General features: G+C 62.5%; 53 protein-coding genes and 1 tRNA gene (1 of these 54 only partly in view). 24 read left to right on the top strand and 30 right to left on the bottom strand.

Features of this window, described 5'->3' with window-relative positions:
- Together VFB05_RS28850 and VFB05_RS28845 are read right to left on the bottom strand one after the other, a co-directional pair.
- Positions 1 to 2,601, bottom strand: partial view of a multidrug efflux RND transporter permease subunit gene (locus VFB05_RS28850; RefSeq protein ID WP_325018919.1) — the 5' portion only. It extends 567 nt beyond the left edge of the window; 2,601 of the gene's 3,168 nt are visible here — the first part of the coding sequence; the start codon lies at positions 2,599 to 2,601; its stop codon lies beyond the left edge, outside the window.
- A 9-nt stretch (positions 2,602 to 2,610) separates the two neighbouring features.
- Positions 2,611 to 3,780 carry an efflux RND transporter periplasmic adaptor subunit gene (locus VFB05_RS28845; protein WP_325018917.1) on the bottom strand — a complete coding sequence of 390 codons (1,170 nt, stop codon included), beginning with the start codon at positions 3,778 to 3,780 and terminating at the stop codon, positions 2,611 to 2,613.
- 269 nt (positions 3,781 to 4,049) lie between these two features.
- On the opposite strand from VFB05_RS28845, the gene VFB05_RS28840 reads away from it, so the two are divergent.
- Positions 4,050 to 4,862 (top strand): hypothetical protein, encoded by an 813-nt coding sequence (locus VFB05_RS28840; RefSeq protein WP_325018915.1) that lies wholly within the window; start codon positions 4,050 to 4,052, stop codon positions 4,860 to 4,862.
- Positions 4,863 to 4,899: 37 nt separating this feature from the next.
- Here VFB05_RS28840 and VFB05_RS28835 read toward each other — a convergent pair whose 3' ends face one another.
- Positions 4,900 to 5,256: a hypothetical protein gene (locus tag VFB05_RS28835; protein WP_325018913.1), complete on the bottom strand. Its 357-nt coding sequence runs from the start codon at positions 5,254 to 5,256 to the stop codon at positions 4,900 to 4,902.
- Positions 5,257 to 5,390: 134 nt separating this feature from the next.
- Here VFB05_RS28835 and VFB05_RS28830 point away from each other — a divergent pair, with 134 nt between their 5' ends.
- The 4 genes from VFB05_RS28830 (at position 5,391) to VFB05_RS28810 (ending at position 10,105) form a co-directional block, all read left to right on the top strand.
- Positions 5,391 to 5,612, top strand: coding sequence for a cysteine rich repeat-containing protein (locus VFB05_RS28830; protein ID WP_325018910.1), 222 nt, complete (start codon positions 5,391 to 5,393; stop codon positions 5,610 to 5,612).
- Positions 5,613 to 6,066: 454 nt separating this feature from the next.
- Positions 6,067 to 7,209 (top strand): FAD-dependent monooxygenase, encoded by a 1,143-nt coding sequence (locus VFB05_RS28820; protein ID WP_325018906.1) that lies wholly within the window; start codon positions 6,067 to 6,069, stop codon positions 7,207 to 7,209.
- A complete protein-coding gene (locus tag VFB05_RS28815) occupies positions 7,206 to 8,828 on the top strand; it encodes a benzoate-CoA ligase family protein (protein ID WP_325018904.1) in 1,623 nt (540 codons plus the stop codon). The genes VFB05_RS28820 and VFB05_RS28815 overlap by 4 nt, the downstream gene beginning before the upstream one ends.
- 86 nt (positions 8,829 to 8,914) lie before the next feature.
- The gene (locus VFB05_RS28810) at positions 8,915 to 10,105 is read left to right on the top strand and encodes an FAD-binding domain (RefSeq protein WP_325018902.1); all 1,191 of its coding nucleotides are present in this window, start codon (positions 8,915 to 8,917) and stop codon (positions 10,103 to 10,105) included.
- A gap of 11 nt (positions 10,106 to 10,116) precedes the next feature.
- Here the strand turns inward: VFB05_RS28810 and VFB05_RS28805 are convergent, their stop codons facing one another.
- Genes VFB05_RS28805 through maiA form a run of 3 tightly spaced genes read right to left on the bottom strand, consistent with a single transcriptional unit; the run spans position 10,117 to position 12,438 of the window.
- Entirely contained in the window at positions 10,117 to 11,307 is a 1,191-nt protein-coding gene (locus VFB05_RS28805) for a 3-hydroxybenzoate 6-monooxygenase (RefSeq protein ID WP_325018900.1), read from the bottom strand.
- Positions 11,307 to 11,816 (bottom strand): MarR family transcriptional regulator, encoded by a 510-nt coding sequence (locus VFB05_RS28800; protein ID WP_325018897.1) that lies wholly within the window; start codon positions 11,814 to 11,816, stop codon positions 11,307 to 11,309. The genes VFB05_RS28805 and VFB05_RS28800 overlap by 1 nt, the downstream gene beginning before the upstream one ends.
- On the bottom strand, positions 11,806 to 12,438 hold the full coding sequence (gene maiA / locus VFB05_RS28795; protein WP_325018895.1) for a maleylacetoacetate isomerase: 633 nt from the start codon (positions 12,436 to 12,438) through the stop codon (positions 11,806 to 11,808). Before maiA ends, VFB05_RS28800 begins: the two co-directional genes overlap by 11 nt.
- A gap of 107 nt (positions 12,439 to 12,545) precedes the next feature.
- Here maiA and gtdA point away from each other — a divergent pair, with 107 nt between their 5' ends.
- Positions 12,546 to 13,586 carry a gentisate 1,2-dioxygenase gene (gene gtdA, locus VFB05_RS28790; protein ID WP_325018893.1) on the top strand — a complete coding sequence of 347 codons (1,041 nt, stop codon included), beginning with the start codon at positions 12,546 to 12,548 and terminating at the stop codon, positions 13,584 to 13,586.
- Positions 13,587 to 13,732: 146 nt separating this feature from the next.
- On the opposite strand, the gene VFB05_RS28785 is transcribed toward gtdA, so the two are convergent.
- Genes VFB05_RS28785 through VFB05_RS28775 form a run of 3 tightly spaced genes read right to left on the bottom strand, consistent with a single transcriptional unit; the run spans position 13,733 to position 16,348 of the window.
- Complete coding sequence (locus tag VFB05_RS28785) at positions 13,733 to 14,563, bottom strand: ABC transporter permease (RefSeq protein ID WP_325018891.1); 831 nt, start codon at positions 14,561 to 14,563, stop codon at positions 13,733 to 13,735.
- Entirely contained in the window at positions 14,556 to 15,329 is a 774-nt protein-coding gene (locus tag VFB05_RS28780) for an ABC transporter ATP-binding protein (RefSeq protein WP_325018888.1), read from the bottom strand. Before VFB05_RS28780 ends, VFB05_RS28785 begins: the two co-directional genes overlap by 8 nt.
- A 56-nt stretch (positions 15,330 to 15,385) precedes the next feature.
- Complete coding sequence (locus tag VFB05_RS28775; RefSeq protein WP_325019054.1) at positions 15,386 to 16,348, bottom strand: ABC transporter substrate-binding protein; 963 nt, start codon at positions 16,346 to 16,348, stop codon at positions 15,386 to 15,388.
- A gap of 177 nt (positions 16,349 to 16,525) precedes the next feature.
- Here VFB05_RS28775 and VFB05_RS28770 point away from each other — a divergent pair, with 177 nt between their 5' ends.
- Positions 16,526 to 16,795: a hypothetical protein gene (locus VFB05_RS28770; RefSeq protein WP_325018886.1), complete on the top strand. Its 270-nt coding sequence runs from the start codon at positions 16,526 to 16,528 to the stop codon at positions 16,793 to 16,795.
- Positions 16,796 to 16,825: 30 nt separating this feature from the next.
- On the opposite strand, the gene VFB05_RS28765 is transcribed toward VFB05_RS28770, so the two are convergent.
- Both VFB05_RS28765 and VFB05_RS28760 read right to left on the bottom strand, forming a co-directional pair.
- Positions 16,826 to 18,319 (bottom strand): NAD(P)/FAD-dependent oxidoreductase, encoded by a 1,494-nt coding sequence (locus VFB05_RS28765; protein ID WP_325018883.1) that lies wholly within the window; start codon positions 18,317 to 18,319, stop codon positions 16,826 to 16,828.
- Between the two features lie 120 nt (positions 18,320 to 18,439).
- A complete protein-coding gene (locus tag VFB05_RS28760) occupies positions 18,440 to 18,889 on the bottom strand; it encodes a cupin domain-containing protein (RefSeq protein WP_325018881.1) in 450 nt (149 codons plus the stop codon).
- Between the two features lie 225 nt (positions 18,890 to 19,114).
- On the opposite strand from VFB05_RS28760, the gene VFB05_RS28755 reads away from it, so the two are divergent.
- The gene (locus VFB05_RS28755; RefSeq protein ID WP_325018879.1) at positions 19,115 to 20,125 is read left to right on the top strand and encodes an AraC family transcriptional regulator; all 1,011 of its coding nucleotides are present in this window, start codon (positions 19,115 to 19,117) and stop codon (positions 20,123 to 20,125) included.
- Between the two features lie 40 nt (positions 20,126 to 20,165).
- Here VFB05_RS28755 and VFB05_RS28750 read toward each other — a convergent pair whose 3' ends face one another.
- The 3 genes from VFB05_RS28750 to VFB05_RS28740 form a co-directional block, all read right to left on the bottom strand.
- A complete protein-coding gene (locus VFB05_RS28750) occupies positions 20,166 to 20,852 on the bottom strand; it encodes an alpha/beta family hydrolase (protein WP_325018877.1) in 687 nt (228 codons plus the stop codon).
- Positions 20,849 to 22,243 carry an adenylate/guanylate cyclase domain-containing protein gene (locus tag VFB05_RS28745; RefSeq protein WP_325018875.1) on the bottom strand — a complete coding sequence of 465 codons (1,395 nt, stop codon included), beginning with the start codon at positions 22,241 to 22,243 and terminating at the stop codon, positions 20,849 to 20,851. The genes VFB05_RS28750 and VFB05_RS28745 overlap by 4 nt, the downstream gene beginning before the upstream one ends.
- Before the next feature lie 48 nt (positions 22,244 to 22,291).
- Positions 22,292 to 22,368 (bottom strand) — tRNA-Arg (locus VFB05_RS28740).
- Between the two features lie 198 nt (positions 22,369 to 22,566).
- Between VFB05_RS28740 and VFB05_RS28735 the strand changes: the two genes are divergently transcribed.
- Positions 22,567 to 24,264 (top strand): methyl-accepting chemotaxis protein, encoded by a 1,698-nt coding sequence (locus tag VFB05_RS28735; RefSeq protein WP_325018872.1) that lies wholly within the window; start codon positions 22,567 to 22,569, stop codon positions 24,262 to 24,264.
- Positions 24,265 to 24,288: 24 nt separating this feature from the next.
- Here the strand turns inward: VFB05_RS28735 and VFB05_RS28730 are convergent, their stop codons facing one another.
- Complete coding sequence (locus VFB05_RS28730; protein WP_325018870.1) at positions 24,289 to 25,287, bottom strand: tripartite tricarboxylate transporter substrate binding protein; 999 nt, start codon at positions 25,285 to 25,287, stop codon at positions 24,289 to 24,291.
- A gap of 379 nt (positions 25,288 to 25,666) precedes the next feature.
- On the opposite strand from VFB05_RS28730, the gene VFB05_RS28725 reads away from it, so the two are divergent.
- Positions 25,667 to 26,560 carry a polysaccharide deacetylase family protein gene (locus VFB05_RS28725; protein WP_325018868.1) on the top strand — a complete coding sequence of 298 codons (894 nt, stop codon included), beginning with the start codon at positions 25,667 to 25,669 and terminating at the stop codon, positions 26,558 to 26,560.
- Positions 26,561 to 26,587: 27 nt separating this feature from the next.
- Here the strand turns inward: VFB05_RS28725 and VFB05_RS28720 are convergent, their stop codons facing one another.
- On the bottom strand, positions 26,588 to 27,175 hold the full coding sequence (locus tag VFB05_RS28720) for a sterol desaturase family protein (protein WP_325018866.1): 588 nt from the start codon (positions 27,173 to 27,175) through the stop codon (positions 26,588 to 26,590).
- A 102-nt stretch (positions 27,176 to 27,277) separates the two neighbouring features.
- Complete coding sequence (locus VFB05_RS28715) at positions 27,278 to 28,555, bottom strand: MFS transporter (protein ID WP_325018864.1); 1,278 nt, start codon at positions 28,553 to 28,555, stop codon at positions 27,278 to 27,280.
- Positions 28,556 to 28,661: 106 nt separating this feature from the next.
- Here VFB05_RS28715 and VFB05_RS28710 point away from each other — a divergent pair, with 106 nt between their 5' ends.
- A complete protein-coding gene (locus tag VFB05_RS28710; protein WP_325018862.1) occupies positions 28,662 to 29,261 on the top strand; it encodes a CGNR zinc finger domain-containing protein in 600 nt (199 codons plus the stop codon).
- 26 nt (positions 29,262 to 29,287) lie between these two features.
- Here the strand turns inward: VFB05_RS28710 and VFB05_RS28705 are convergent, their stop codons facing one another.
- Complete coding sequence (locus VFB05_RS28705; protein WP_325018860.1) at positions 29,288 to 29,452, bottom strand: hypothetical protein; 165 nt, start codon at positions 29,450 to 29,452, stop codon at positions 29,288 to 29,290.
- A 204-nt stretch (positions 29,453 to 29,656) separates the two neighbouring features.
- Between VFB05_RS28705 and VFB05_RS28700 the strand changes: the two genes are divergently transcribed.
- A complete protein-coding gene (locus tag VFB05_RS28700; RefSeq protein WP_325018858.1) occupies positions 29,657 to 30,985 on the top strand; it encodes a sorbosone dehydrogenase family protein in 1,329 nt (442 codons plus the stop codon).
- Positions 30,986 to 31,004: 19 nt separating this feature from the next.
- Here VFB05_RS28700 and VFB05_RS28695 read toward each other — a convergent pair whose 3' ends face one another.
- Positions 31,005 to 31,373 (bottom strand): DUF1496 domain-containing protein, encoded by a 369-nt coding sequence (locus VFB05_RS28695; RefSeq protein WP_325018856.1) that lies wholly within the window; start codon positions 31,371 to 31,373, stop codon positions 31,005 to 31,007.
- Positions 31,374 to 31,560: 187 nt separating this feature from the next.
- Between VFB05_RS28695 and VFB05_RS28690 the strand changes: the two genes are divergently transcribed.
- The 3 genes from VFB05_RS28690 (at position 31,561) to VFB05_RS28680 (ending at position 34,726) form a co-directional block, all read left to right on the top strand.
- Positions 31,561 to 33,318: a caspase family protein gene (locus VFB05_RS28690; RefSeq protein ID WP_325018854.1), complete on the top strand. Its 1,758-nt coding sequence runs from the start codon at positions 31,561 to 31,563 to the stop codon at positions 33,316 to 33,318.
- A 61-nt stretch (positions 33,319 to 33,379) separates the two neighbouring features.
- Positions 33,380 to 33,955, top strand: coding sequence for a hypothetical protein (locus VFB05_RS28685; RefSeq protein WP_325018852.1), 576 nt, complete (start codon positions 33,380 to 33,382; stop codon positions 33,953 to 33,955).
- Between the two features lie 150 nt (positions 33,956 to 34,105).
- Positions 34,106 to 34,726: a hypothetical protein gene (locus VFB05_RS28680; RefSeq protein WP_325018849.1), complete on the top strand. Its 621-nt coding sequence runs from the start codon at positions 34,106 to 34,108 to the stop codon at positions 34,724 to 34,726.
- On the opposite strand, the gene VFB05_RS28675 is transcribed toward VFB05_RS28680, so the two are convergent.
- On the bottom strand, positions 34,723 to 35,718 hold the full coding sequence (locus tag VFB05_RS28675; protein ID WP_325018846.1) for a 2-dehydropantoate 2-reductase: 996 nt from the start codon (positions 35,716 to 35,718) through the stop codon (positions 34,723 to 34,725). The genes VFB05_RS28680 and VFB05_RS28675 overlap by 4 nt on opposite strands.
- Positions 35,719 to 36,045: 327 nt before the next feature.
- Between VFB05_RS28675 and VFB05_RS28670 the strand changes: the two genes are divergently transcribed.
- Positions 36,046 to 36,627 (top strand): YidB family protein, encoded by a 582-nt coding sequence (locus VFB05_RS28670; RefSeq protein ID WP_325018844.1) that lies wholly within the window; start codon positions 36,046 to 36,048, stop codon positions 36,625 to 36,627.
- Positions 36,628 to 36,674: 47 nt separating this feature from the next.
- Positions 36,675 to 36,950: a GlsB/YeaQ/YmgE family stress response membrane protein gene (locus VFB05_RS28665; RefSeq protein ID WP_325018843.1), complete on the top strand. Its 276-nt coding sequence runs from the start codon at positions 36,675 to 36,677 to the stop codon at positions 36,948 to 36,950.
- Positions 36,951 to 37,004: 54 nt separating this feature from the next.
- On the opposite strand, the gene VFB05_RS28660 is transcribed toward VFB05_RS28665, so the two are convergent.
- On the bottom strand, positions 37,005 to 37,787 hold the full coding sequence (locus VFB05_RS28660) for an SDR family NAD(P)-dependent oxidoreductase (RefSeq protein ID WP_325018840.1): 783 nt from the start codon (positions 37,785 to 37,787) through the stop codon (positions 37,005 to 37,007).
- Between the two features lie 205 nt (positions 37,788 to 37,992).
- On the opposite strand from VFB05_RS28660, the gene VFB05_RS28655 reads away from it, so the two are divergent.
- The 3 genes from VFB05_RS28655 (at position 37,993) to VFB05_RS28645 (ending at position 41,251) form a co-directional block, all read left to right on the top strand.
- Complete coding sequence (locus VFB05_RS28655; protein WP_325018838.1) at positions 37,993 to 39,054, top strand: acyl-CoA dehydrogenase family protein; 1,062 nt, start codon at positions 37,993 to 37,995, stop codon at positions 39,052 to 39,054.
- A gap of 24 nt (positions 39,055 to 39,078) precedes the next feature.
- Positions 39,079 to 40,239, top strand: a complete 1,161-nt coding sequence (locus VFB05_RS28650; protein ID WP_325018836.1) for an acyl-CoA dehydrogenase family protein — start codon at positions 39,079 to 39,081, stop codon at positions 40,237 to 40,239.
- 208 nt (positions 40,240 to 40,447) lie between these two features.
- The gene (locus tag VFB05_RS28645) at positions 40,448 to 41,251 is read left to right on the top strand and encodes an enoyl-CoA hydratase/isomerase family protein (protein WP_325018834.1); all 804 of its coding nucleotides are present in this window, start codon (positions 40,448 to 40,450) and stop codon (positions 41,249 to 41,251) included.
- A 124-nt stretch (positions 41,252 to 41,375) separates the two neighbouring features.
- Here the strand turns inward: VFB05_RS28645 and VFB05_RS28640 are convergent, their stop codons facing one another.
- The 3 genes from VFB05_RS28640 to VFB05_RS28630 form a co-directional block, all read right to left on the bottom strand.
- Positions 41,376 to 41,735 carry a hypothetical protein gene (locus VFB05_RS28640; RefSeq protein WP_325018832.1) on the bottom strand — a complete coding sequence of 120 codons (360 nt, stop codon included), beginning with the start codon at positions 41,733 to 41,735 and terminating at the stop codon, positions 41,376 to 41,378.
- Positions 41,736 to 42,018: 283 nt separating this feature from the next.
- Entirely contained in the window at positions 42,019 to 42,813 is a 795-nt protein-coding gene (locus tag VFB05_RS28635) for an enoyl-CoA hydratase (protein WP_325018830.1), read from the bottom strand.
- Positions 42,814 to 42,950: 137 nt separating this feature from the next.
- Positions 42,951 to 44,156: an ABC transporter substrate-binding protein gene (locus tag VFB05_RS28630; protein ID WP_325018828.1), complete on the bottom strand. Its 1,206-nt coding sequence runs from the start codon at positions 44,154 to 44,156 to the stop codon at positions 42,951 to 42,953.
- A gap of 157 nt (positions 44,157 to 44,313) precedes the next feature.
- Between VFB05_RS28630 and VFB05_RS28625 the strand changes: the two genes are divergently transcribed.
- Positions 44,314 to 45,093 (top strand): thermonuclease family protein, encoded by a 780-nt coding sequence (locus tag VFB05_RS28625; RefSeq protein WP_414643337.1) that lies wholly within the window; start codon positions 44,314 to 44,316, stop codon positions 45,091 to 45,093.
- A gap of 60 nt (positions 45,094 to 45,153) precedes the next feature.
- Entirely contained in the window at positions 45,154 to 46,641 is a 1,488-nt protein-coding gene (locus tag VFB05_RS28620; RefSeq protein WP_325018827.1) for a M48 family metalloprotease, read from the top strand.
- Between the two features lie 86 nt (positions 46,642 to 46,727).
- On the opposite strand, the gene VFB05_RS28615 is transcribed toward VFB05_RS28620, so the two are convergent.
- Positions 46,728 to 46,913: a hypothetical protein gene (locus tag VFB05_RS28615; RefSeq protein WP_325018825.1), complete on the bottom strand. Its 186-nt coding sequence runs from the start codon at positions 46,911 to 46,913 to the stop codon at positions 46,728 to 46,730.
- 110 nt (positions 46,914 to 47,023) lie between these two features.
- Here VFB05_RS28615 and VFB05_RS28610 point away from each other — a divergent pair, with 110 nt between their 5' ends.
- Positions 47,024 to 47,653, top strand: a complete 630-nt coding sequence (locus tag VFB05_RS28610; protein ID WP_325018823.1) for a hypothetical protein — start codon at positions 47,024 to 47,026, stop codon at positions 47,651 to 47,653.
- 75 nt (positions 47,654 to 47,728) lie between these two features.
- Here the strand turns inward: VFB05_RS28610 and VFB05_RS28605 are convergent, their stop codons facing one another.
- The 5 genes from VFB05_RS28605 to VFB05_RS28585 form a co-directional block, all read right to left on the bottom strand.
- Positions 47,729 to 48,523, bottom strand: coding sequence for a CarD family transcriptional regulator (locus tag VFB05_RS28605; protein ID WP_325018821.1), 795 nt, complete (start codon positions 48,521 to 48,523; stop codon positions 47,729 to 47,731).
- 568 nt (positions 48,524 to 49,091) lie between these two features.
- Positions 49,092 to 49,430 (bottom strand): ferredoxin FdxA, encoded by a 339-nt coding sequence (fdxA, locus tag VFB05_RS28600; protein WP_325018818.1) that lies wholly within the window; start codon positions 49,428 to 49,430, stop codon positions 49,092 to 49,094.
- A 114-nt stretch (positions 49,431 to 49,544) separates the two neighbouring features.
- The gene (locus VFB05_RS28595) at positions 49,545 to 49,835 is read right to left on the bottom strand and encodes an RNA-binding S4 domain-containing protein (protein WP_325018815.1); all 291 of its coding nucleotides are present in this window, start codon (positions 49,833 to 49,835) and stop codon (positions 49,545 to 49,547) included.
- A gap of 20 nt (positions 49,836 to 49,855) precedes the next feature.
- Positions 49,856 to 53,305, bottom strand: a complete 3,450-nt coding sequence (locus VFB05_RS28590; RefSeq protein WP_325018813.1) for a helicase-related protein — start codon at positions 53,303 to 53,305, stop codon at positions 49,856 to 49,858.
- Between the two features lie 601 nt (positions 53,306 to 53,906).
- Positions 53,907 to 54,689 (bottom strand): DUF3108 domain-containing protein, encoded by a 783-nt coding sequence (locus VFB05_RS28585; RefSeq protein ID WP_325019050.1) that lies wholly within the window; start codon positions 54,687 to 54,689, stop codon positions 53,907 to 53,909.
- Between the two features lie 364 nt (positions 54,690 to 55,053).
- Between VFB05_RS28585 and rpmB the strand changes: the two genes are divergently transcribed.
- Positions 55,054 to 55,362, top strand: coding sequence for a 50S ribosomal protein L28 (gene rpmB, locus VFB05_RS28580; RefSeq protein WP_325018811.1), 309 nt, complete (start codon positions 55,054 to 55,056; stop codon positions 55,360 to 55,362).
- Positions 55,363 to 55,812 lie beyond the last annotated feature (450 nt).

Raw genomic sequence — 55,812 nt, 5'->3', positions numbered from 1 at the left:
GATCTTCTCCTGGTAGGACATTGCCGTCCATTCGTAGCCGGCGCCGCGTGGCAGGGTCTTGGCCGCGATCTCCTCCATCAGCTTCATCGACTCGCCGGAACTGTAGCCCTGCGCCGGCAGGCCGATGACGGTCGACGACGGGTAGAGATTGTACAGGCTGATCAGCGAGGGGCCGACGGCCGGCGTCACCTTGGTCACAGTGCCGATCGGGATCATGTCGCCTTGCGAGTTGCGCACCATCATGTTCTCGATATCGCGCGCGGTCAGGCGGGACCGCGAATCGGCCTGGGTATAGACCTGGAAGGTACGGCCGAATTTGTTGAACTGGTTGACGTAGGACGCACCCATATAGCTCGATAGGGTCGAGAAGATCTGGTCTGTCGTGACCTGCAGGGTCTGCGTCTTGACGCGATCCACCTCGACATCGAATTGCGGCACCATGGCGCGGAACGACGACGAAACGCGCTGCAGCGCGCTCTGCGTCTGTCCATTGGCCACCATCGCGTTGGTGATGGCCTGCAGTTTGCCGAAATCGGAATTGCCGTCGCGCAGCTCGATCTGCATGGCGAAACCAGCGGCGTTGCCGATGCCCTGAATCGGCGGCGGCGGGATGACCAGGATGCGCGCTTCCTCGATCGCCGACAGCTTTGCGTTCAGGCCGACGAACAGCGAGCGCAGATCCTCGCCCTTGCCGCGCTCGCTCCAGTCCTTGAGCACGATATAGGCGACGCCGGCATTGGCGAGGCTCGAACTGTTGTCGAGCGCCGAGACACCGGCGATCGTCATGATCTGATCGACGCCAGGCTGCTTGCTCGCGAGCTCCTGCACCTGATCCATCACCTTCTGGGTGCGGTCGAGCGCGGCGCCGTCGGGCAATTGCACGGCGGCGAGCAGGTAGCCCTGGTCCTCGATCGGGATGAAGCCGGTCGGCACGCGCGACAGGCCGTAACCGCCAACCGCGATCAGGATCAGCGCCGCGATCACGGAAATGCCGCTGTGCCGCACGAGGCCGCCGATCAGCGAGGCATAGCCGCGCTCGATGCGCGCATAGACCGCGTTGAAGCCGCGATAGAAGACGTTGCGCCGCTCCGGTGGCACCGGCCGGCGCAACCACAATGCACATTGCGTCGGCTTCAGCGTCGCCGCGTTGACCGCCGACAACAGCGCGGTTGCGGCAATGACGAGGGCAAATTGCGCATACATTCGCCCCGTGAGCCCCGGCAGGAACGCGGCCGGCAGGAACACCGAGATCAAGACCAGGGTAATGCCGACGATCGGCGCGAACAGCGCATCCATCGCCTTGATCGCGGCATCGTGGCCGGACATGCCCTGCTCGATATTGTGCGCGGCGCCCTCCACCACGACGATCGCGTCATCGACGACGATGCCGATCGCCAGCACGATGGCAAACAGCGTCGACAGATTGACGGTGAAGCCGAGCACAGCCATCGCGGCGAACGCGCCGATGATGGTCACCGGCACGGTGGTCGCCGGCACCAGCATCGCACGCCAGTCCTGCAAGAACACCAGGATCACGATCAGCACCAGGAGACCTGCCTCGATCAGGGTCTTGTAGACCTCGTTGATGGAAGCCTGCACGAACTTGGTGGTGTCGAACGGGGTGTCGTAAGAGATGTCCTGCGGGAAGGCCTTGGCAAGCTCCGCCATCTTCTTTTCGACCGCCTTCTCGACCTCGAGCGCATTCGCGCCCGGCGACTGGAACACGCCGATGCCGACGGCAGGCTTCTTGTTGAGCGAGAAGATCTGGCTGTAGGTCTGCGCGCCAAGCTCGACGCTGCCGACGTCGCGCACGCGCGTGACCTCGCCATTGCTGCCGGTCTTGAGGATGACGTCCTCGAACTGAGCCTTGTCGTCGAGGCGCCCTGCGATATTGAGCGTGTACTGGAATGCCTGTCCGGACGGCGTCGGAGGCGCGCCCACCTGACCTGCGGTGACCTGCTGGCTCTGCTGCTGGATCGCCTGAATAACGTCCTGCGGCACCAGCCCGCGCACCTGCAGCTTGTTCGGATCGAGCCAGACCCGCATCGAGTATTGGCCGGCGCCGAACACCGTGACGTTGCCGACACCCGGCAGGCGCGAGAGCTCGTCGCGCAGACTGATCGTGGCGTAGTTGCTCAGGAACAGGCTGTCATAGGTTGCCTTCGGCGAGGTCAGCGTCACGAACAGAAGGATCGCGGTGGACTTCTTCTGCACCGTGACGCCCTGGTTCTGCACCGATTGCGGCAATTGCGACAGCGCCGCCGACACCCGGTTCTGCACCAGCACCTGCGCGAAGTTGAGGTCCGTACCGATCTTGAACGTCACCGTCAGCGTATAGGTGCCGTCGGCGCCGCTATAGGACTGCATGTAGAGCATGTCCTCGACGCCGTTGACCTGCTGCTCGATGGGCAGCGCCACGGTGTCGACCACGGTCTTGGCGCTGGCGCCGGGATAGCGGGTGGTGACCTGCACGGTCGGCGGCACCACGTCGGGATATTGGGCAATCGCGAGATTGAACAGCGCCACGCCGCCGATCAGGATCATCAGGATCGCGATGACGTTGGAAAGGACCGGGCGCTCGATGAAAAATTTCGAGATCATGACCGGCTCCTACTTCGCGGCCGCGTCGCCGAACTCAATGCTCTTCAGCTGCGGATCGACCTTCTGGCCGGGGATCGCGCGGAGCAGCCCGGCGACGACGACCTTATCGTCCGCCTTCAAGCCGCTTTCGATGACGCGCAGGCTACCTTCGAGTGGACCGGTCGTCACCTTGCGCTGCTCGACGAGGTTTTCCGCATTGACGACCAGTACATAGCGGCCGGCCTGATCGCTGCCGAGCGCGACATCCGGAACCAGCAGCGCGTTCTCCTTCTGATCGAACGGCACGCGGACGCGGACGAAATAGCCGGGCAAGAGCACGCGGTCGGGATTTTGCAACAGGCCGCGCACAGCGAGCGTGCCGGTCGACTGGTTGATCTGGGGCGAGATGTAATCGATCGTGCCCTTGTGCGGATAGCCAGTCTCGGTCTGCAGCCCGATCTCGATAGGAAGCTTGCGCAGGTCGTCGGCGGTTATGCCGCGGCGACGGGCTTCCTCGCGCACTCTCAGTACATCTTGTTCGTTGACGTTGAAATTCACGTAGATCGGGTCCAGCGCAACGATGGTGGCGAGTTGCGTCGGCGACGCCACGCCGACGAGTTCGCCGACGGAGACGAGATGCGCCGTCACGACGCCGTCAAACGGCGCGGTGACATTGGTGTAGCCGTAGTTGACCTCGGCGATTCTGGTATTGACCTGCGCCTGCTGCAGGTTGGCTTGCGCATTGTCGCGATTGGATGTGGACGTATCCAGTGTCGATTGCGAGACCGCCTGTTTCTGCACCAGTTCAGCCTGGCGCTTGTAATCGTTATCCGCTTGTTTCAGCGAAGCCTGAGAGCCCGCCTCCGCCGCCTGCGCCTGCTCGAGCTTGAGCTTGTAGGTCTCCGGCTCGATCGTGAACAGCGTGGTGCCCTCCTTTACGAAGGTACCGTCCTTGTAGTTGATCGCTTGCAGAAAGCCCTGCACGCGCGCCACCAGATCGACCATCTTGATCGGCGCGGTGTTACCGGTTGCATCGAGATAGCGCGTGATCGCTTTCTGCGCCGGCGTCGCAACATCCACCTTCGGTGGCGGCGGCGCCACAAAAGTGTTTTGCTCGCAGGCGCTTAACGTCGCGAATGTGAAGATGGCAAACGCCACGCGCGAGGGGATGGCGGCGTTATGCAAACGCGAAGAACTCATCCGATGCCCCAATTGCAATCTGTTTCAAACTAGAGACGTCGATCGAAGTGCAATTTGGTTCAAAACAATCGAAAGGGCGTTCTGTCGCGCCTTGATAGCATTAATCCGCTTGTAGTGTAACCGGAAAGCGAAAATGATATGGCTCGCAGAGGTTGTTCTGCGAACAGACGCGTTTGTTGAGATCTGAGTGCCGGAAAGCGTTCACGCACGGCTCCAGCGATAAGCGAAAGGATTTGCTCAAACCCGTTTAGTCAAAAGGATTTGCTCAGATGTTTGACACCTTGAGACGTAATACGGCGCTTTGTGCGCTTCTGACTGCGGCAATTGTGGCGGTCGCAACACCAACCTTCGCGCAAGGCCCGAGCGAGGCGCAAAAAGCGGCCGTCAAGTCGGCCTGCCGCAACGACTATATCGCACACTGCTCCAGCATACCGCCGGGCGGCGAAGCGGCGCTGCAATGTCTCGCCAAGAACATGTCGAGCCTCGCACCGAGTTGCCAGAGTGCGGTGCAAGCCGTCGAAGCTTCCGCGGCGCCAAAGAGCGAACCCGCCAGCACCGCGGCCGCGCCTGCTGCCGCGCCGAAGACCGAGACGACCACGACCGCGGCTCAGCCGAAGAGCGAGGCCAAACCTGCGACGACGGCCGCGGCGAAGAAGCCGACCAGCGCGCAGATCTCGGCGGTCCGAAGCGCCTGCCGCGGCGATTACCAGAGGGTTTGCAGGGGCGTTCCGACCGGCGGCGCACCAGCGCTCGAATGCCTTGAGAAGAACAAGGCCAAGGTTTCGGCGGGATGCGGCACGGCGCTTGCGGCTGCAAGCGGCGGCACGGCCGCGCCGACCACGAACGCTGCTCCTGCGACAGCCGCGGCGGCACCTGCGGCTGCTCCGGAAGTGATCGTGCTGCGGCCGATGCTGCCGCGCGAAGAGCTGTTCGTCGTGCGCTCGGCCTGCAGCGCCGACATCCGCTCGTTATGCGCCGGTGTCGCACCCGGCGGCGGCCGCATCATACAATGCATTTCCAGTCGCGCAGCCGATTTGTCCCCGGCCTGCAAAGAGGTGCTCGCGCCGTTCGCGGCACGCTGAGCTCGCTCAGTAGCCGCCTTTGCGGCCACCGATCAGATCATTCGCCACGAAATGCGAGGATGAGCTGAATCATGCGGACCGACAACGCGATGTAGAACACCGACATCACAATCTGCCAGGCCAAATGCCAGTTCACCTTCGCGAGCTTGTAGAGGCCGTCGATGAAATTCAGAAGCAGAATGACGATGCCGATCAGCATGACGCCGCGGCCGACCAGGCTATGGCGCAGGTAACCAAACAGCTGGATTGACGGCGCGGTGCTCGAGACGTGGGCACCGGCCGATACGATCAACGTTCCGATGATGATCTTTTCGACGTGTGAAACGATCTCTTTGAAAACAGGCTCGATCTTCTCGCCATAGAAGGCAAGCCAATTGGTCCCGGGTGCTGCCATGACTGCTCCTTGCAAGGGATCGGTTAATCGAAATCGGCGAACCGGGATCAATACAACGGGTCTTTGGGCGCGAAGCAAGCCGGAAGACCCGATCAGTTTGGGCACGGGGGCTACTTCAGGAAAGGAAACGACCAATGCTACGCGTCACCATCATTACCGCAGCCTTGCTGCTCACCTCGCCTGCCATGGCACAGCAGCTGACCGCAGCCCAGCGCGACGCCTGCTCGGGCGACTTTGGAAAATTCTGCAAGGGCACCACGCCCGGCGGCGGGCGGATCATCGCCTGCCTCGCCCAGCACAGCGCCCAGCTGACGCCAGCCTGTCAGAAGGTGCTGGCAGAGGCCGAAAAGAAATAGGTTTTCATCCGCAGAACATTGCCGACAACAACTATTTCAAGGGAGGACAACATGCGTTCATTGCTACTTGCTTGCGCTACTTTGCTCGCCTTTGCCGCTTTCATGATTCTCCAATCCAGCACGGCCAACGCTGTCGTCTGCGCCAACGGAGTCTATCGCGCAGGCTGCGCCGGACCGAACGGCGGGGTCGTGGTCAGGAAACCCGTCCCCGTTTGCAGGTGGGTCTGGGTCAACGGCGTCAAGGTGAGGCGCTGCACCTAGTGGACTGGATTTGACATTCGCCTCCCGTAACCGCGCATTCGAAAATTGCCTGCCGCGCCGGGATGCAAATGTTAGAATCGGACCACTAGGGCTGATCGGGCCAAAAGCCGAAAATTTCCTGTAGCGCTCGCGGCTCGCGGACGCTACATTCGTCCGAAATTGTAAGTATACTGTCAATCAGGGGAGGAACGACGTGCGTATCGCCGTCATCGGCGGAGGCCCCGGCGGCCTCTATTTCAGTTATCTCTGGAAGAAGCGCCATCCCGACGCGCAGGTCGATTTGTTCGAACAGAACCCGGCCGGCGCGACCTGGGGCTTTGGCGTGGTGTTTTCCGATTCTGCGCTTGAGTTCCTGCGCGCTGACGACCCGGACACGGTCGACGCAATCGCGCCAAGAATGGAGAGCTGGAAGAACATCACGCTCAATCTGCACGGCGAGAGCGTCGAGATCGACGGCGTCGGCTTCTCATCGATCGGCCGGCTCGACCTGCTGAAAATCCTGCAAGGCCGCGCCGCCTCCGTTGGCGTCGCGTTGCATTTCGATACACAGGCCTCGCTCGACCAACTGAGCGGCTACGATCTGATCGTTGCCGCCGACGGTCTGAACTCGCTGGTACGCCGCGCCTATGAGGGCGATTTCGGCACCTCGCTGTCCTATTCCAGCAACAAGTTCGCCTGGTATGGCACCACCAAGCGGTTCGAGACGCTGTCGCAGACCTTTGTGGCGACCGATCGCGGCAGCTTCAATGCGCACCATTATCGTTACGCCCCCAACATGAGCACGTTCCTGGTCGAGTGTGACCTCGCGACCTGGGATCATTACGGTTTCGCCTACAAGGACCCCGACCAATCCAAGGCAATCTGCGAAGAGGTGTTTGCCGAGGCGTTGGGCGGCGGCATGCTGATCTCCAACAAATCCGTCTGGCGGAATTTTCCCTGGGTCTGGAACGAACGCTGGCACTTCAAGAACATGGTGCTGATCGGCGATGCGCTGCACTCGGCGCATTTCTCGATCGGCTCGGGAACGCGGCTTGCGATCGAGGACGCGATTGCGCTCGCCAAGGCGCTGGAGTCGGAGGCGCATGTCGCAACTGCCCTTGCACGCTACGAGGCCGACCGCAAACCGATCGTGAAGAAGCTCGTGACGGCTGCGCGCACCAGCGCCGACTGGTATGCCAACTTCGCCGAGCACATGAAGCTCGACCTGATGGATTTTGCCTATAGCTACATCACCCGCTCGGGCCGGATCGACGATGCGCGGCTGCGCGCGATGTCGCCCGCGTTCATGGCGCGTTACGAAGCCTCGCGGCCACGATTGGCAGGAGGTGCGGCATGACGTCATCCGATCTGAAAATCGCCGATCAGGTACCTGTCGATAATCCCGGTGCCCGCGAGATCGGATTTTCGATTCCTGAAACCTACAATGCGAGCCGCATTCTCTTCGACAATCTGGCTAAGGGAAACGGCGGTCGCCGCGCGCTGACCGGACCGCTTGGCGATGTGACCTATGCCGAACTCTGCGCGCAAGCCTCGCGCTGGGGCCATGGCCTGGCCTCGCTTGGTCTCAAGCGCGGCGATCGGATTCTGATGTTCCTCGACGACACGCCGGCGTACCCCGCGGCATTCTTTGGCGCGGCGCGGGCCGGCTTCGTGCCGCTCCTCATCAACACGCTGACGCCGCCGGACCTTCTGCAATTCTATCTCGCAGATTCCTGCGCGACCGTCGCGGTTGCCGACGCCGAATTTTCCTCGCGGTTCGATGCGGTCGCCTGCAAGGACACGGCGCTGCACACGCTGATCGTGGTCAACGGCGAGGCCGGCGTCCATGCCGCGCCGAAAGCGGTGATCGCCAAAGGCTGGCTCGCGAATTTTCCCGACCAGCTGGCCGAGGCCGATACGCATCGCAACGAGATGGCGTTCTGGATGTATTCGTCGGGCTCGACAGGCCGGCCGAAAGGCATCGTGCACCTGCAACACGACATGGCCTATAGCGAGCAATCCTTTGCGCGGAATGTGCTGAAGCTCACGGCAGACGACATCTGCTTCTCCGTGCCAAAGATGTTCTTTGCTTATGGCTTTGGCAATTCCGTCACCTTTCCATTCTCGGTCGGCGCGACAACGCTGCTGCTGCCGGGACAACCCAAACCAGCTGCGATTTTCGAGACGATCGGCCGCTATCGTCCGACCGCGTTTTTCGGCCTGCCGACGCTCTATACGACGCTGACCAAGGCGGACGGCGCCGACAAAGCCGATTTCACGTCGCTGCGGATGGCGCTGTCGGCCGCGGAAGTGCTGTCGGCCGATGTATTCAACGGCTGGAAGCGGCTGACCGGGCTTGAGATCATGGAAGGTCTCGGCTCGACCGAAGCGCTGCACATTTATCTCTCCAACCGAATGGGAAAGACGAAGCTTGGCGCGGCCGGCCTTCGCGTCCCCGGCTATGAAATCGCTCTCCGGGATAGCGACGGCAACGAAGTCGGTGACAACGTCGAAGGCATCTTGTGGGTGCGCGGCGATTCCAACACGCCGCTCTACTGGAACCGGCCCGACAAGTCGGCCGAGACCATCCGCGAGGAGGGATGGATCTACACCGGCGATCGCTTCATCCGCGACGCCGACGGATTTTATTTCTTCCGCGGCCGCGCCGACGATCTGGTCAAGATTTCCGGCCAGTGGGTCTACCCGCTCGAGGTCGAACTGTGTCTCGTCGAACACCCCGATGTGCGCGAATGCGCGGTCTTTGCCGCGGAACTGCCGGACCGGCGCATGACGCTTAAAGCCGTCGTCGTCATGAACAGCGAGGCCAGCGACGAGGGCGGCACGACCAAAGCGCTTCAGGATTTCGTCAAGGCAAAGCTCTTGCCTTACAAATATCCGCGCGAGATCAAATTTGTCGGCGAGCTGCCGAAGACCGGCACCGGCAAGATCGACCGTCAGGCCGTGATGCGGATGTAAAGCCAATCGAAAGTGGGGGAACCTGAGCGTGGGCGAGTCGATTGGTTCGGTAGAATTCCAATCCGCGTCCGAGGGCGTCTTCTGACATGAAGACGATTTTGATTTCAGGCATGGGCATCGCGGGGCCGACCCTCGCCTATTGGCTGAAAGCCGCAGGCTTTGCGCCAACGCTTGTCGAAACTGCACCGAGGTTACGCAGTGGCGGCTACATCGTCGACTTTTGGGGGCTTGGCTATGACATCGCAGAGCGGATGGGCCTGCTCGATCAAATTGATCATGTCGGATATCGCGTTCGCGAAATGCGGATTGTCGACGATCGCGGCGCACGTATCGCTGGCTTTCGAACCAGGACGTTCACCGAGCTGACCGGTGGACGTTTCATAACTCTGGCGCGAAGCGATCTTTCGCGATTGTTGTTCCATACCATCAAAGACAAGACGGAAACGATCTTTGGCGACGAGATTGTCGGTCTTCGGCAGAACGCCGAGCACGTTGAGGTCCGCTTCAGACAAGCCGGGGAACGGCGGTTTGACCTTCTGATCGGCGCCGATGGCCTGCACTCAGCCGTTCGACGGCTTGCCTTCGGTCCGGGGAGCCGGTTTGAGAAAAAGCTCGGCTATGCCTTCGCCGCCTTCGAGATCGACGGCTACCAACCGCGCGATGAGGACGTGTACGTCATCTATGGACGGCCCGGCCAGATGCTTGGGCGTTTCACCCAGCGCGCTAACCGGACCTTGTTCCTTTTCTTCTTTACCACCGGCGAGGGCGCGCTGCCAGTAGAACCAGTCCAGCAGAAAGCCATGCTGCGCGAAAGATATCGCGGCGCCAAATGGGAGTTGCCTGCCATCCTTACCGAACTCGATCAAACTGAAGAGCTGTATTTCGACAGTGTCAGCCAGATCAGGATGGAAAACTGGTCGCGAGGCCGTGTTGCGCTTGCGGGAGACGCCGCCTTTTGCGTATCGCTGCTCGCCGGTCAGGGCTCTGCGCTCGCCATGATTTCGGCCTATGTGCTGGCAGGCGAACTTATGCGCGCCGGCGGACGACACGACGAAGCGTTTACCAGATATGAAGCCTTGCTACGGCCTTTCGTCAGCGCCAAGCAGCGCGGCGCCGAGCGTCTTGGAGGGATGTTCGCGCCAAGAACCAGATGGGGCTTGCAATTCCGCAACTACGTCATCAAGGCTTTTGCCATCCCGGGATTGGCAAGGCTCGCAGTCGGCAGAGATATCATCGACAATCTGTCTCTTCCCGCCTACGACTGGCCCACTTCCTGAGGATGGGCAGACTAGCCCTTCAACCCCGTGCCGCCATAGAGCCAGGCGAGATCGCTGTACCATTCCTCCTGCGACTTCGCGCTCATGATGGCGTTGCGCAGCCGCGCATGTTCGCCATCGGGATGATAGATGTGCTCGCCAATGGCGCGGGAGAGCATCTGCACTTTCGCAGTGCGCGGGAAACGTTGCGCGCGATAATTTTCAAGCGCGCTCGCCTGATCGCCGGGATGACTCCCCATCATGTGCGACAGGCATACCGCGTCCTCCATCGCCTGGCAGGCGCCTTGCGCGAAATATTGCATCATCGGGTGAGCGGCATCGCCGAGCAGCACGACACGGCCGTCGACCCAACGATCGGTTGGATCGCGGTCGCAAAGCACCCACAGCTTCCAGTTGATGCCGTGGTGGATGATCTCGAGCGCGCGCTCGTGAATGTGCGCGAACCCTTTCATGACCTCTTCCTTCGACACCGGCTTGCCGGCAACCGGCTCGGGCGCGTCGTTGTGGCACGTGATGGCGAGGTTGAAGACTTTCCAGCCCGAGAGCGGATAATGCACGAGATGGCATTTCGGTCCGGCCCACAGCGTGGCTGCGTTCCAGCGCAGATCTTCCGGCATCTGCTCGGTCGGAATCACCGAGCGATAGGTGGTATGGCCGGAAACGCGCGGCTTGCCGTCGCCGACGACCTGTCTGCGGACGTTCGACCACAGGCCATCCGCGCCGATCAGCAGCGACCCGGTGACCCGACCGCCCGATGCAAGTTTTGCAGTAACAGACGAGCCATCCTGATCGTAACCGACGACTTCGGAGCTGACGCGCAGATCGATCAGGTTGGTGTCACGGCAGGCTTTGAGGAACACGCCGTGCAGGTCGCCCCGATGCACCACGGCGTAAGGATTACCGAAACGCGCGCGAAAGGCCTCGCCGAGGTCGACATGGCAGATTTCCTCGGCCGTCATCGCATCCATCAGGCGCTGGCGCTCGACATAGACCGCCATGTTGCGCGCGGCCTCGCCGACGCCGAGATAATCGAAGGCGTGAAACGCATTCGGCCCGAGCTGGATGCCTGCGCCGATCTCGCCCAAGGCAGACGCTTTTTCGAGCAGGATCGAGCGGATGCCCTTGCGCGCAAGACCCAGTGCGACAGCGAGACCGCCAATGCCGCCACCAGCGATCAGGACCGGCTGCGTGTCGCCGGCCATCAGCTGACCTTACTCAAATGTTCGAGCGCATCTTCGGCGCGGAGGGGCACACGCGAAGCCTCGTTGTTGAGGTCGACCAGTTGTTCGAGGAGCGAGAGCAGCGTCTTGCGATCGGCAGGCTTGAGCGGCTGCAGGATCCGCGCCTGGACACGATCGACCGACGGCATGATGTCGCGCAAGAGATTGCTGCCGGCCTTGGTCAGGTACAAGAGCTTGACGCGCTTGTCATCGGGCGCGGGCTGGCGTTCGATAAACTCTTTCGTTTCCAGACGCTCGATCACGCTGCCCAGCGTCGAGCGGTCGAAGGCGATTACGGCAGAGAGCCGCGTGGCGTCGATGCCGGGATGAGTGCGGATCGCGATCAGCGCGGCGTATTGCACCGGCGTCAGATCGAAATCCCTGCACTCTTCGATGAAGATCGCGACCGCAATCTGCTGCATCCGGCGGAAGAGATAGCCGGGAGCGGTGTAGACCGCATCCATCGTGATTGAATCCTTGTTACTCGGCATCAGGTTGTCGCTCCGGTGCGGCGTCAGCGAACGCCTTGAGCGCCTTCGCGGCCGCCTCCGCTTTCAGCAAGCGGGGAAACGCTGCAACATCGACGCCGAAGCGGCGCGCATTCGCAAGCTGCGGCACCAGACAGAGGTCGGCGATGGTTGGCACATCGCCAAAACAGAACGGCCCGGCTTCATTGGCGATCAGTTTCTCGCACGCGGCAAGACCTTCGCGATTGGCCCATGCCGCCCATTCCGCGACCTTCTCTTCGCCAAGACCAAGCTCGCGCAACCGCGCCAGGACTTTCAAGTTCTGGACCGGGTGAATGTCGCAGGCGACCGCTTGCGCGAAGGCACGCACATGCGCGCGGCGCAGCGGATCCTTCGGCAATAGCGGCGGCGTGGGATGGGTTTCGTCCAGCCATTCGCTAATGGCGAGCGATTGGATGAGAATCGTGCCGTCATCGCCTTGCAGCGTCGGAACGAGGCCTTGCGGGTTGATCGCGAGATAATCGGGAGCGCGCTGTTCGCCCTTGCGCAGATGATGGCTCAGGTGTTCCGCGCTTAACCCTTTCAGGTTCAATGCAATTCTGACCCGATAGGACGCGCTGCTGCGGAAATAGCCGTGCAGCTTCATCGCTCACCTCCCCTATTATTATCGATGGGCCCATGACCGGGCCTGATTGACGGTAGCCAATTTGGCAGTATACTGTCAATTAGGAAACGCGACAATGGAGATCGGCCATGGAAGCCGTAGCGAAGACGCCGGAACGCGAAGCGTTCTACAAGAAGATCGACGGCGAAAATCTTTCCGCGCTGTGGAACGTGCTCGGCGATCTGGTCACGCCGGAGCCGAGGAGCGCCTGCCAGCCTCACTTGTGGAAGTTCGACTCCATTCGCGACTACATGAACGAAGCGGGCAAGCTGATCACCGCCAAGGAAGCCGAGCGGCGCGTGCTGGTGCTGGAAAATCCGGGATTGCGCGGCCAGTCGAAGATCACGACCTCGTTGTTTGCCGGCGTCCAGATGGTGGTGCCGGGCGATGTCGCCCCTGCCCACCGCCACAGCCAGTCGGCGCTGCGTTTCGTGCTCGAAGGCAAGGGTGCCTACACCTCCGTTGACGGCGAACGCACGGCGATGGAGCCGGGCGATTTCGTCATCACGCCCGCCTGGACCTGGCACGACCACTCCAACGAAACCTCCGAGCCGATGTTCTGGCTCGATGGCCTCGACATTCCGATGGTGCAGCTTTTCGACGCGTCCTTCGCCGAACCGTCAAAGCAGGACCAGCAGAAGATCACCCGCCCCGCCGGCGACAGCTTTGCGCGCTACGGCCACAATCTGTTGCCGGTCGACGAGAAGCGCGCGTCCAAGACCTCGCCGATCTTCAACTATCCCTATTCCTACACCCGCGAAGCGCTGGAAGCCGCCAAGCGGCGCGACGAGTGGGATCCCTGTCACGGCTTGAAGCTGAAGTTCTCCAACCCTGAGACAGGCGATTTCGCGATGCCGACCATCGGCACTTTCATTCAGCTATTGCCGAAGGGTTTCAAGACCGCGCGTTATCGTTCGACCGATGCCACCGTGTTCGTGGCGATCGAAGGCAAGGGCCGCACGCGGATCGGCGACCAGACTTTCGAATGGGGCCCGCGCGATCTCTTCGTGGTACCGAGCTGGAAATGGGTCACCCATGAGGCCGACACGGACTCGGTGCTGTTCTCGTTCTCCGACCGCCCGGTGCAGACGAAGCTCGACTTGTTCCGCGAGGATCGCGGCAACGCGTAACGTTGTCGTCCCGCCAATCGTCATTGCGAGGAGCGCAAGCGACGAAGCAATCCAGAGCCCTTCTGCGAAAACACTGGATTGCTTCGCGGAGCCTGTCATCGGGCGCGCATTCGCGCGGCCCGTTGGCTCGCAATGACGGGCGGTGATCACCGCCAATGCAGAAGCCGCCGTTCCAGCCGGCTGATCAGCCATCCGATCAATAGCCCAAACAGCGACAGGATGACGACGCCGGCGAGCAACTGATCCGTCTGCATCAGGTTGCCGGCCTGCAGCACGAAGGCGCCGATGCCGTATTCGGCGCCGATCATCTCCGCGCTGACGACAAGCAGCAATGCGACGGAAGCGGTGATGCGAAAACCCGCCAGGATCGACGGCAACGCGCCAGGCCAGATCACGCGGCGAACGATTGCAAGGAAAGGCACGTTGAAACTTTGCGCCATGCGAATGAGATTGCGCGGCACCGCGTCGACGCCGCCATAGACCGAGATCGCGGTGGAGAAGAACACACCAAGCGCAATGGTCGCGATCTTCGGCTCCTCGCCGATGCCAAGCCACAGGATAAGAAGCGGCAGCAGCGCGATCTTCGGGATCGGAAACAGCGCCGAGATGAAGGTGATGCCGATGCTGCGCGCCAGCGTCGAGAGCCCGATCGCAAAGCCGACGGCGATTCCGGCCACGGTGCCGAGCAGCCAGCCGCTGCCGATGCGCATGACCGAATAGGCCAGATGCTGCCAAAGCGCGCTTGATGAAGCCAGTTGAAGCATCGCCCGCATGATCGACAGCGGCGTCGGGAGAAACACCGGGTTGATCAGCGCGAAGCTGCCAGCGAGTTGCCAAAGCGCGATCAGTCCTGCAAGCGCAAGGAGGCCGGCATAGCGCGAGGTTTTCGGCGCAAACCCCGCGCCGCGAAATGCGACTTTGCGCAAGGTTTCGCCTGCCGCTTGCGCCGTTGCTTTTTCCTCGGCGCGGTCAAGCATGCTGGACCTCGCGTTCGGCATCGATGGCCTCGCTTCGGATCAGCGACCATAACTCGCTTTGCAGCGCGAGCAGTTTTTCACGGGCGTGGAGTTCGCCACGTTCGGCGCGCGCGAGCGGAATGGCGACGACCTCGCGGACACGGCCGGGACGGCGCGACAAGACCACGACACGATCGGCGAGCCGCACGGCCTCTTCCAGATTGTGGGTGACATAGACAGCGCTCACCGCGGCTTCAGCGAGCAGGCGGATGAAATCTTCCGTCAGCAGTTCGCGGGTTTGCGAATCGAGCGCCGACAACGGTTCGTCCATCAAAAGGATCGCAGGCCTCACCGCGAGCGCCCGCGCAATGCCGACGCGCTGGCGCATGCCGCCGGAAAGCTGTTTCGGATAGGCACGGCGAAAATCCGATAGACCCGTGCGGCGAAGCACATCCTCGACCACCGCGCTTCGCGCAGCCGCGTCAGCCATCGCGTGCAGCAGCGGGAATTCGACGTTTTCCGCAACCGTTGACCACGGCAGCAGCGCAAAATCCTGGAACACGAAGGTCAGCGGGTTGAGGCTTTCCGGCGGCGCGCTGCCGCGTAATTCCGCGGCACCGGCAGAGGGCTCGAGCAATCCGCCGAGGATTGAGAGCAGCGTGCTCTTGCCGCAGCCAGAGGGACCGACGATCGCCACCACCTCGCCGGCACCGACCGTGAACGACACATCGTCGAGCACCTCGAGCGCGCCGAAGCGGTGGGAAATGTGGTTGGCGATCAGGTCCATGGATCCAGCCTAGACCGTCAATGGATGGCCGGGTCAAGCCCGGCCATGACGAAAAGCTAATATGGCTTCACGAAATCCCTGTCGATGATCGCATCAATGGTGACGCCCTTGTCGACGAAGCCCTGGCCCTGCAGCCAGCTGATCTGGTTGGCGACGTCCTTCACATCCAGCCTGCCCTCCGGATCGATATAGGCGCAGTTGCCGACCACGTGTTCAAGCGGCAGGTTGGTGTATTTGGCAATGATCTCGAGCAGTGGCCGGGTCTTGTCGTTGATCGGCGCCTCGCCGCCGGTGACGGCCGTCAAGATGACGTCGTGATATTCACGGTCGGCGCGATCGATTGCGCCGAGAAGTTTCGTGACAAGCTCCATTTTCTCAAGCGTCTTCGGCGTGGCAAACACCGCGCCGACCTGCCACGGCGTCTCGTCGCCGACCCAGCCGAGCAGTTTGACGCTGCCGTCATCCAGCAGTTTTCGCGCAGCCGAAATCGGCAGCAGCGCCGCGTCGACAGTTTCGCCCTTCAGGCTAGCTGCAACATTCGACAGCGACTGCATCGGCAGCAATTTCATCTCGGAAAGCTTGAGGCCGTATTTGTCGGCGAGCAGCCCCAGCGAATAATGGAAGCTCGAGCCGACTTGCGTCATCGCGATGCGCTTGCCGGCAAGATCTTTCGGCGTCTTGAGCCCTGCCGCATAGGCCTTGGCGGTGGCGAAATAGCCCTGCAGCGGAAAGCCGGACCTCTCGTGGCTCATGCCGCCGATCACCTTCAGCGCGCCCTTGCCGGCGAGATTATAGAAACCGGCCGTCAGCGATGTGACACCGAAATCGATGTCGCCGGATGTCGTCGCGACCGCAATCGGCTGCGCCGCGTCGAAAAATTTCAGTTCCACGCTAAGGCCCGCGTCGCGGAAATAGCCCTTGTCCTGCGCGATGAAGACCGGTGCCGACGACGACAGCCGCAAGACGCCAAGTTTGATTTTCGCGTCTTCGGCGCGCGCATTCGCTGTGAACGCCAGCATCAGCAGAAGCGCAAGACATTCAACCACCCTCTTCCAGCCTTTGAAACGGCTGAGGGGCCTTTCGATCGATGTAAAGGGCAAATCGGATTTTCCGGTGGATTGGGCGATTATCATGCCTCTGGGCAGGAATCTTTGCTATCGCAGATCGGCGCCAGCGCCAAATCACGAAAGCCGCCAATGAACACCGCCCGGACCCGACGTACTATCTTCGCACTAACGATGACGCTGATGCTTGGCAGCGCCCCCGCTGCCGCGGTGGAACAATGCCGCTTCATCCAGGCCAAGACCGAACGCGAGGCGTGCTATCAGCGGCAGGAGGCCGACCTTGCCGCGAAACGAAAGCTCGCTGAGCCGCGCCGTGACGCGACGATGGAAGCGCTTGAGCAGATGAAGCTGGAGGACCAGTCGCTGGATCGCCAGATTCACGGCATTTGCCGCGGCTGCTGAGCGCCTCGCCGCGGCAATCGAGCCGCAAGCCTACGCCACCGCTTTGTAATCGGGAGCCGAAGCCAGGAAACGGGCATAGGCGTCGGCGTTGGGCGGCGTGAATTTCTCGGCGAGCGGATTGCGCCGGCGTGACGTGGCGCCGATATCGGCAAGCAGCTCGTCGAAATGCTTGAAATGGTACGGCGCGACGCAGAGCCCCCCATAGACGCCGGCGGCGGGACGCTCGACCCGCTTGAAGCGCAGCATCATGGCGATGTTCTCGCTCATTTCGGCCGCGCTCGGCTGCCGGGCGAGCTGGCCGTCGGCATAGCGCACCAGCCAGTTGGCGGCCATGTCGGCGCATAGCACCGTGCAAAAGCTCGAATTGAAACCGACGAAGCCCATGTCGGGCAGATCCGGATTGGCGATCAGGCGATACAGCCGATACTGCCCGTCGCGCTCGACCAGTTTTGCCTGGTAGGCTTCCGGCAGGAACGGCACGCCGAGCTTGTAGCCGATCGCGAGCACGGCAACATCGGCCGCCACCCGCTGGCCGCCGCTCATCACGATCGTCTTGCCGTCATAGTGATCGAAAGTGCCGCGGATCGCCTTGATGCGGCCGTCGGCGACCATCGGGAAGAAGCCGGGGGTTGCGATCGGCACCGAGCAATTGACGCCGTCCTCGATCCGCTCTTTCGGCACCATGTCGCATTGCTTGAGCTTGAGCTGCATTTTCAGCATGCTCTCGAGCCCCCGCCAATTCGCCCAGACCAGCGGCTTTGCGATCGCATGCGCCAGCCGCGCCGTCGGTCCGATGCCCCAGCTCGCAAACATCTGCTCCTGCGCGCGGATATAGAGGATGCGCTTGAAGTTGACGAGGCCGCCGACGAAATACGGAATCCGCCACACCGGCTCGCGATAGACGATCGTGACCTCGCTGGCGCCGGAGTTGACCGCGTTCACAGCGATGTCCGTCGCCGATTTCGAGCCGCCGAGCACGACCACCTTGCGTCCCTTCGCAAGGGCGGGGTCACCGTATTGCGAAGAATGCAGGATCTGGCCGCCTTGCGCCTTGAAGCCATCCTCGCCGGCGAGCTGAAGCGTCTGCGGTTCGTTGAATTGCCCGGTGCAGACGGCGACAAAATCAAAATCCTCGCGAGCTGTGACGCCGTCGCTGCCCCCAAGCTCCAGCGTCCAGCCTGGCTTGCCGTCGGCGCGGCGCGCCATGCCCACGACCTTGGTGTTGAAGCGCATCGCGCCGTCGAGCCCATGGTCGCGCGCATAATCGCGCAAGTAAGCGTGGACCTGCGGCCCCTTCGGCCATTCCGGATAGGAGTCCGGCATCGCCTTGTCGGTGTAGCGATAGAGGTCCTTTGGGCTTTGCGTCTGGACATCGGGATAGGAACGCGCCGGCTCCCAGACACCGCCGAGCTCGCCGCTGCGCTCGATGATCGTCACCTTGTGGCCGCGCCTGGAAAACGCCTTCCCGGCGGCTATGCCCGACACGCCGGCACCAATGATGCACACATGCTTCTGCTTGACCATGATCCCACTCCGCGTTGAGTGAATGCGTCCATTTTTGAGAACACGCGCGTCCCCGTCATTGCCGGAGGCATCCTCCGGCAATCCGCGTATCGCGCGCGACGTGACGGTTGGCCTTGCGGCCTACTCGCTGGCTTCCGGCGGCAGAAAGTCGACCTCATGCTCCGCAGAGATCCGCACCACCTCGGCGGGGTCCTGCAGATTGTGCAATTTGTCGAACAGCGCCTCGAGCTTTTGCATCGGCGAGACCCAGAACAGCGCCCGCGCCGGCTTGTCCGATTTGTTGAAGTAGCCGTGGGGGATCCCCCTCGGCATGCGGACGAGATCGCCGGCCTTGGCCTGCACCCAGACGCCGTCGAGCTTGAGGTCGAGCACGCCTTCCTGAACCAGGATGAATTCGTCCTGGGTCGGATGAATGTGCACCGGCACGAACTGGCCGGGGTCGCTGTTGGTTTCGAAAGCAAAGGTCGAGTCGGTCACGGCCTTCGGGTAATAGACCTGGCCCAGGATGTTCCAGGTCTTGCCGGCATAGCCGGTTCCGTTTCGGGTAATGCCTTTTTCGAGCTTGCCCATATGAACCCCTCCAAGGTTTGGATGCGCATTGCGGGAGGGAGCCTGCGGCCGGCCGTCCGGACTGTCTAGCCGTTAAACGAATCCCGCCGTCTCCAACCCTCGCCCGCCCGCCCAGGGCCCCGAACGGCCCTTCGCGCTAGCCTCAAAAATCGCGTTCCCTCCGGTCCGCGGATGCATTAGTCTTCGAAAAGTTTAAGCCTAAAACAACTCCGGACGACCGGCGTGATGGCGACCCATGCGGAGGCTTTGAGCAAGGCGCGCCTTGGCGGTTTTTCCCGCGTCGCGACCGCGCGCGTCGATGATGCCGCCGACGCCATCGGCCGCATCTTTTGTCCGCATGATCTGAAACCGGTGGACCGGTCGGAGGCGCATTTCTACGCCCTGCACAATTGCGCGGCGTTCGATGGCTTCTCCGTCAATTACGTCGCCTATGGCGGATCGGTGTCGATCGATCCCGGCTGCCTCGACGGCTTCTTCCTCTTGCAAATCCCGCTGACCGGATCGGCATCGATCCGCACCGCGGCACGCGAGGTCGAGGCCGCGCCTGCGCGCATAGCGTCGCTGCTGTCGCCGACCATTCCAACGCAGATGACCTGGCACGACAGCTGCGCGAAACTGATCCTGCTGCTCGATCGCAAGCTGGTCGAGCAGCGTGCGGCGGCGCTGGCCGGCAGGTCAGTGCATCCCATCGAGTTCGATCCCGAAGTCCACCTGGCCGGATCGCTTGGCGAGCGGCTGCAGGCGCAGATCAAGCAGCTCGTCACCCTCGCCGAGGGCCTCGGACCGAACCGGAGCCTGCCCGCGATCGCGGCCGCGGAGTGGCGCGAGACGTGTCTCGATGCGCTGCTCGACGGTCAGCATCATAGCTTGAGCTCGGCGATTGACGTCTTCAAAGGCCGCGCCGAAACCCAACCTGCCGTCCTGCGACGGGCGCGTGCCTATCTGGAGGCGCGGGCGGCCGAACCGCTCGACGTGGTCGAGCTTGCCGAAGCCGCTGGCAGCGGCATTCGCGCATTGCAGATCGGCTTCCGCCGCCACTTTGGCACCACGATTACGGACATGCTGCTCGACATCCGCCTGGCGCAACTCAACACACGGTTGAAGGCGGCGCGGCCGGACGAGCGCATCATCGACATCGCCTTCGATCTTGGTTTCACCCATCTCAGCCGGATGGCCAGCGCCTATCGCGTCAAATTCGGCGAAAGCCCGAAAGCGACCTTCCGCCGATTGAGCTGAGACAAGCGATCCGCGGTCGCCGGGCGTGAGCCGCCGCGTTTCACACGGCGATGACGGAATCGACCCACGCCGCGAACGCGTCGAGAATTTCGGCCATCACTTCGCGATCGTTGCGGCCCGAGCGCGCCAGCACGTGGAAGGAATGATCGCCGCCGTCCACGAGATGCAGCCTCGCGCGCCGCCCCAAGCGCTGCACCACAGGCTCGATCAACGCGACTTCCGCAAGGGTGTCGCGCGTTCCCTGCAGGAACAGCATGGGAATATCAATCTTGCCAAGGTGATCGGCGCGATCGGTGGACGGCTTTCCGGCGGGATGCAGGGGAAAACCGACAAAGGCGAGGCCACGTACGCCTGGCAAGGCGACGGCCGCCTGCGCCTGCGAGGTCATGCGGCCACCAAAGGATTTGCCGCCCGCGACCAGAGCAAGCTTCGGAAAAATCTCGGCTGCCTTTGCCACGGCTGCGCGCACGGCAGCTTGCGCAACCGCCGGCGGGTCCGGCCGCTTGCTGCCCTTTTCCATATAGGAAAATTGATAGCGCAGGCTCGCAATGCCGCGCCCGCTCAAGCCCGCCGCAAATGCCTCCATGAAGGAATGCGTCATGCCGGCGCCCGCGCCATGGGCAAAGACGTAACAGGCGCGCGGCGCGTCGGGGTGCAGCAGCAGCGCCGAGACGGCGCCCGCTTTCCCGACCTCAATCGTCAGCTTCTGCGGTGTCGCGTTTTTCATTGCGCTTGCGTCCAGATCGCGATCGGGTTTTCAAGCCCGCGGATTGTCTGCGGTGTTTGCGCGATCAGCGGCCGAAACACCGCATCTGCGCTGCCAATTTCGGTCTTGGCGCACTTGACGAGATCATCGCTGACGACAAGCGCGCAGCCGAGCCCGCGGGTCAAGGCCTCCAGCCGGCTTGCGGCGTTGACGGTCGAACCGATCACCGCAAATTCGAGACAGGTCACGCCGATGTCGCCGAGCACGACCGGCCCGTAGTGCAAGCCGAAACTGACGCGCATTGGAGCTTCGCCGGCCGCTTTGCGTTCGCCGTTCCACTGGTCCACCGCCATCATCATGGCCTGCGCACAGCGCAGCGCGTTGCTGGCATCGGCGGCACCGGCGAACGGCGTGCCGAAGGTCGCCATCAGTCCGTCGCCGAGATATTTGTCCAGCGTGCCGCTGTGGTCGAAAACCTCCCGCTCCATCAACGCGTGGAATTCGCGCAAGGTCCCCACCACTTCTTCCGGCGCGCGGGCGTCGGCAAAGGCGGTAAAGCCGACGATATCGACGAACAGCACGGCGACGTTCTGCGTGCGCACCTGTTTCAGCGGTTCGTCGTGCCTGGACAATTCCTCCACCACATTGGGCGAGAAGTAGCGCGCGAGATTGCCGCGCTCGCGTTCCACCGCGGCATGGCGGATCAGGAGATCGTTGCCGCGACGCACCGCGACGGCGAGCGTCACGGCCGCAATGATGAATACGACGATCTCCTGGATGCGCGAAGAGAGCACGATCGAGTTCGGCGAGATCAGGTTGAACAGCCTTTCGTCGCCGCCCACCGCGGCTGCGATGCGCGCGGTCAGTTCCGGAGCGCGATCGGGCTGCCACCACACCCAGATGATGCCGATGATCCAGAGTCCGGCGGTCCACGTTCCAACCGCGATGACCGTGCGCCAGGAATAGGCGAGGGTCGCAACAGACAGCAGCACGAAGAAATAGATGAAGTTGCCGAAATGATACTGCATCGCCACCGGCCATTGATTGGAGCCGAAGGGGTTCGGTACAACCGCGACGAAGGTCAGCAGCGCGAGGTCACAGAACAACAGCGCAAGCTCTTGCCTTGATACGCCGAGCCGCCCAACCCTGACCTGAGCCCAGCCGATCAGCGCGAACAGACCAAGCAGCGCCACATAGTAAAGCTGCTGCCAGCTCGGATAGAGAATTGGCAACAGGCAAGCGATGACGGCAAGAGCGACATAGCGCGCCCGTACAGCGAGCTTGAGGCCCTCCTGCTTGGCCGCGGCGAGCGTGGCCTGCGCAAACTGGACAGTCTCGGCTTCCGTGTCGCGCCTGGAGCGCGCGCGTGGCAATGCGGCGGTAAAGTCGAGACGCTCGACAAGTGTGGACACGGGGCGGTCTCCTTGAAGGGAATTTCAAGGAGATGATATCAAAAAAACTGGCGATCCCGGCATGACTCGAACATGCGACCTGCGGTTTAGGAAACCGCCGCTCTATCCAGCTGAGCTACGGGACCGGAGTGTTTCGCTTTCTTGGAAGCGTCATCTCGGCCTCCATCTATCAGAGCCGGCGCCGGATCGCCAGTGGCTCTTCAGATGCCCCGCCGCTTTCCGTCGGGCCGGGATGCAACGGTCGCCTGTCTCCCCAGTACTAACGGCGAATTAACGCCCGATTGATAGAGACGGGAGAGATTCGCAATCAAAGGGGCGAGCGGATGCGCCATCTTACGGTCTATCAGCGTTTGGCGATGATCATCGCGGTGCTTTCGATTGCGTTCTTCGCCGTCGCCGTCGCGCAGATCATGATTTTGCGCGACAGCGTCCTCGACGAGCGGCGAACGACGATACGCGATCTCGTGGAAGTGGCGCAGAAGATTCTGGCCCATTACGACGAGGAAGCCAAAGCCGGCAAGATCTCGCCCGATCAGGCACGCCAAATCGCATTCGCCTCGATCGGCGCGATGCGCTGGGGCGAATATTCGGACTATGTCGGCATCTACGGCACCGGACCTGCAGATGCCGGCGTCACCTATGTGCACGGCAATCCGAAATACGTGAACGTGAACCGATGGGAATACAGGGATAGCCACGGCCGGCCGGTGATCCAGGACATCGTGCGAACGGCCCGATCGGGAGGCGGCTTCGATGAATATATGGCGCCCCGCTCGTCGGGCGGCCAGGAACTTCGCAAGCTATCCTACGTCGCCTCCTACGGAAGCGGCGACAAGCAGCTCGCGATCCAGGCTGGTGCCTATGTCGATGACATCGATGCGGTGGTCTTTCATCGCGCGCTGTGGGCCGCCATCGGCGGACTGGCCGGGCTGACCGTGGCCGTATTGGTGGCTTTCTGGCTCGGCCGGGGCGTGGTTGTCCCGCTCGCGCGGACATGCAACGCCATGGACGAACTGACCAAGGGCAATCTCGACTTCGATATCCCGTTCACGGACCGGAAGAACGAAATCGGCCAGATCGCCCGGAGCCTTCACATCTTCAAGGACCAGCTGACCGAAACGACGAAGCTTCGTGCGGAACAGGAGGAATCGAAGGCGCGCGCGGCGCAGGATCGCCGCGCCGTGCTGGCGCAGATCGCCGACGAGTTCGAGCGCGACGTCGGCGGCGTCGTCACCGGAACGGCCCATGCTGCCGGCGACCTGAAAAACTCGGCCTCGTCGATGACCTCCATCGCCGACGGCGTCACCGACCAGGGAACGAAAGTCGCCTCCGCCGCCGAGCAGACGGCAGCAAATGTCCAAACGGTCGCATCGGCGGCCGAGGAGCTGTCCTCATCGATCGGCGAGATCGGCCGGCAGGTGACCCAGTCGGCCTCCATTTCGCAAGACGCCGTGGGCCAGGCGGCGCGAACGGAAGCCATGGTCGGGAAACTGGTGGACGCCACGCAGAAGATCGGCGAAGTCATCGCCCTGATTCAGACGATCGCGGGGCAAACCAACCTGCTCGCACTCAATGCCACGATCGAGTCGGCGCGCGCGGGAGAAGCGGGCAAGGGCTTTGCCGTCGTCGCCAACGAAGTCAAGGCGCTGTCGGCGCAGACGGCCAAGGCGACCGAGGAAATCACAAACCAGATCAGCGCCATCCGCGACGCGACGGGATCGACCGCGAGCGCCATCCGCGAGATCGGCGATACGATCGGCCAGATGAACGAAATCACCAACGCGATTGCGGCTGCCGTGGAAGAACAGGGCGCGGCGACGCAGGAGATCGCCAGAAGCGTGCAACAGGCCTCGCAGGGAACACAGGACGTGCTGCAGAACATCTTCGGTGTGCGCGAAGCATCGGATCAGGTTGGTGCGGCCTCGGCGCTGGTCCGCAACGCGGCTGGTCAGCTCAGCGCACAATCCGAAGAGCTCAAGAACGTCACCGGAAAATTCCTGTCCAACATCCGCGCGGCCTGAGGGCGAGCCCTCGATCGCGACGATCTATTGCGGCTCCAGACCCGCTTTCCGGATGATCGGGATCAGCCGCTCCCGCTCGGCGGCGAGAAAGGCTTGCGATGCCGCTTGCGTCACATCCGGTCTGACTTCGAGACCGGATGCCCGCAATGCGTCGGCGAATTCGCCCTGCCTGGCGATCGCCCCAGTCGCCTCGGAAAGCTGATCGGTGATCGACGGCGCCGTCGCGGCCGGCGCCAGCACACCGCAGGTTAGTCCTACGACGAGGCCGGGGAGAATTTCAGCTGCAGCCGGGATGTCGGGCGCGGCCTTGAGCGGCGCCGACGCACAAACGGCGAGAATGCGCAGGCTGCCCGCGCGATGAAAGTCCAGCACCTGGCTGGTGACGTTGGGCGTCATCATCGGCACCACACCGGATATCACGTCGATCAATCCGGGCCCTGCCCCACGATAGGGCACATGCAGGATGCCGGGCGTGTTGGTGAGCTGCTTGAACAATTCTCCGGCGAGATGCGTAACCGTACCGGTTCCGGCCGAAGCGTAAGACAGCCTGGCCTGGTTGGTTTGGGCATATTTGATGAATTCGTCGAGATTGGCTGCAGGCACTTTCGGATTGACCACAATCGCGGTCGACGACGTCGCGATCATCGATATGGCGACAAAATCCTTGAGCCCGTCATAAGGCGGATGCCGCAGCAGATAAGGCGCAATGATCTGCGAGCTGGTATCGCCGAACAGGAGCGTGTAGCCGTCGGGCCTGGCATGAGCCACGCTGGCTGCGCCGATCGTGCCGCCACCGCCACCCTGGTTCTCGACGACAATGGTGCCGAACGCCTTCATCCGGTCGGCCCAGATGCGCCCCATGGCATCGACGACGCCGCCCGGCGCATAGGGAACGACGAGTCGGATCGGACTGGCCGGGTATTTCGTCTGCGCGATGGCGTATGATTTCGGCAGGAGCTGCGCAGCAAGTGTCGCTGCGCTCCCTCGGATAAGGTGCCGACGGTCTATTCGCCGAACTGGCACGTTGCCTCCCGGATTTGAATTCCTTGCATGGTAGCGTGTCTCAAAACGCGGAGTCGAGAACGCGTCGATGCATGGGGCGACGTCGAGATCCGTCTGCCGAAGATATTGACATCGGCACGGCAATATCGACTCCTGCAAACATCGAGACCGCGCAAAAAAATCTCGGCCAGGCGTGCCCCGCGCGCTCAAGAACGCGGTCCAACTGGTGGAGCGGATTTGACATTCGCTACCCGTTGGCCACGCGTTCGACAAGCGAATGTCAAATCCAAAGCTCCACTAGAAACCGATATTTGCTAGTGGTCCTTCGATTCTAACATTTGTAAAAGTGCCTGCTGAGAAGAGATACAAATGTCAGAATCGGACCACTAGGAGCCCAGGAATGACCTTGCCGCCTTACTCTTCCAAACAGGCCGCCGCTCGCGAATTTGACTGGCCGAACGGCGCGCGGATTGCGGTTGTGGTGACATGCCTGTGGGAGAACTGGTCGGGCGACAAGGGCCCGCCGTTCTCGGTGCAAACCACGTCGCTGAAGCCCGGCACGCATGATCGCGCGGCGATGACCTGGGGCACCTATGGCACCCGCAATGGCGTGTGGCGCCTCCTGAAAATCCTCGACGAACATCAGGCACCCTCGACCTTTGTTGCGAATGCGCAGTCGATGGAATTCTCACCTGAAGCGGTCGATCAAATCTTGAAGTCCGGGCATGAGATTGCGGCGCACTCCTACACCCAGGATGCGTTGATGGCTTATCTCAAGCCGGACGAAGAGCGCGCCATGGTCGAGAAATGCGTCGCCGTCTTTCAAAAGCTGACCGGAGCTCCTCCGAAAGGATGGCTCAGCCCGGTTCTGGCACCCACGGCCGACACCGAAGAAATCATCGCCGAAGCCGGTTTCCTTTGGTATGGCGACTACAACAACATCGATCTTCCGTTTTGCGTCGACACCAGGAAGGGTATGCTGGTGGCCCTCCCGCACACGGATTTCGCCGATCATCGCGTGCTGCGCGCCAACCCGCGCGACTGGTTCGAGGTCTACAAGGATACGTTCGATTATCTCTACGCGAACGAACCGGCGGCTTATCTCAACATCACCGTGCATTGCCATTTCGGCGGAAGGCCATTGATGGCCGCGCAGGTCGACCGCATCCTGAGATATATTCGCGGCTTTCCCGGCATCTGGCTCGTTCGTCATGACGAACTGGCGCAATGGATCAAGGACAACAAGATCGGCGAGTGGACCAGCCAGCAGCGGTTCTTCAAGCGCCCGGCATAACGGGAGGCGAACGCCCGCCTCTGACAATCAATAGAGCTTGCGTGTCGTGCCGCTTTTTTCGACGTCGGCCGGCGCACTGAACGTGCCGAACACGTGATCGAGCGTCGGGTTGCTGACGCCGAACCAGTGCTTTTCGCTGATGAAATGATGGCGCAGGTGGTACTGCTTGATCCACTGACCAAAGCGGGTTTTTGGCTGGTAGGGAATGTGGGCGACATAGTGCACCCATTCATAGTGCAAGATCGCCAGCATGATTCCGAACAAGGCTGAGGCCGAAGCCTCTGCGCCAAAAATCAAAGCCAACAATCCGGTCGTGACGGCGAGGTTCGGCGCCAGAAACCACAGCGGCAGAAATAGCAGATCGAGCCGGTTCGGCTCGACGTGATGGTCGTAATGCAGGCGGTGCTGCATTTTGCGCAGCATCGGCCACGGCAGCGGAGGCGCATGAAAGGCGAAACGGTGCATGCCGTATTCGGTGAGGTAAAACAGCAGCGCGCCGAGCAGCATCATCATAGGCCTTGGCGTGATCCAGCCCAATGAAAACGCCAACATCTCGATCACGACGCCGATCACAAGCGCGGCGATACTGCCGTGACGGAAAAACACGAGTAACATCTGGCTCACCTCCGCAGATCGGCGAAATGGCCGCGTTGGGAGCCTGAGCCTATCATGATTTGACGGTGGCGGGGGACGGGTCGACGCGCCCGTCCCCTGCAACTACACCCCCGGCGCCGCCGATTTTCCGCGGATCAAGATCAGGACGGCGGCGATCAATTCGAGAGCAATGCAGCCGTAAAACGGCAGCGTGTAGGCTCCCGAGAGATCGCGCAGCGCGCCGATCACGCCTGGCCCAAACGCGTAGGTCACCTGCGTGATCGCGGTGAGCAGGCTGATCAGGACCCCGAACGAACGCGCATCGAATTCTCGCTGCACGATCAGCGACGGCAGCGTGATCAGGTTGCCGACCGAGAAGCCGAACACCGCGCAAGCGACAATCAGCAGCGTCTCGTTGTGGAAATTGATGACGACCAGAAGCGCCAGCGCCTGACTGACGAAGGACAGCGCCGAGGCGAGCCGCTGATTGAGCCGGTCGATCACGGTCGAGAACAGAACGCGCCCGACGACCGCCATTGCCGTCAACGCGGCCATCGCCATGGCCGCACTGGGGCGGCCGATCACGGGATCGAGGAAGGCGATCAGGTGGACGATGAAACCCACCTGGGCGAACAGCACCAGCGCGAAGGCGATCGATACGGACAGGAAGGCGACGTCGCGCAAGGCGCGCGCGCGGATGTGCGTGGACGATGACGCGTCTCCGGCAACGGCCGGCGCACCCGACTGTCGTGGCGGCCGCCCGACAAATATCAGGACGACGGGGATGACGAGGGCGAGCATGACACCGGCGGCCACCGTCATCGCGCGAGGAAATCCCAACTGGCCGATCGCGATCACCAATAGCGGAACGCCGACGATGCCGCCGAAGCTCGCACCATTGAGCGCTAGGCTGATCGCCATGCCGCGCTTTTGATCGAACCAGAGGCCGAGCGTGGTCGAGATCATCGCAAGGCTGGTGCCCGCCCAGCCGAAAGCCAGCGCGATGTCTGCGAGGTAAAGCTGCCAGGGCGCGTTGACCTGCCCCATCAGGACGACTGCGAACGCCATCGCGCCCGTCCCGGCCAACAGGCAGTTTCGCGGGCCGAATTTCCTGACGGCCTCGGCGACGAAAACGACGAGCAGCGCGCCAAACAGGTAGAAGAACGTCGTCGCGGCCGAGATCAGCGATGCCGCCCAGCCGTGCTGTCGATGCAGTTCGGCGAGGTAGATACTCTGGCCGTAGAAGCCGAACGCCCAGCCGAAGGTCGCGACTACAAAACAGACGGCGACGATCCGCCAGCCGTCGTAACGGATCGAGGTCTCGTCGGCCGGGGGCCGGTGTGAGGCGTCCAAGCGGTGCTCTTCCACGCTGGAAATCGGGGGATGTTTGACCTGCAACATTACGGTGTCCTTGGTTCGGGATCGAGAGGCTCTGTCCGATAGACACCAGTAAAACTATTATACTGGTGTCTTGTTTCAACCCCCGAGCGGACATAAGTTCGGTCTCATGTCGAAGGAATCCCGCCGCTTCCAGGTCCCCGATGCATTGGCGAACACCTACGATTTCGCCAACAGTCTGGATTTGCGGCACTTTGTGCATCACGGCGTGCAGCACCCGCAGGCGGATGAATTGCAGGATGCGGCCGCGCTCGGGACGTGGATGGCGCATCGCAGGCTGACCGAAGCGGGCAAGATCCCCTCCAAAGCGGCGTTCGAAGCCGCACTGGCGCTGCGGGGCGCCCTTCGCGACTACATCGAACGCGATCCCGACGATCGCCGGCGCGATGCCGCCATCAGAGAAGCCCTCGACCGGGCGATGGAGCGGTTCCCCCTGCGGGTGACATCTATTGGAAAGGAAGGATTGAAACTGACGCCGCTCGGAAGCGATGCAATCGCCGGCCTTTCAACCATCGTCGCCGAACTCTACAACGGTTCGGCGAACGGCACGCTGGACCGGCTCAAGATGTGCGCGTCCGACGAATGCAAACGGGTCTTTTTCGATCGCTCCAAGCCTGGAACCCGGCGCTGGTGCCAATCCACGCTCTGCGGCAATCGGCAGAAGACCCGCACCTATCGCGAGCGCCTCAGGCAGGAACAGGATGCGTGATGCTGCGTCGAAAACTGTGAAGGCAACTATGCTTTCTCGACGCGCTGTTTGGGATGCAGCGCGAGCATCTGCGCTTCCATCTCAGTGACCAATGCCGCGATCCTTTCAATGGTGAGCTGATCGGTCATTGCCGTCATGACTCTGCTGTAGTGCGCGATCTTCTTTTCGAGCTGGCCGCATACGTCGCACATTTGAAAGGTTCCGTTCGATCTGCTGGCAGCGGATGAGCGCTGCTGCTCAATATGACGAGGGAACCCGGAATTGGTTCAAGTTGCGACTGCTGTCGCGGCCAAAGAGCCGCGTTCGCGCGTACACAACATCGTCAACACGCCGCTCCTGCTCTGGCTGAGCCAGCTGCCGTTCCCTACGATCAAGACGCAAGCATGAGCGACGGGATGAGAAATTTGGAGCGTGTGGCCGGAATGGCGCTGCTAATTGCAGCGCTGGTTGCAGGCGCAGGCATTGCTTTCGCCGCAAGCCAATCGAACGTCCTGACCGGCAGCGCGGCTTTCGGTGACTGGCGCGAGGACAGACCGGGGCTTGTCCGCCACATCACGCCGGCCGATTTGCCGAAACCGGGAGCGACCGCCTTCTCCGCCAACGTGTCTCATGTGGTGCGCCGGCCCCTGGAGGCCCTGCCGCAGGTTCCCGCAGGCTTCAAGGTCGAGCCGCTCGTGCAAGGGTTGAGCGGACCGCGCGAAATGCGGACCGCGCCGAACGGCGATATCTTTGTCGCGGAGACCCGCGCCGGGCGAGTTCGCCTGCTGCGGCTCTCCGATGATGGCTCAACCGTCGTGAAGAACGAGACCTACGCCAGCGGACTGAGGCGTCCCTTTGGCATCGCCTTCTTTCCGAGCGACCATCCGCAATGGGTCTACGTCGCCAACACCGACAGCGTCGTGCGCTTTCGTTACCAGGACGGCGATCTGAAAGCCGACGGCAAACCCGAGGCCGTGGTCGCCGAACTGCCGACAGGGGGACATTCGACCAGGGACATCGTCTTCACCAGAGACAAGCGCATGCTGGTGTCCGTCGGCTCGGGCAGCAACGACGCCGAAGGCACGAGGAGCAGCCCGGCCGACGGGGCAAAATCCGCGCTCGGCGCAACCTCGGGCTACGAGAGCCACCGCGCCGACGTGCTTTCCTTCGCCCCGGACGGAACGGACGCGAAAATCTTCGCCACCGGCATTCGCAACTGTGTGGGACTGGCCATTCATCCCGCGACCGGCGACGCCTATTGCTCGACCAATGAGCGCGACGGGATGGGTGACAATCTCGTTCCCGACTATGTCACGCGCGTGCGCGAAGGCGCCTTCTATGGGTGGCCGTGGTTTTACATCGGTGGCCACGAGGATCCGCATCATGCAGGCGAGCGGCCCGACCTGAAAGACAAGGTCACCGTTCCCGATGTGCTGATCCAGGCGCATTCGGCCTCGCTCGGTCTCACCTTCTACGATGGCAACGCCTTTCCGGCGGACTATCGCGGCGACGGCTTTGCTGCCGAACACGGCTCCTGGAACCGAGCCCGGCGCACCGGTTACAAGGTGATCCGCATCCACATGAAGGACGGCGTGCCGACCGGCGAATACGAAGACTTCATGACGGGCTTTGTGCTCAACGATTCCGACGTGTGGGCACGTCCGGTCGGCGTGACGGTGACGCGCGACGGCGCGTTGCTTGTCTCGGAAGACGGCAACGGCACGATCTGGCGCGTCAGCCAATAATTCCAACCCTCCGGATTGGCTACTCGCAATACTCCCTGCCGTTGAAGACGAAGCACTTCGCCGGGCTGGCAGCGAGCGGGTGAATTCTTCGGACCAGGTAATGGTGCCTGTGCGGGCGAAGGCGTGGCTCCGGCGAAATATGCTGGACCGTCGGCGCGATGCAGCGGTCGTTGATCTCCTTGTCGGGAACCGGCTTCCACGACATGCGCGGACCGTCGGCGGTGCAGGTCTGCATCAGCGATTTCTGAACGCAGACGAAGGCCCCTTCACTGTAGGCCTTGCTCTCATAAAGACAGACCGGACCGGCGTTGGGTCCACCTTCCGGCGCGGCCGACGCGGTCGCGAGGCAGCTTGCGGCGGCAAATATCCATATCCAATAGCGTCTCATCCTTGCTCCCCCTCTTGCGGACGACGTCTCGACAAAGGTTAACAGGCCCCGGAACCCTTGCCTTCAATTGTGACCTGCGTCACTTACGTTTACTGCAGGCCAAACTAACAGTGCGGACGACAACCTCGAACTTGTCGGCCGCAGCGCGATTGGCAAATATGGGCCGGCTGGACGGGAGGGCTGGGGCATGCGGTCCTTATTGATTTTGGTCGGGTGTTTGCTCTGTCTTTCGGCAGGGCCGGCGCTTGCCGACAAGCGCGTCGCGCTGGTCATCGGCGTGTCCAAGTATCAGCAGGTGCCGCGGCTGACCAATCCGGCACGCGACGCCGACGCGGTCGCCGCTTTGTTCAAACAGGCCGGATTTGACGTCATCAACAACCAGCGCGACGTCGGCATCGTCGAACTGCGCCGCGTCATCCGGGAATTCTCCGAGACTGCGCGCGACGCCGATATCGCGGTTGTCTACTACGCCGGACACGGCATCGAGGTCGACGGCACCAACTATCTGGTGCCGGCCGACGCCAAACTCGCCAGCGACTTCGACATCGAGGACGAGACCATCTCGCTGGACCGGGTGCTCAAGGCGCTCGACGGCACCAAGCGTTTGCGGCTCGTGATCCTCGATGCCTGCCGCGACAACCCGTTCGCCAACACCATGAAGCGATCCGTCGCGAGCCGCGCGATCGGCCGCGGCCTTGCCAAGGTCGAGCCGACCATGTCGGATACGCTGATTGCCTTCGCGGCCAAGGCCGGCGCGGTGGCAAGCGACGGCGACGGCACCAACAGTCCGTTCGCGGCTGCACTGGTGAAATACATCGCCGAGCCCGGGCTCGACTTGCGTATCGCCTTTGGCCGCGTCCGCGACGACGTGCTGAAAACCACCGGCTACCGCCAGGAGCCGTTTGTGTACGGCTCACTCGGCGGCCAGACCATGTCGCTCGTCCCAGCCGCGGCGAAACCGGCCGATCCGGAAGCCGAAGCGCGCGTCGACTATGAACTCGCCGCCCAGATCGGCACCAAGGAAGCGTGGGATTCCTTCCTCGCCAGCCATCCAACCGGTCTCTATGCCAATCTGGCGCGGGCGCAGAACAACAAGCTGGCGGCGGCGCAGCAGTCCCGCGCCAAGGCGGACGATGCCCGGCGAGATGCCGAAGAGCAGGCGGCGGCCAAGGCGGCCGAGCTGCGCAAGCAACTGGAGGAGCAAAGCCAGCGCCAGACCGCGGAGGCCAAGCAGAAGCTTTCCGAGCAGGCGAAAAAAGACATCGAGGAAGCGCGTCGCCAGGCCGCCGAGCAGACCAAGAAGGAACTGGACGAAGCGCGCAAGCAGGTCGAGCTCGCGCAGCAACAGGCGGAGGCCGCGCGCAAGCAGGTCGACGAAGCCAAGAAGCAGGCGATTGCCGATGCCCAGAGCCAGGTCGAACAGGCCAAACGCGCGTCCAAGGAAGAGGCCGACAAGCTCGTCAGCCTGACGCCGGACCAGACCGTGCCGAAAATGCCGCCGTCGCCGCAGATCGATCAGACCGATATCAACCGGCTGCTCCAGGCGCATTTGAAGCGCGTCGGCTGCAACTCCGGCAATGTCGACGGCACCTGGGACGACAGTTCGCGAAAAGCCCTCGATCTCTTCAACAAGAACGCCAACACAAAGTTCGACGTCAAGGTCGCCAGCCTCGACGCGCTGGACATGGTGCGCAGCAAGACCGACCGCGTCTGCCCGTTGATCTGCGCCAAGGGCCAGAAAGAGGATAGCGGCCGCTGCGTGCAGATCAGTTGCGGCACCGGCTATTTCCTGAATTCGAGCGGCGCGTGCGAGAAGCGCCCCGAACCCGCACCGAAACCGCACACCGTCGAACGCGATCCGGAGCCCCGGCATCGCGCCGCGCCTGCCGGCGGTGGAGGCGGAGGAAAATGCTTCTCCTTCAATGGCCGGAGTTACTGCGAATAAAAATGCTTTGCGACATCGGGCCGCAAATCTGAAAGTTCATATCTTGGAAATGGGGGCATCTATGAGATTTCATCCAAGCTATTCGAGCCTGAACCTTGCTTTGGGTCTTGGCGCGGCGTTGCTGGGGCTGACGGCAATATCATCGGGCGCATTCGCCGCCCCGGCGCAACTCTACGGCAAGTCCGTGACCGTGAGCTGGACCGAGAACCGGATGCAGACCACCGACAGGTCAGCCACCCCGGTGTCGAAGACGGCCTCGGCGCAGTTGTCGGTTTACGTCAGCGACAAGGGCCGCGCCTTCAGCCGCGTCTCCATGACTGTGGATCGCGGCCGGCGCGGAAGCGCATCGGGCCAGCGCGACGCTGTCCAGGGCGAAGGCTCGGCGCGGTCGGTCAATTTCAGCGGCAACTCGATGACGGTGACCGCACCGCGCGGCGACGCTGGCGCGCTGATGGTCAGGGTGACGTTCGACTCCGGCTTTGCGGGATGCAGCGCGCGCGTGATCTCCGGCAAGTCGGGTGGCGCTGGGTTCACCCGCGTCCACAGTATGGTCACGGGCGGCACCTACGACATGTACTCTATTCAGGCCAGCGGCGAGAGCTGTTCGATCCAGAGCGGCAACGTCTTCGGCAACTGACGGACGCACCAAATCACCGACTCAGGGGCAGGAGCGGATGTCAAGTCCGCTCGGCCAATTGTGCACCCGTTGTTTCGGGGTCGACAAGCCGGCGAATAATGGCGACAATCTGCGGTGTTTCCCCAAATTCACCGTCGCCGGATCTCGCCGTTGCTTGCATTGCGTAACCAGACCGTCCTGATGGCCGCGATGATCGGCTGCGTTGCGGTTTTGTCATCGCAAGCGCGGGCGCAATGGTGGTCGCATGCGCCGGCCGATTTCGAGGAATGTGCCGACGTCGCCGAGAAGACCACCGCCAAGGACGCGCGCACGAAGGCGCTTGCCGATTGCAACGCGAAATTCGCCGGACGCCGCAAGCCCGGCGGCGGCTACACCTACTTCGATTTCATGCAGAATCGGAGTTTTGATATCGCAGGCCCCAATCCGACGGCTGAGGAGCAGAAGCAGATCGACGAGCAATATGCCGCCTATCTGGAAAGCCAGCGGCGTCACAGCATCGCCGCGGCCTTTGCCGCCAAACAGCAGCAATTGCAGCAGCAGTCGTCGCTGAAGAGCACGCTTGAAAAGGCGCTGCCGCTTGCAACGGCCAGCGTTCCAAAGCCGCCAGTCCCCGCGCGCGACCCCCGGCGCGCCAAGCCCGCCACTTGCCCCCGGGATTCGTTCTCATGCGAGTGGCCGCGCCTTTCCGAAAGCATCAGTGACCTGAAGAAGGCCTTGTTCGGTTCGCCGTCGAGCAAGCCGGCGCGGCCCAAGCAGGGGTTTTCCGGCTAATCCTTATCGAGGCCAGCGCGAATCTGCCGAACCGTCAACTTCGGCGAGCCCTGGCCTTTGGCTTCGGCGTCCCTGATCAGCGTCACGATGCGCCGGGACAGCGGCGCCTTAAGCCCATGCCGGTCAGCAATCGACGTGATCACGCCTTGAAGATAGTCGATCTCGGTGCGGCGGCGGCGCTCCAGGTCTTCCCACATCGACGAACGCGCCTGCGGATCGATCTTCATGGCGGGCGCGAGCGCAACCCGAAACAGGGCGTCCGGCAAGCGCAAGAGATGAGGCGTGAAGCTCAGTGGCACCGGCGTCGGCGATACCGTGGCGATGCCTTCCGCGCGCACCGCGATCAGGCCTTCAGTGATCTGGTCGGCGAACAATCCGCGCCAATCACGCTTGCCGAGCTGCTCGCGCAGCGGCAAGCCCGACAGCGCATTGATCGCGTTGTTCAGATTGACGAGCAGCTTGCCCCATTGCACGCCCGCAATGTTGTCGCTGGCGCGCATCGCAAGCTCGGCGGTGGAGAGACGTGCCGCCGTATCAGCCGCATCGCGCTCGATCACGATGTCGCCCGAAGTGGCGCGGTGAAATCGACCGTCGCCTGCCGCGACCACATTGAACGGCACCATCGCCGCAAGCACGGTTCGCCCCGGCAAGCGCTCACGCAGCAGCGGCACATTGGCGATGCCGTTCTGCAAACTGACGATGACCGCATCCGGCGGCGCATGTCGCGCGATCGTCTCCGCGACCTCGGCCGTGTCGGCGCTCTTGACGGTGACGAGCACCGCGCCGGCATTGGCTAAAATTGTGGGATCATGGGACAGCGCTATTTGCTGAGACGCCACATGCCAGGACGAGCCCTCGAGGCTCGTCAGCGTCAAGCCGAACCGCTCGATCTCCGCGATCACACGCGGACGCGCCAGCAGCGAGACGCGGCGGCCGGCATGGGCGAGGACGCCGCCGACATAGCAACCGATGCTCCCGGCGCCCGCCACCACGATCGGGTCTAGTGGTCTGATTCTAACATTCGCCTCCCGCCGCAACGAATACCTTTGCGAATGCTAGAATCAAAAGACCACTAGAAAATACAATTTTCTGGTGGAGCTTAGGATTTGATTCGCGTTCTCGATATGCGGCCAGACGGGTCGCGAATGTCAAATCCACTCCACCAGCGCCATTCGTTGCTCCAGTCAAAACGTCGACCAGATAGCGTATCTTGCGGCGATGGTTCCGGTAGCTGCAACCGTGGAGCGTGTTGCCTTGTATCCGTCATACCGCGCCGATAAGCTCTTGATCGAGGGGCGCACACTCGGCAGGAGAGCACCATGGGCTTACTCGATGTCTTGAACGGAATGCAGAACGGTCCGCGCGGCCCCTCGACGCCATCAGCTCAATCCGGATCCGGCGGCGGAATGTCGCCGATGACCATGGCAATCCTGGCGCTGCTTGCCTACAAGGCCGTCAAACACATCAGCGGCAGTTCGTCGGCCTCGACGGCGGCGCCTAGCCCGGCACCCTCGCCTGCTCCTGGCGGTGGTGGACTTGGCGGCAGCCTTGGTGGTGGAGGCCTCGGTGGTCTCGGTGGTCTGCTCGGCGGCGTGCTGGGCGGCGGCGCCGCAGGCAGCATCCTCAGCGGCGGATTGGGCGACGTGCTCAACCAGTTGCAAAAGAATGGCCATGGCGAGGCCGCCAATTCGTGGGTGGGCCAGGGATCGAACAAGCAGATCTCCCCTGGCGATCTTGCGAACGCGCTTGGCGCCGATCAGATCGACCACATGATGTCGCAGAGCGGCCTGTCGCGCGAGGATTTGCTGAACGGCCTGAGCCAGCAATTGCCCGACGTCATCAATCACCTCACTCCGGACGGACGGCTGCCGACAGGAGACGAATTATCGAACCGGCTCTAAACGAGCCGGCATCTTTTTGATCTGGCTTTTTGAGGAGGACGACAGTCATGAGTGGCATCATCTGGATCATCATTGTCGGTTTTGTCGCCGGCATCATCGCGCGGTTGCTCTCGCCGGGCCCCAATAATCCGAGCGGCTTCATCTTCACCACCGTGCTGGGCATTGTCGGCGCGTTTCTCGCCACCTTCATCGGCCAGGCCATCGGCCATTACGGCCCGGACCAGGGCGCAGGTTTCATCACCGCAACGATCGGCGCGCTCGTGGTCCTGTTCATCTGGAACCGCCTGGTGGCGAGCGGCGTGATGAAAGACTTCAACAGGTGACGAAGTCATTCCGGAACACGTGTCAACATCGAGCCCGGAACGACTCCATCAACCTCACGTAATCAGATGCGCACCGGCGTCGATACGGACGATCTCGCCGGTCATGTTGCCTGACTGCGGCAACGCGAGAAACGCGACGACATTGGCGACATCCTCGGCTGACGACGCCCGCTTGAGCGGCACCTTGGCGACAACGGAATCGCGGACCTTCGCCGCCCCTTCGACGCCGCGGCCCTTGGTGAACCATGGCGTGTCGATATAGCCTGGACACACCGCATTGACGCGGATCAGCGGCGCCAGCGCACGGGCGAGCGAGATCGTGATGGTGTTGAGCGCGCCCTTGCTTGCGGCATAGGCGACTGACGAGCCGATGCCGCTGATGCCCGCAACGGACGACACATTGACGACGGACGACGCGCGGCCTGACGCTGTCGCCCCGGCCTCCAGCAACGCTCGCGCGGCGCGCACCATCTGGAACGGTCCGATCGTGTTGACGCCGAACAGCCGCTGAAAATCCTCCGACGACAGGCCGTCGAGATCGCCGTGCGGGACATGCTTGGTGGTGCCGGCATTGTTGACGAGAATATCGAGCCGTCCCCACGGGGCTGCCGCAGCCGCGATCTTGCGGCAATCCTCGTCGCGCGAGACGTCGCCCTGAACCACGATCACATCGCCGCCGGCGGTGCGGCAGAGATCGGCGGTCTGTTCGGCTTCCTTCTGGCTCGAGGAATAGTTGATGACGATGCGCGCGCCGCCCCTGGCCAGAATGGCCGCGGTCGCGGCGCCAAGACCCGAGGCAGAGCCGGTTACAACAGCGCAAAGACCATCCTTCGACATCGCATTTTCCCTGTCTGGCTTTCAGTTGTTTTGTGGCGATCTAGCACATGGCCGTAGATGGAGGAACTCCATTACGCGGAATAAGCCAGTCTGCCAGCGCGCCGCTGCATTCCGCGCTCGCAGGGGGCTTTGCAGGCACCAACGCTTGTCATGGCAACACCTTTTCCCCATCATGGCCGCAAACAAGCCCCCAGAGGAACGCCGAGTGGAAGCCGAGAACATTGTCGTCGCGACGGCCGAAAAGATCTTTGCCGATCTCGCCGACGCGCAAACCATCAACAGCGACAAGAAAGGCGCCTGGAAGACGCCGCTGTGGCAGGCGCTGAGCGAAGCCGGCCTGCCTTTGTCCTGGGTTGCCGAGGACCATGGCGGTTCCGGCGTGTCACTGGCCGACGGTTTTGCCCTTCTTGGCGCTGCGGGCCGCTTTGCGATTGCCGTGCCGCTGGCCGAGACCATGCTTGCCGGCTGGCTGCTGTCGCAGGCGAAAATCGCTTCGCCCGAAGGCGAAATGACGGTCGCGCCTGCGGGCCCCAGGGATCGCGTCACGGTCAATGCCGACCGCACGCTGTCGGGGCGGGCGCGCGGCATTCCCTTCGCCCACGAAGCGAAGCACCTCGCGGTGCTGGCTGACGACAATAACGGAAAGACATCGATTGTGCTGGTCGATGCAACAAAATGCCGGATCGAGCAAAACCTCAATCTTGGCGGCGATGACAGCGACACCGTGACGTTCGATCGCGTCAGGCCCATGGCCATCAAGCCCGCGCCTCAAGGTTTCGATCTCACGTCGCTGCTCCTGATGGGCGCCGTGGTGCGCTCCCTGCAAATTGCGGGCAGCCTTGAATCGATGCTCGACATTTCCGTGAAGTACTCCAACGAGCGCGTCGCCTTCGAAAAGAAGATTTCGAAATTCCAGGCGGTGCAGCACAATTTGGCGAAGCTCGCCGGCGAGTCGGCGGCGGCGCTCGCGGCTGCGACTTCGGCGGCCGACGCGTTTGGCAGCGGCGCGCCCGCGGACGCTCTGTACCTGGAAGCCGCGTCGGCAAAGATCCGCTGCTCGGAAGCGGCCGAGAAAGCCGCCGCCATCGCCCATCAGGTTCACGGCGCGATCGGCTTCACCAGCGAGCATATCCTGCATCGCTATACGCTGCGGGCGCTGGCCTGGCGCGACGACTTCGGCTCCGAAAGCCATTGGGCGGTCGAACTCGGCAGGCGCGTCGCCGCGAACGGCGCGGACGAGCTGTGGCCGCTGGTGGCCTCGCGCTAATTCCAACTATTCGAGTAACCCTAGATGACCGCAGCCCTCCGTTTCGACCCGATCCGCCTGCCGAGTGAATGCGTCAAGCTGCGCCAGGAAGTGCGCGCGTTTCTCGCCGAGGAAATCGCCGCCGGCACATTCAGCCCGTTCAAGCCAAACCGCGAGGACAATGACGCGCGGGAATTTTCCCGCCGCGTCGGCGCACGCGGCTGGCTCGGCATGACCTGGCCCAAGAAATATGGCGGCCATGAGCGGTCGTATCTGGAACGCTATGTCGTGACCGAGGAGATGCGCGTCGCCAACGCGCCGACGCGGCGCTTCTTCGTCGCCGACCGCCAGAGCGGTCCGGTGCTTCTGAAGTATGCCAATGAGCGCATCAAGATGGACATCCTGCCGCGCATCTGCGCCGGCGAGGTCTGCTTTGCGATCGGCATGAGCGAACCGAATTCCGGCTCGGACCTGTTCGCGGCGAAGACCAAGGCGACCAAGACCGACGGCGGCTTTTTGATCAACGGCACCAAGATCTGGACCTCGTCGGCGCACATCGCCGACTACATGATCGCGATCTTCCGCACGTCGCCGCCGACGAAGGAGAACCGCCGTCACGGCCTGACGCAGTTCCTGGTCGACATGAAGACGCCGGGCATCAAGGTCAATCCGATCGGCCAGATCACCGGACAGTTCGAATTCAACGAAGTGGTCTTCACCGACGCCTTCATTCCCGACGATCACATGCTCGGTGAAATCGACGGCGCCTGGAAGCAGGCGACATCCGAGCTTGCCTATGAGCGCTCGGGGCCCGAGCGGTTCCTGGAAACCTATTACGTGCTGACCGAGCTCGTGCGTGCGATCGGCCCCGCGCCCGATACCCGCGCCGCCGAAGGCATCGGACGGCTGGTGGCGCAATTGCACACCATGCGGCGTATGTCGGTTTCGGTGGCGGGCATGCTGCAGGCCGGCAAGGAGCCGGTGGTCGAAGCCTCCATCGTCAAGGACATCGGTACCATCTGGGAGCAGCAGTTGCCGCACCGGGTGCGCGACCTCGCCGCCTTCATCGACGAGACCGCCTCCAATCGCGAGACGCTGGAGAAACAGCTGGCTTTCGCGATGAAGACCGCGCCAAAACTCACCATTCAGGGCGGCACCACCGAGGTGCTGCGCGGCATCATCGCGCGCGGGCTGGGCTTGCGGTAGTTCGGTGACACCTGTTTCGTGTGGCGCGCTCTCTTTCCCCTCTCCCCTTGTGGGAAAGGGTGCCCGAGCAGAGCGAGGGCGAGTGAGGGGTCGATCGAGAGAACCCCTCACCCGGCTCGAATTTCGCTACGCTCATTCTCGCCACCCTCTCCCACAAGGGGAAAGGGTGTCCCCGCCGCGGGAACATTTGTGATTTACGGAGACCATTATGACCGCTACCAAGGATATCGGCGTCGAGAAGATCGGCCATGTCGGCCTGATCGAGATCCGGCGGCCGCCACTGAACTTTTTCGACATCTCGCTGATCAACCAGATCGCGGATGCGCTGGAGGAATTCGATCGCGACATCGAAATCCGCTCATCAGTGCTGGCCTCGCAGGGCAAGGCGTTTTGCGCCGGCGCCAACTTCAACGATCCGGCGCGGAAGGAGCAGGAAGAGCGCGCCAAGACCGATCCCGCATCGGGTCTCGGTCCGATCGCGCATCTTTATGTGCAGGCGGTGCGCATTTTCCGCTGCCAGAAGCCGATCGTCGCGGCCGTGCATGGCGCGGCCATCGGCGGCGGGCTTGGCCTTGCGGTGTCGGCCGACTTCCGCGTCACCTGCCCTGAAGCGCGCTTCGCCGCCAACTTTACCCGGCTGGGCTTTCATCCCGGCTTCGGCCTGACCGTGACGCTTCCTGAACTGGTCGGCAAGAACAATGCCGAGCTGATTTTCTATACGTCGCGCCGGGTGACCGGCGAGGAAGCCACCCGCATGGGCCTTGCCAACGAATGCGTGCCGCAGGATCAGGTCCGCGATCGCGCCATGAAGCTTGCGCAGGAAATCGCCGAGTGCTCGCCGCTTGGCCTCTTGTCGACCCGCGCCACGATGCGCAATGGCCTTGCCGACCGCGTGCTCGCCGCGACCCATCACGAACTCGCAGAGCAGACGCGGCTGCGCGCCACCGAAGATTTCAAGGAAGGCGTCAAGGCGACCGAAGAGCGGCGGGTGCCGAATTTCAGGGGGCGTTGAGGATCGGATCGGTGGAGGTTCGGTGCCAGCCTGTTCAAGATCGGACAGCCGTAGATCATCAACCCATCGTCGGGCTGAGACGGATCAGGTCGAGCAGCGGTAATCCGCAGCCAACTCAAGGCGTCTACCAGGCTCGTTGGGCCTTCCAGGCTCCCGTGCAGCGCTGGTTTCCTGAATAACCTGTCCACGTCCCCCGGCCGACCACGCCCGTTAGCCTACCGGACCCGGATGCACGTTTTTCCTGCACAGCTACGGAGGCGCGAACCGCCCCGGCATTCGTGACATTACCCACGAAAGTCTGCACGGCAGGCGACGTGATCACACCGTTCTCGATATTGACCGAATAGCTGTAAACTGGATTGCAGTCTCCACTTTGCGTCATAAAGGTAATCTCCCACTGCCCGTCATAAGGAGAACGGGCCTCAGCTGCCGTCATCAGCAGGCAAGCGTAAGCGGATAGGAGAGCGACAAGACGTTTGTTCATGACAAAACTCCCTCAAACACGCACTTCGCCTCGAGCAAGGTGCAGAGAGACTTGTCAGCTCATTTCCGGTGAGATCGCTTGATGCAAGTCAATCGAGACAACCGGTGCAATCGCGTTTGCGCAAGGCTGATGGCGAACAGCACGCGAGATCCCGGAAAAGACTCCTCACCCGCCTTCGCTCCGCCATAGCCGATGCAAAGCATCGGTGTTCCACCCAAGAGAACGGCGGGCAATGTCCGCCTACACACCCTCTCCCGCAAGGGGAGAGGGTCGGTCGCTCGATTCAATGCCCCTGAAACTGCGGCTTGCGTTTTTCGACAAAGGCTTTCGCCGCTTCCTTGTGGTCGGCGGTCTCGTTGGCGCGCGAATGGTGGAAGGCCTCGGCGTCGAAGCAGGTTTCCAGCGGCAACCGCTCCGCATTGTTGATGTTGCGCTTGATATAACCGAGCGTGATCGTCGGCCCCTCGGCCAGCGACATCGCAAGCTCGCGTGCGGCGGCATCGATCTCCGCATCGGGAGCGATGCGCGTGACGATGCCGAGCGCGAGCGCTTCCTGCGCCGACAAGACCGGTGACAGCATATAAAGTTCGCGTGCCTTGGCGCTGCCGAGCATCTGCGTCAGGAAATAAGTCCCGCCATAGTCGCCTGACAGGCCGACCTTGGCGAAGGCCGTGGTGATTTTCACCGAACTCGAAGCGACGCGGAAATCGCAGGAGAGCGCGATCGAAAGGCCCGCGCCGGCCGCCGCGCCGTCGAGCTGCGCCACCACGGGCTTGGACATCTCGTGCAGGATGCGGGAGACCTCCATGCCGCGCCTTAAGTTCACCATGCGGTTCTCAAACGACATTGGCGCCCGGCTGCCATCGGCCATCGACTTGACGTCGCCGCCGACACAGAACGTCCCGCCCGCACCCTTCAGCAAGACAGCGCGAACCTCGTGATCTTCGGCGGCGCGTTTGGCGGCCGACACGAGACCGAGCGTCATGTCCACGTTGAGCGCGTTGCGCCGCTCGGGCCGGTTCATGGTGATGGTGAGCAAGCCGGATTCGAGATGTTGCAGGACGGTTTCGGTGTTCATGAGTTGATGCCTCTATTGTTTTTGGTTCGGCTTTCAGAACCGTCATTGCGAGCGAAGCGAAGCAATCCAGCAGTTCAGAAAGATGGATTGCTTCGTCGCTTACGCTCCTCGCAATGACGAAGGATAATCTGTCGCCCTTATTTCTTCACCAGCGGGCAGCGCGACTCCGAGAGCGGCTGAAATGCCTGATCGCCGGGAATGGTCGCTACCAGCTTGTAATCGTCCCAACGGCCTTTCGATTCAGACGGCTTCTTGACCTCGAACAGATACATGTCGTGCACCATACGGCCATCTTCACGAATGCGTCCGTTCTTGGCGAACATGTCGTTGATCGGGGTTTCCTTCATGATCTTCATGACTGGAGCCGCATCGGTGGTGCCCGCGGCCTTCACCGCCTGCAGATAATGCGTGACCGAGGAATAGACGCCGGCCTGCGCCCCGCTCGGCGGCCGCCCGACCCGCTGCATGAAGCGCTTGGTAAAGGCGCGGGTGTCGTCGTTGAGATCCCAGTAGAAGGCTTCGGTCAACAACAGGCCTTGCGCGGTCTCGAGTCCGACGCCGTCGATGTCTGTAATAAAGGCGAGCAGCGGCGAGATCTTCTGGCCGCCCTTCATGATGCCGAATTCGGCCGCCTGCTTGATCGTGTTGATGGTGTCGCCGCCTGCATTGGCAAGCCCGATCACCTTGGCCTTGGAAGCCTGCGCCTGCAGCAGGTAGGATGAAAAATCCGAATTGTTGAGCGGATGCTTGACCTCGCCCAGCACCTTGCCGCCGGCCTTATTCACGACGTTGACCGTGTCCTTCTCGAGGTCGTGGCCGAAGGCGTAATCGACGGTGATGAAGAACCAGGTGTCGAGCCCCTGTTTGACCGCGGCAAGGCCGGTGACGTTCGCTTGCGAGTAGGTGTCGAAGACGTAGTGGACCGTATAGGGGCCGCAGGCCTCGTTGGACAGGCGGATCGATCCGGGCCCGGAATACATGATGATCTTGTTGCGGGCCTTGGCGATCTCGCCGGCAGCGAGCGCCGTTGCGGAAGCCGCAACGTCATAGATCATCTCGACGCCCTGATTGTCGAGCATGTCGCGGGCGATGTTGGCGGCAAGATCGGCCTTGTTGAGATGGTCGGCCGCGAGGATCTCGATCTTGCGGCCGAGCACTTCGCCGCCGAAATCTTCCGCCGCCATTTTCGCGGCGGTCTCCGAGCCGGGACCTGTGATATCGGCATAGAGCCCGGACATATCGAGGATGCCGCCGAGCTTCAGTGGAGGCTTGCCTTGCGCGAATGCCGCGGTCGAAATCGCAGCACAAATCACGCCAAGAAAGCCGGAAAAAACCCGTCGCATGCAACCCTCCCTCACGATCTTGTCGCATTGCGGTAGAGCCGCAATTGCCATTATGGCGATCATGCCGCAAGCATGCTGCAGCGGCAAGCCGGAGGACTTACGCCTTCCGTCGGGCGGAACGGGTACAGTGAACGAGGTCACCACGGTATCAATCCCGATGATGTCAAATGAACTCCAGCTGCTGATGACAATCGCGCGTGTCGCATGTGCGATCGCCACGATAACCGCAAGCATGGCTTCCGCGGCGCCGTGCGCTTTCGAAGAACAGGGCGAGGGCCGCGTCAGCGCTGTGATCGATGGACGCAGCTTTCGTCTCGCCGATGGGCGCGAGGTACGCCTTGCCGGACTTGAACCGGCGTCTCCTGAGAAACAGACGCAGGCGCTCGCCACCCTGCTTGTCGGGCGCGACGTTCGATTGAGCGGAGGCGATGACGCGCCGGACCGTTACGGCCGCGAGATCGCCTTCGTGTGGCTCACACCTGACGAAATCCTCGTGCAGCGTGAACTTCTGGCTCAGGGCGAGGCTCTGGTGTCGCCCGATGTGGGCGACAAGGACTGCGCGGCGGCGCTGATGGAGGCCGAGGGAACCGCGCGCGGCGCGAAAAGAGGCATTTGGGCCGACCCCACGGTCATAAAAAACACCGAAAGTCCGGGCGATATTTTGACCGGGAACGGGCGTTTTATGCTGGTCGAGGGCAAGGTTTTGTCCGTCCGCCAGGCAGGGGCAACCACCTATCTGAATTTTGGACGTAACTGGACACGGGACTTTGCTGTGACTATTCCAAGGCGGGCGCTTGCCAATTTGGCGGCGCAGGGCCTTGAACCTAAGTCACTGGAAAACAAGCGCATTCGTGTGCGGGGATTTGTTGAGGCGCGAACCGGGCCGCGAATTGAGGTGCTCCGGGCTGGACAAATTGAACTCGTAGGCGGGAAATAACCTGCCAAAGAGACCAGAACGCTGGTCGTGGTGGATGGTGTGGGACATCGCAAGGCGACAATGAGCCCAAAGCTGGGCTTGCGGCTTCCGGCTGCGCCTATCGTTTTGGGCGCATCGCTGCTGCTTGCCGGCTGCGGCGATCTCGGCCGCTTTCAGACCGCGTTGCCGTCTTCGACGCCGAGCACGACCAAACCCGTCACCCGCACGGCCGTTCAAAGCACTCCTGCTTCCGAAAAGGAGCACGAGCGCATCCTGGCTACATATGGCGGCGCGTATGACGATCCGAAGCTCGAGGCCCTGATCGGCAAGACCGTCGATCGCCTGGTGGCGGCGTCCGACCGCCCCGAGCAGGGCTACAAGGTCACCATCCTCAACTCGGGCGCGGTCAACGCCTTTGCGCTGCCGGGCGGCCAGCTTTACGTGACGCGCGGCCTGATCGCGCTCGCCTGCGACACCTCCGAACTGTCTTCGGTGCTGAGCCACGAGATGGCGCATGTGCTGAAAAATCACGCCGCCAGCCGCGAGATCGCCGCTCGCGAACAAGCTGCACAGGCCGCAACCCGCGTCGTGTCGGACGTGGGCAACGAGCCGGATCCGACCGCGATGGCGCTGGCAAAGAACAAACTGACGATGGCGACCTTCTCGCGCCTGCAGGAGTTCGAGGCGGACAAGGTCGGCGTGAAGATCTCGGCCGATGCGCATTTCGACCCCTACGGCGCGGCGCGCTTCCTGACGGCGATGGAACGCAACGCCGAACTCAAGGCGGGCAAGCCATCAGCGGTCGATCCGCGCGCGCAGGATTTCCTGTCGTCGCATCCGGCGACGCCGGAGCGCATCGCGAACGCACAGAACAGCGCGCGGCAATTCACCTCGTCCGAACCCAACGAGCGCGACCGCGATTCCTACCTCGCCGCGATCGACAACATCGTTTACGGCGAGGACCCGAGCGAAGGTTTCGTGCGCGGACGGCGCTTCCTGCATCCCAAGCTCGGCTTCACTTTCACGGCCCCGGAGAACTTCACGCTCGACAACACCGCGCAGGCCGTGATCGGCGTTCGCGAGGGCGGCGCGCAGGCGATGCGCTTCGACGTCGTGCGGGTGCCGGCCGAACAGTCGCTCGGCGACTATCTCAATTCGGGCTGGATGGAAAACGTCGACAAGTCGTCGACGGAGGACCTGACCATCAACGGTTTCCCCGCGGCGTCGGCGACGGCCGGCGGCGATCAGTGGTCGTTCAAGGTCTATGCGCTCCGCTTCGGCAGCGACGTCTATCGCTTCATCTTCGCGACCAAGCAGAAGACGACCGAAAGCGAGCGCAACGCGCGGGAAACCGTCAACTCGTTCCGCCGCCTGTCATTGGATGAAATCCAGTCGGCGCGGCCGTTGCGCATCAAGGTGATCAACGTGCAGCCCGGCGACACCGTGGAATCGCTGTCGCACCGCATGGCCGGCGTCGACCGGCCGGCGGAGCGCTTCCGCATCATCAACGGGCTCGAGGCCCATGCCCAGGTCAAGCCGCGCGACCGCGTCAAGATCGTGGTGGATTGACGCGCAAAAGCGCGTCATCCCCGGGCGCGCTTAGCGCGAAACGGGGATCTGGAGAGGCACATTCAGTATCCTCGCCGCTCCGCAGCTCAGAGCCGCAAAAGCGCGTGGCATTCGGCTTCTGCGGCAAATACGGCAGCGAGATACTTCGCGTCGTCGTAGTTCGGCTGCGCCCGCATCGCGCTACGAGCCTTGGCTAATCGCGCGGCGACGCCGCTACCGAAAATCGCGCGGTCAACCCACGCTTCCTTAAACTCCGAATAGAGGTCAGACATCGAGATCGCCCTTTCTGGCGCGTTGGAATCGGACCAAAGCACACCATATCACATGGTTCATCACCGTGCTCGCCTGTTCAATCGGGGCGGGCTTCCAGACGGATACAACGATGATCGATCCCAAAAGCGTTCTCAATGAATTTTACAATCTTTGTGTCGAGGCACGATGCGACTTCGATCTTTATCGGTCGCTATATGAGAATGACCCTCGGAGCGCTGAGCTTTGCGTGAACTACGCGCCCTATTTTTTTAACGATGTAAATCGCATCATCACACGAATGCTGGTACTCCACGTTTGCCGACTTACCGATCCGGCGGGCGGCGGTTCAAAGGCCAACCTAACAACAAACTATATTTTGGAAAACTTTCAGTGGCCTGCCGATGTTCAAGACCGCCTGACACACTTCAATAACCTGCTCAAGGCGTTTCGCGCCAAACTAGAACCAGCTCGTAGCAAGCGCATCGCGCACACAGACCTGCACAGCCAGGTAAACCGGCTTGATGCTATGGGACGCTTCGACAAAGGTGAAGATGCAAAATTTTTTGTCGATCTACAGGCCTTCTTTGATGTTGCATATCGCCACGTCTTCAATGACCGAGCGCCGCCGATTGCGGTAGGTGGTTCGACGGATACTCACATGGTTATTCGTGCCGTCAAGAAGGCAACCCTATTTGACCAGTGTCATCGCTGCGACGAGAGCGATCGGGCTGCCGCCTTTCTGGATTTCGAACGTCGGTGAAAGGACGGCTCTCCAGGCAAAAACAAAAAGCCCGGCCTTGCAGCCGGGCTTTTTCAATTCATCGCCTTAAAAAAATTATGCAGCTTCGTCCGCGACGGCGGTATCGTCGCCGTCGATGTCGTTATCCGACTCCTCGCCGTCAGCCTCGCCATCCGCCTCAGCGTCGGTCTCGGCCTTGGCGCCGCGGCGCGGGCTCTTGGCGAGCTGGCTCTCGATTTCCTTCACAGCTTCCGTTTCCGTCACATGCTGGACCACCGCGATCTCGCGCGACAGGCGATCGAGGGCCGCTTCATACAGCTGACGTTCGCTGTAGGACTGCTCGGGCTGCGACTCCGAACGATAGAGATCGCGCACGACCTCCGCGATCGCGACGATGTCGCCCGAATTGATCTTGGCTTCGTATTCCTGGGCGCGGCGCGACCACATGGTGCGCTTGACGCGGGCGCGGCCCTTCAGCGTCTCCAGCGCCTTCTTCACCAGCGCCGGCTCCGACAGCTTGCGCATGCCGACATTGGCGACCTTCGCCGTCGGTACCCGCAGCGTCATCTTGTCCTTCATGAAGTTGATCACGAACAGCTCAAGCCGGGCGCCCGCGATCTCCTGCTCCTCGATGGCGAGGATCTGGCCGACGCCATGGGCCGGATAGACGACGAATTCGTTGGTCTTGAAGCCCTGGCGCTGGGTCAGCGGCTTCTTGTCTTCGACGCGCGGCGCAGCCGCCACGGGCTTCGCGGCGGTCACGGGCTTGGCAGCGGCCTGCGCCTTCGGCGCAGCAGCCTTGTGGGACGCAGTCTTGGAAGCAGCAACTTTCGACGCGGTGTTCTTCGAACCAGACGCTTTCGCGGCAGTTTTGGCAGTCTTGTTGGGCATTGAGCTTCTTTTGTTTTTTGAGGGCTTGGCAGCCGACGCCTTGGCCTTCTTTGCAGAAGCCTGGGCGCGGCCCTTGGATGCGCCCCGACTAATGGTCGCGGCGGCTTTTTTTGAAGCCTTTGAAGAACTCTTTGTACGCGTTTTCTGTGACACAGCCTGCGCGCGGAACTGCCACGCCCCTGTTCGATGTTTTCACGGGAACCCATGGGGGCCGACGAACGGGCTGACGGGTTCGGCTAGTTAATGGGCCAATATAGCACATTTCCCGCAAAAATCAATGGTTTATGCCCTCTTAGCGCCATTTCGATGGCGTTTTCGGGCAAAAGATGTGGAACAGGGTTAAGCTTGAGATGATCGTATGACCGCCGCGAGGGCGCGGCTAGACGCGAAGACTACGGTGTGGCCGACCAGTGCGGCGAATTTGAAGTTCCTGCCAATGTTGCCGGAAGTGCGTGAAAGGAACTTCAAATCCAAAGCCGCCCTAACATCAATAAGTTGCTAGAGCCCCTTTGATTCCGAAGTTCGCATCAGAGGTGCCGCAATAGCTTGCGAACTTCGGAATCGGGCTCTAGTCACCGGTGCCGGGATTCGGAGAAAAATATTTCTCGAACTTGCCTTCGACCCCCTCGAACTCCTTCGCGTCCGCCGGGGATTCCTTCTTTTGGGTAATATTCGGCCAAGACTTGGCGTATTCGGCGTTGACCTCGAGCCACTTTTCCAGCCCCGGCTCGGTATCCGGCTTGATCGCGTCGGCGGGACATTCCGGCTCGCACACGCCGCAGTCGATGCATTCGTCCGGATGGATCACCAGCATGTTGTCGCCCTCGTAGAAGCAATCGACGGGGCAGACCTCGACGCAGTCGGTATATTTGCACTTGATGCAGGCTTCGGTGACGACGTAAGTCATCCAGGGCTCCGGAACAGGTCAATTCTGAATGGTTTGTGTGGGTTGCCTAGCGCAGGAACACCTGCGCTGCAAGGGAAGCCGTGACCCAAAGCGGGCCTCACAGAGACCAGATAGTTATTCCGCGCGCCCTTGCAAATCCTCATCGCGCCGTTGCAAATCCTCATAAAGCAGGCGCGCCGAGGCCGCATCGCCCCGCCGCTCGGCAAATCCGATCACCTTGAGCACACGCACGGAGCGGTCGAGCCCGACGGTGACGACGTCGCCGGCTTTCACTGCATGACCCGGCGATTTCTCGCGCACTCCGTTGATGCGGACATGGCCCGCCTCGACCAGCGCGGCCGCGCTGGCGCGGGCTTTGACCAGACGCGCATGCCACAGCCACTTGTCGAGACGCTGGCGCTGCAACACCACCTCACGCGAGAAGGTTATTCCTTCCGGCCTGCCGCCATCTGCTCCTTGAGTGCGGCGAGCTTGGCGAACGGCGAATTGGGATCGGCCGGACGATCGCGATCGCGCGGGGAGGCGCTCGACGCATATTGCCGGTGCGACGGGCCGCTTTCGCGGCTTCGATCGCGGTCGCGCCCGCCCCGGTCACGGCCTTTATCACGGCCCTTGTCGCGGCCTCCCTCGCGCCCAGCATCGTCGCGCTCGCGCGGCTTGCCTCGATTGCGATCCTGGTTGCGGTCTTCTTGGCGGCCCTTGCCGTCGAAGCGCTCGCGCGGCCGGCCGTTTCGCTCCCCGCGCGCTTCCGTCGCCGGTGCCGCATCCGCGGCACCCGCTGGCGCGCCATCCGCCGGCTGATCGGGGCGAGTTTTACGAAAATCACGATGACGGTCACGCCGTCCATGCCGATGGCGCTCGCGCCCGGCGCCTTCGCCCTGTTCGCCGCTCGCCGCTTCGCCGCCTGCCGCCACGGATGCGCCGGCAGCCGCGCCCTCGTGGCGGCGATGTCCTCTACGATCGTGACGCTGTGGACGCCGCTCGTCCGAGCGTCCGCCGGGACGCCAGACCTCGACCAGTTCTGGTTCGGCAGGCGCCGCGGCAGCGGGCGCGACCGCTTCCGCCGGCTTTTCGGCAGCCTCGACTGCTTCGGAGCCCGCCACTTTCGTTTCCACTGACGTCGTTGCGACGTCGAGGATGTCTCTCGTTTGCGCGAAGTCGACTTGCGGAAGCAGCGCCGACGACGCCGCCGCCGTCGCTTCGACGACCGGCGCTGCCGCCTCGGCAACCTCAGTCGTCGGCGCGGCATCCGCAGCCGGCGCCTCGGCAAGCTCAGTGGCTGGCGTCGCATCAACCGCTGTTGCGATTTCGCTCGCACCGGCGTCCGCAACCGGCTCGGCCGGCGTTTCGGCTGATGTCTCCGCCGGTGCAGCTTCGCTTGCGGCCGGCGTCTCGACCGCGGCCGGCTTGGGGGCGATCTGCGGCCGACGATCCATGCGGTAGCCGAGCGCACGCAGGATCGAGGCGAAATCCTCGCCCGCCGATCCCGTCAGCGACGTCATCGCCTGCGTCACCACAAAGCCGCGGCCATCGAATGCGCCGGCCGGCTTTTCGCCGGGCGAGGTTTCGCGCCAGGCGAGCGCCGGGCGAATGAGATCGGCCAGCCGCTCCAGAATATCGACACGGACCGCCCGCTCGCCGCACTGGCGATAGCCGAGCACGCGATAGGCATCGCGCGGCAGCGCCTTGTCGACCGGAAACGAGGTGCGGCCAGAGGCCGCCAGATGCTGCGCGCCCGACAGCGCCGACAGATCGATGTCGGCCTGCTTCGAGGCCCAGAGCAGCAAGGCCAGTGCTCGCGCTGCCGGCTTGAGCAGAGCCGGAACGTAGATGTGATAGGCGCCGAACCGCACGCCGTATTTGCGCAAAGTCGCCCGCGACGGCTGATCGAGATCCTTCATCTCGGCGGCGATCTTCGAACGTTCGAGCACGCCCATCGCCTCGACCAACTGGAAGGCGATGCCGCGCGCAATTCCCGTGATGTCCTCGGCCTTGCTCAATTCGAACAGCGGCCCGAGCAGTTTCTCGATATGCGTCTTCAGCCACAAATCAAGACGTGTTTGCACGGCTTCGCGCGGCGCGCCGGAGAGCCTCTCGTCCGAAATGATGCGGACGCGCGGATGCAGCGCATCGTCGGCCGCGGTCAGGCGCGCCACCGCATCGCCGGTCCAGCGGATGGTTCCTTCCGACGTCAGCACAAACTGATCGTCGGGGGCGGCTGCGAGCTTTTCGGCGCGGGCATCGATTTCGCCGGCCAAAGCCTTTTGCGCAGTCGCCTGCAACGCCTTCGCGTCAGAGCCAGCCTCCGCCGCATCGGGCGCAAAGGTGAAGCCATCCAGACGGCCGATGACATGGCCCTCCACGATCACTTCGCCGGTCTTGCCAATTTCCGTATTCAAAACCACGTTCTCCCGCAGGCGGCGCATCAATACACTGGTACGGCGATCAACGAAACGCTCGGTGAGCCGTTCATGCAGCGCGTCGGATAATTTATTTTCGACCTCGCGGGTGATGCCCTGCCAGTGATCGGGATCGGACAGCCAGTCCGGCCGGTTGGCCACGAAGGTCCAGGTCCGGATTTGCGCAATCCGCCCCGACAAGGTGTCGATATCGCCGGTGGTGCGGTCGGCCTGGTCGACCTGGGCGGCGAACCAGCCGTCCGGCACCTTTCCGTTGCGCATCAGGAATGCGTAAATCGTGGTCACCAGCTCGGCATGCGCGGCCGGCGACAATTTGCGGTAGTCCGGTATCTGGCAAGCCTCCCACAGCCGTTCCACGGCGTCGGCGCCATGCGCGAAATCGCGCACCTCGCCGTCGCGCGCGGCATGATCGAGCACGCGCTGGTCCTCGGCGACCGGCGCGCGGGTCAGGGTCTCATGCGCGGGCGGCTGCAAGAGCGAGACCTGCAAGCTGCCGAGCGAGGAGAAATCCGGCTTCGCGTTGCGCCACTGCAGCACCTTCACGCTGTCGAAAGAATGGTTCTGCAGCGCGTTGACGAGCTCGGGCTCGAACGGCGCGCAGCGGCCCGTGGTGCCGAAGGTGCCGTCGCGGGTGGCGCGCCCGGCGCGGCCGGCGATCTGCGCGAACTCGGCCGGATTGAGCCGGCGGAATTGATAGCCGTCATATTTGCGGTCGGAAGCAAAGGCCACATGATCGACGTCGAGATTGAGGCCCATGCCGACGGCGTCGGTGGCGACGAGATAATCGACGTCGCCGTTCTGGAACAGCTCGACCTGCGCGTTGCGCGTGCGTGGGCTAAGCGAGCCCAGCACGACGGCGGCGCCGCCATGCTGGCGCTTGATCAGCTCGGCGATGGCGTAGACTTCGTCGGCGGAGAACGCGACGATCGCGGTGCGCCGCGGCTGCCGCGTGATCTTGCGGTCGCCGGCAAATTCCAGTTGCGACAGCCGCGGCCGCGTGACGATCGAGGCGCCCGGCAACAGCCGCTCGATGATCGGACGCATGGTGGCCGCGCCGAGCAGCATGGTCTCGTCGCGGCCGCGCCGGTGCAGGATGCGGTCGGTGAAGACGTGGCCGCGCTCGAGATCGGCCGCGATCTGGATCTCGTCGACGGCGAGGAACGACACGTCGATGTCGCGCGGCATCGCTTCTACGGTGGAGACCCAGAACCGCGGGTTCTTCGGCTTGATCTTCTCCTCGCCGGTGATCAGCGCGACCGAGTCGACGCCGGCGCGCGCGGCGATCTTGTTATAGACCTCGCGCGCGAGCAGCCGCAGCGGCAGGCCGATCATTCCTGACGAATGCGCAAGCAGCCGCTCGATGGCGAGATGCGTCTTGCCGGTGTTGGTCGGCCCGAGCACGGCGGTGACGCCCGCGCCGGGCGCGCGCTCGTGAGAGAGAGGAGAGAAGGCCATGTGTGGAGGGTGTTTCTACTTTCGACGATCACTCGTCATTGCGAGGAGCGGAGCGCTGCTTGGTAGGGTGGGTTAGCGAAGCGTAACCCACCACTTCTCTTTCAGCGGCAACAGAAGAGGTGGGTTACGCCCTCGGGCTAACCCACCCTACGGTTCTTCGCTCCTCGCAATGACGAATGCCCCGATTCTGTGCCAGATTGCGACGTGTCGATGATGATATGGGGTTCGCTTTCAACGTTCGGAACGACTCTGGAACGAAATGGGGCCGAATCGCTGACTCCTCCCGGTAACCTGCTTCGTTCACTGCAACATCTCGCGCGTGGTTCCTCAGGACAGCACTAGATCAAGTTTGGGAGGGCGCGGCAAGCGGCGGTTCGAGGTGCGGATTCCTTAAATTTTGGACGCCTCCGAGTCGAATCAGAATGGGGAAAGAGTCAACGGGATTCATGCGCCCCGGAGCGCCATCGCTGCAGCCTCCTCCGCTCGTCATGGCCGGGCTTGACCCGGCCATCCACGTCTTTGGATCAGCCGGAAGGAAAAGACGTGGATGCCCGCGTCAAGCGCGGGCATGACGACCTTTCTAAATAGCGCTTTCGCAATCCTACTGCGTCTTCGCGATGTGCGGCGCGATCGGCTGGGTCACGAAATGCGTCGCCTCCAGCACGGCGGTGCCGAGCGGCGTCGGGATCACGGTGCGGAACGGCACGAGATAGCGGGTTCCCGCGATCGGCACCAGCGCGACCTCGATGCCGCGCGCGGCGGAGAGATATTTGATCACGGGCCGGTCGGGGATGTAGCCCGCGATCGGCGTGAAATACAGCGCGCAGACCACGGCCGGGCCGTAATAGCCCTTCTCCGCCTTGACGGTTTCCATGCGCTTGAAATCGAGCTTCAGCTCGTAGCGCAGGCGGCCGTCGAACACGGCGGCGCTGGCGTTGCAGGCTTCCGGCGTCAGCAGATCGCCGGTGCCGGGCACGCGCACAAGCGTCGACGACATCGGATCCAGCACGCCCTTCTTGTGCGCGTCGGTGACGACGATGCGGTCCGGATCGACCGGCGGCACCGGCTCGATGCCGAACTCCTTGACGTTGCCGTTCGCAAGCGTGATGTGCACGGACTCGGATTTCTTCGAGGTGGTGGTCGAGGCCTGATAGGCCTGCGGCACCAGCGCGCCGCCCACGACGCGGCCTTGCGAAGCGCCGGTGCCGGCGCCGTTGGAGATGGATTTGAGCAGGCCCGTGGTGCCGCCCTGGGCGGCGGCGGAATAGGAGTCGTCGCCGATCTCGATCGCCCAGGTGCCGCGGCCGACCGAGATGCCGGCGAGCGTCGCCTCATACTGCGCCTCGAGCCGGCCCTGCGCCGCGGCCGGCTGCGGCGCCAGCAGGAGCCAGGCGGCGGCCGCTGATAGCACCGATCGGGCCGGCAATTTGGGGCGGGTGGGCACAGGCTGGTCCTTGGCCAAGCGGCGCAGTCCAAATCTCATTCAAGTAAACAAACCCGGCAAACAACGCGCCAAATGGCGGGGAGCGGGAACACCTGCTTTTCGGCGGGGAATGCGCCCTTTATGTGGTGGGTTAAGGTGCGGAAACGCCTGCCAAAACGGCATTTCCTGCAACTTTCGGCGGTGCTTAAACCTTGACGGGCGCAGCCCCTCCCCCTATACGTCCGCCCGCTCCCAAGCGGATCAGAGTTTTGGACCCCTTCAGGCGCCCAATTAGGGCTGCCGGGGCGAGAAGAGGATTTTCGACATGTCGCGGCGCTGCGAACTGACGGCCAAGGGCCCCCAGACGGGCCACAAGGTCAGCCACTCCAACATCAAGACCAAGCGGCGTTTCCTGCCGAACCTGTGCAACGTCACCTTCATCTCGGACGCGCTGGGGCGGAACGTGCGGCTGCGCGTCTCGACCAACGCGATCAAGACCGTCGACCACAATGGCGGCCTCGATGCGTATCTCCTGAAGGCCCGCGCCACGGTGCTGTCGCCGCGCGCGCTGGAGCTGAAGCGGGCGATCGAGAAGAAGGTCGGCGGCGCTCAGCCTGAGAAGAAGGCGAGCTAGCTTTTACGAGTTGGGCCAGGGGCGCGTCAGTCGCGTCCTGTAGCGTAAGCTGTGAGTTGAGTTGGTGGCGGCCGGGTCGGGATGACCCGGCCGTTTTTTGCTAAGCTGAGAACCATTCCGACGGCATGGCCTCAACAAGAGAGCGTGCAAACCTGCCAAATCTTCCAGAACTTTGGCAAGATGCTGACTTGGCATGCTTCGTCTGTGCAACGAACGATGACCCACCGAATATTCTTGGAATAATTCGATTTCAGAGCCCAGATTGGTTTGAGCCGCTTACACGTCGTTTAGCGATCAATGATCTTGCGTGGCATGACCTGAGTGTTCCCATAAATCACATAGAAGACTTCGATCCCTGGTCACAGCTTGTATTAATGCGCGCGCAACGAACTATCGGTAGCGCGCAACGAGCTGTAAATGCGGCGCCGCTTTAGAAGATTTATCGACATA

The sequence above is a fragment of the Bradyrhizobium sp. genome (assembly GCF_035652035.1).
Classification (GTDB): domain Bacteria; phylum Pseudomonadota; class Alphaproteobacteria; order Rhizobiales; family Xanthobacteraceae; genus Bradyrhizobium.
This window is presented reverse-complemented; position numbering and strand designations above follow the sequence as displayed.

Bases quoted from the DNA above. Each gene is read 5' to 3' on its own strand.
- VFB05_RS28645 (WP_325018834.1), top strand. From the start codon at position 40,448: ATGACCGCTACCAAGGATATCGGCGTCGAGAAGATCGGCCATGTCGGC.
- VFB05_RS28605 (WP_325018821.1), bottom strand. From the start codon at position 48,523: ATGCCCAACAAGACTGCCAAAACTGCCGCGAAAGCGTCTGGTTCGAAG.
- VFB05_RS28750 (WP_325018877.1), bottom strand. From the start codon at position 20,852: ATGAAAAACGCGACACCGCAGAAGCTGACGATTGAGGTCGGGAAAGCG.
- VFB05_RS28755 (WP_325018879.1), top strand. From the start codon at position 19,115: ATGGCGACCCATGCGGAGGCTTTGAGCAAGGCGCGCCTTGGCGGTTTT.
- VFB05_RS28760 (WP_325018881.1), bottom strand. From the start codon at position 18,889: ATGGGCAAGCTCGAAAAAGGCATTACCCGAAACGGAACCGGCTATGCC.
- VFB05_RS28670 (WP_325018844.1), top strand. From the start codon at position 36,046: ATGGGCTTACTCGATGTCTTGAACGGAATGCAGAACGGTCCGCGCGGC.
- VFB05_RS28690 (WP_325018854.1), top strand. From the start codon at position 31,561: ATGCGGTCCTTATTGATTTTGGTCGGGTGTTTGCTCTGTCTTTCGGCA.
- rpmB (WP_325018811.1), top strand. From the start codon at position 55,054: ATGTCGCGGCGCTGCGAACTGACGGCCAAGGGCCCCCAGACGGGCCAC.
- VFB05_RS28710 (WP_325018862.1), top strand. From the start codon at position 28,662: ATGTCGAAGGAATCCCGCCGCTTCCAGGTCCCCGATGCATTGGCGAAC.
- VFB05_RS28840 (WP_325018915.1), top strand. From the start codon at position 4,050: ATGTTTGACACCTTGAGACGTAATACGGCGCTTTGTGCGCTTCTGACT.
- VFB05_RS28725 (WP_325018868.1), top strand. From the start codon at position 25,667: ATGACCTTGCCGCCTTACTCTTCCAAACAGGCCGCCGCTCGCGAATTT.
- VFB05_RS28815 (WP_325018904.1), top strand. From the start codon at position 7,206: ATGACGTCATCCGATCTGAAAATCGCCGATCAGGTACCTGTCGATAAT.
- VFB05_RS28610 (WP_325018823.1), top strand. From the start codon at position 47,024: ATGATCGATCCCAAAAGCGTTCTCAATGAATTTTACAATCTTTGTGTC.
- VFB05_RS28665 (WP_325018843.1), top strand. From the start codon at position 36,675: ATGAGTGGCATCATCTGGATCATCATTGTCGGTTTTGTCGCCGGCATC.
- VFB05_RS28830 (WP_325018910.1), top strand. From the start codon at position 5,391: ATGCTACGCGTCACCATCATTACCGCAGCCTTGCTGCTCACCTCGCCT.
- VFB05_RS28765 (WP_325018883.1), bottom strand. From the start codon at position 18,319: ATGGTCAAGCAGAAGCATGTGTGCATCATTGGTGCCGGCGTGTCGGGC.
- VFB05_RS28620 (WP_325018827.1), top strand. From the start codon at position 45,154: ATGAGCCCAAAGCTGGGCTTGCGGCTTCCGGCTGCGCCTATCGTTTTG.
- VFB05_RS28635 (WP_325018830.1), bottom strand. From the start codon at position 42,813: ATGAACACCGAAACCGTCCTGCAACATCTCGAATCCGGCTTGCTCACC.
- VFB05_RS28685 (WP_325018852.1), top strand. From the start codon at position 33,380: ATGAGATTTCATCCAAGCTATTCGAGCCTGAACCTTGCTTTGGGTCTT.
- VFB05_RS28835 (WP_325018913.1), bottom strand. From the start codon at position 5,256: ATGGCAGCACCCGGGACCAATTGGCTTGCCTTCTATGGCGAGAAGATC.
- VFB05_RS28660 (WP_325018840.1), bottom strand. From the start codon at position 37,787: ATGTCGAAGGATGGTCTTTGCGCTGTTGTAACCGGCTCTGCCTCGGGT.
- VFB05_RS28625 (WP_414643337.1), top strand. From the start codon at position 44,314: ATGATGTCAAATGAACTCCAGCTGCTGATGACAATCGCGCGTGTCGCA.
- VFB05_RS28770 (WP_325018886.1), top strand. From the start codon at position 16,526: ATGAACACCGCCCGGACCCGACGTACTATCTTCGCACTAACGATGACG.
- VFB05_RS28805 (WP_325018900.1), bottom strand. From the start codon at position 11,307: ATGGCCGGCGACACGCAGCCGGTCCTGATCGCTGGTGGCGGCATTGGC.
- fdxA (WP_325018818.1), bottom strand. From the start codon at position 49,430: ATGACTTACGTCGTCACCGAAGCCTGCATCAAGTGCAAATATACCGAC.
- VFB05_RS28735 (WP_325018872.1), top strand. From the start codon at position 22,567: ATGCGCCATCTTACGGTCTATCAGCGTTTGGCGATGATCATCGCGGTG.
- VFB05_RS28700 (WP_325018858.1), top strand. From the start codon at position 29,657: ATGAGAAATTTGGAGCGTGTGGCCGGAATGGCGCTGCTAATTGCAGCG.
- VFB05_RS28785 (WP_325018891.1), bottom strand. From the start codon at position 14,563: ATGCTTGACCGCGCCGAGGAAAAAGCAACGGCGCAAGCGGCAGGCGAA.
- VFB05_RS28640 (WP_325018832.1), bottom strand. From the start codon at position 41,735: ATGAACAAACGTCTTGTCGCTCTCCTATCCGCTTACGCTTGCCTGCTG.
- VFB05_RS28720 (WP_325018866.1), bottom strand. From the start codon at position 27,175: ATGTTACTCGTGTTTTTCCGTCACGGCAGTATCGCCGCGCTTGTGATC.
- VFB05_RS28800 (WP_325018897.1), bottom strand. From the start codon at position 11,816: ATGCCGAGTAACAAGGATTCAATCACGATGGATGCGGTCTACACCGCT.
- VFB05_RS28695 (WP_325018856.1), bottom strand. From the start codon at position 31,373: ATGAGACGCTATTGGATATGGATATTTGCCGCCGCAAGCTGCCTCGCG.
- maiA (WP_325018895.1), bottom strand. From the start codon at position 12,438: ATGAAGCTGCACGGCTATTTCCGCAGCAGCGCGTCCTATCGGGTCAGA.
- VFB05_RS28630 (WP_325018828.1), bottom strand. From the start codon at position 44,156: ATGCGACGGGTTTTTTCCGGCTTTCTTGGCGTGATTTGTGCTGCGATT.
- VFB05_RS28775 (WP_325019054.1), bottom strand. From the start codon at position 16,348: ATGCTGGCGTTCACAGCGAATGCGCGCGCCGAAGACGCGAAAATCAAA.
- VFB05_RS28810 (WP_325018902.1), top strand. From the start codon at position 8,915: ATGAAGACGATTTTGATTTCAGGCATGGGCATCGCGGGGCCGACCCTC.
- VFB05_RS28780 (WP_325018888.1), bottom strand. From the start codon at position 15,329: ATGGACCTGATCGCCAACCACATTTCCCACCGCTTCGGCGCGCTCGAG.
- VFB05_RS28615 (WP_325018825.1), bottom strand. From the start codon at position 46,913: ATGTCTGACCTCTATTCGGAGTTTAAGGAAGCGTGGGTTGACCGCGCG.
- VFB05_RS28650 (WP_325018836.1), top strand. From the start codon at position 39,079: ATGACCGCAGCCCTCCGTTTCGACCCGATCCGCCTGCCGAGTGAATGC.
- VFB05_RS28715 (WP_325018864.1), bottom strand. From the start codon at position 28,555: ATGTTGCAGGTCAAACATCCCCCGATTTCCAGCGTGGAAGAGCACCGC.
- VFB05_RS28705 (WP_325018860.1), bottom strand. From the start codon at position 29,452: ATGTGCGACGTATGCGGCCAGCTCGAAAAGAAGATCGCGCACTACAGC.
- VFB05_RS28845 (WP_325018917.1), bottom strand. From the start codon at position 3,780: ATGAGTTCTTCGCGTTTGCATAACGCCGCCATCCCCTCGCGCGTGGCG.
- gtdA (WP_325018893.1), top strand. From the start codon at position 12,546: ATGGAAGCCGTAGCGAAGACGCCGGAACGCGAAGCGTTCTACAAGAAG.
- VFB05_RS28590 (WP_325018813.1), bottom strand. From the start codon at position 53,305: ATGGCCTTCTCTCCTCTCTCTCACGAGCGCGCGCCCGGCGCGGGCGTC.